The organism is Bradyrhizobium sp. Mp19 (genome assembly GCF_029952935.1).
Lineage (GTDB): Bacteria > Pseudomonadota > Alphaproteobacteria > Rhizobiales > Xanthobacteraceae > Bradyrhizobium > Bradyrhizobium elkanii.
The window spans coordinates 1-55,528 of sequence record NZ_JASAUT010000050.1 but is presented as its reverse complement, the minus strand read 5'-3'; the positions used below and the strand labels follow the sequence as shown (position 1 = coordinate 55,528).

Genomic DNA, 55,528 nt, shown 5'->3' with positions numbered 1-55,528 from the left:
GGCGATCATCATCGCGCCGCGACACTGACTCGCCATCCTGATCGCCGCGCTCTTCCGACCCAGATCGTCGCGCTATACCCTTAGCATTCCACACGGAATACCCCGCCATCGCAGGGGTTGGAAGCTGAGGGAGGTCGAGCAAGCCATGGAAAGCGAAAGCACGCCTTCAAGGCCGGGTGAAGCCGCATGGGAAGCGTTGACATTCGATGAGCCGGTCAACGTCGCGCTAGCCATCTGGGCGGCGCTATTGGTGGCCCACGTCATCGCGGCGTCGGTGTATTATTGGCGGGAGCAGCGCAGCCCGGAATGGTTGGCCGCTCTTGCGGTTTTGGCATACTTGCCGATCTTGGTGCCGATCGTCTGTCTTGGCCTTGTCTTTAAATATCTGATCCGGCCGCTGATCGGAAAAATAAGACTGTTTCGGCGAAGGTCCGATATCAAAGGCGTCGTTGAGTAAGGCCGCCTCAGTCATGGCGCCCTATCTCCAGACAAATCGCTACAAAGGCGCTCGGGATCGCCACTTCCGCAGAAACACGGCCCCAGTGCCGGGGGACACTGAGGCTATGGCAAGGTCCCGCGTTTACGCGAACAGAAGCCACGCTATGCTGGCAAGAAGCCCGATGAACGACATTGCCAAAACGCTGGCGAAGGCAATCTCCACACCGTCTATCCGCTCAGAATGCAATCGCATCAAACCGCCCTCCGGCGAAAAGGGATCGAAATTCTTTAACCGATTGCAGGTGTCCTGGTTCCTTGCAGCGAGTGTCCTAGCCAGGACAGCATCTCAACCCGGACACTTCCCGTTCGCCGCGAAGGCGGGGGCTACTGCAGCTCCTCAACCGAGGAGCGCGCCGTGCCAGGAGCCATCTCGACCAGCCATGTCGAACGTCAGAACCTCACGCTGCGGACGACGCAGAAGCGCTTTGCTCGCCTCACCAATGGCTTCTCAAAGAAGCTAGATCACCACGCCGCAGCCGTGAGCCCGAACGTGGCTCACTACGCGCCGCCCCTCTCCTCCAGGTCGGCGGCCTAAAGAAACGGCCAAGCGAGGGAATGCCTACGGCGTCAGGCCGCGCTGAGCGCCCTCAGCCCATTTGGCCCTGTTGGCGATCACTGCGAGCCGCCTATTAATTCCGGCTTCGGTCCGGCGCATATGATCCGCTATCAGCCCATGATCCAGCCCAGCCTCATGCAACGCGACCAACAAGCGCTCCTCGATCTCAGTCCAACTCTTGAATCTGTTCGCACGCATTCGACAAGGCCCGCCTTGGAGCTCAAACAAACGGCCCCAGCACTCGGGCAAGGAGGCTGAGGCCGAGGAGCGCCCGTGGGGTAGGGAAAGATTCTGGACACCCCCGCGTGAGCTAGAACCTCGATGGCACGGAAGGGCATTTGCATATGTGAATGAGTGTCCTGATTTCCCCAGGCAAGTGTCCTAACTAGAACAGCACCTCCAACCCGGACATTTCCCCTTCGCCGCGAAGGCGGGGCTACTGCGGCTCCCCAACCGAGGAGCGCGCCGGCGGATTTGGTTCGCTGAACCAGTACCAGGATGCGAGGGCATGGACGCCGACGCCGATCAGGAAGATGCCGGCGTAGAGTTCGACCGCATGATTCACCGCCAGCAGGCGGGCATGCGGCGCGGCACCCTGGCCCTGGTAGACCCAGAACCAGTGCCCCACGGCGACGATGCCAACGCCGAGCGCGGCGGCGGCTCGGCCGAATGCATTCATCCTCACGCGATGGTCTCCCAACTCGCCCGGCCCAGCAAAAATACCGGGCGAAGCTGACGCGGACCTGACATGGGACATTGAACGTAGCCCGCATGCAGCGCAGCGAAATCCGGGATAGTCCCCGAACGGCACGGGCCCCGGATTGCGCTTCGCTGCATCCGGGCTACGGCTCTTCTCCTTCCCCCTGAAAGGGGGAAAGGTCGGGATGGGGGGCAGCCACAGGCGACGCTGCAAGCGGAGAAAGCAGATCCCCACCCGCTTTGCTCTGCGCGCAAAGCGACCTCCCCTTTTCAAGGGGAGGTGAGAATGCGTGGCCCGGCTCAGCCGTTCCTGAACGCGTAGGCATAGCCGTTGAGCGCCGGCGCGCCGCCGAGATGGGCGTAGAGCACCTTCGATCCGGCCGGGAAATAGCCCTTCTGCACCAGGTCGATCATGCCCTGCATCGACTTCCCCTCATAGACGGGGTCGGTGATCATGCCTTCGAGCCGCGCGCTGAGGCGGATCGCCTCCTTGGTCTCCTCCGACGGCACGCCATAGGCGGGATAGGCATAGTCCTCGATCAGCACGACATCATCCTCGACGATGTCGCGGCCGAGCTCGACCAGCTTTGCGGTGTTCTGCGCGATCGACAGCACCTGCGCCTTGGTCTGCGCGGGCGTGAACGAGCCGTCGATGCCGATCACGTTGCGCGCGCGCCCGTCGGCGGCGAAGCCGACCAGCATGCCGGCATGGGTCGAGCCGGTCACCGTGCAGACGACGATGTAGTCGAACTTGACGCCGAGCTGGCGCTCCTGCGCGCGCACCTCTTCGGCGAAGCCGACATAGCCGAGCCCGCCATATTTGTGCACGGAAGCGCCGGCCGGAATCGCGTAGGGCTTGCCGCCCGCCGCCTTCACTTCCTCGATCGCCTGTTCCCAGCTCTTGCGGATGCCGATGTCGAAGCCTTCGTCGACCAGCCGCACATCGGCGCCCATGACGCGTGAGAGCAGGATGTTGCCGACGCGATCATAGACCGCGTCCTCATGCGGCACCCAGCTTTCCTGCACCAGCCGGCACTTCATGCCGATCTTGGCCGCGACGGCCGCGACCATGCGGGTGTGGTTCGACTGCACGCCGCCGATCGAGACCAGCGTGTCGGCGTTGGAGGCGATCGCGTCGGGGATGATGTATTCGAGCTTGCGCAGCTTGTTGCCGCCGAAGGCCAGCCCGGAATTACAATCCTCGCGCTTGGCATAGAGCTCGACCTTGCCGCCGAGATGCTTTGACAGCCGATCGAGCTTCTCAATGGCGGTCGGCCCGAATGTGAGCGGATAGCGCGCGAACTTCTCCAGCATGCTGGCATCCTCTTTAGTGGTCTGGAACGGCGGCCACAGCTATCATCCCCGGTGCGAAAGGTGCTCTCTAACTCGGCTTGAGGATTGACCTGAAATTGCTGGATTTACCTCAGATGATATGTTTTCTCTCACAAAACTGCTCAACCGCGAGAGATTCTTCCATGCCCGCGCGACTCGACCGCATCGACCTCAAGATGTTGAGATTGCTGCAGAAGAACGGCCGGCTCAGCAATGCCGAGCTGGCCGATCAGGTCGGCGTCAGCCCCGCCACCTGCCATCGCCGGACGCAGGCGCTGTTCGACGAGGGGTATCTCAGCGGCGTCCGCGCCATGGTGGCGCCGCGCAAGCTCGGCAAGGGCACGCTGGTCATGGTTGGCGTCGTGCTCGACCGCTCGACGCCGGAAAGCTTTGCGAGCTTCGAGCAGGCGGTGGCGAAGCTCAAATGCGTGCTCGACTGCCACCTCGTCGCCGGCGATTTCGACTACTTCCTCAAGATCCGCGCCGGCGACGTCGACGACTTCAAGCGTATCCATGGCGATCAGCTGATCGCGCTGCCCGGCGTGCGGCAGACCCGCACCTTCTTCGTCATGAAGGAGGTGGTGGACAATGCGGCGCTGGAGTTTTGAACCTGACGTGATCCCGGCACGGGCCGGGCGCCGTGAGCCGCCAGGTCGGTCGGCCTGCCCGAGAGAAGTAATCCCTTCATCCGACTTGATGGCCGGCGCAAACCGGCGCAGTCTGTTCCGGAATCCCCGCGGGGTGCGGGATCGCGCGCGCGGACGCGCGGGGGCATTGATCCGCGGATGACAATCATGAGCGCCACGGCGATCCGACTGGTCATACCGTTGCTGGCACTTGCCGCCGGCGGCACGGCGGCGCTTGTCTTCGGCATCCGCCAGACCCAGCAAATCCTGGGCGGGAACACGCCTTTGACGGCGACGGCACCATCCGCGCCAGCGGCTCCGGCGCGAGGCCAAGACGCGCGAAACCAGGACAAGACTGCGCTGGCAAAGACGCAAAGCGAGACCGCTGCCTTGGCCGAGGCGCTGGCAGGGCCGCCGCCGGCACCAGGCGGCGACGCGGTGCCGGAGTTCGACGTCGTCAACATCGAACCGACCGGCGAGACCGTTGTCGCCGGCCGGGCGCTCCCGGGCACGACGGTGGAACTGCTGCGCAATGGCGAGGTGCATGATCGCGTCGTGGCGGACAAGTCCGGCCAGTTCGTCATGGTCCCGCCTCCGCTTCCGCCGGGAAACTATGACCTGACCCTGCGCATGACGCGTGACGGCAAGCAGGTGACCTCCACGCAGAGCGTGGCAGTGGCGCTCGAGGCTGCGACAAGGGAGCGGCCGATGGTGGCGCTGATGGCACCGGACAAACCGGTCCGCGTGCTGTCGCAACCTGCGGCCACGGCGCCGGCGGCCGGGAAAGTGGCCATCGAGGCCGTCGAGACCGAACCGGACGGCAAGCTCCATGTGAGCGGTCAGGCAGCTCCCGGCGCGACCGTCAGACTCTATCTCAACGGCAGTTTGATCACGTCCGCGACAGCCGACGAGAAGGGGCACCTCTCGGTCACGATCAACAAGGGCGTGACCGCCGGCAACTATCAGGTGCGGCTTGACGACGTCGACCCCACCTCCGGCAAGGTCCGCGCGCGTGCCGAGGTGCCGTTCAACGTTCCGGACGCGATGACGACCGCATCGATCCCGGCATCGCCAACCTCGTCCGCCCGTGCGGATATGGCCAAACCGCAGCTCGCCGCAGCGGCAACCGCCACCACATCTGATGTGAAGTCCCCCTCCGCCGTGATCGTGCCGAAGATCACGACGACCACCGTCGCCCGCGGCGACAGCCTGTGGCGGATCAGCCAGCGCGCATTCGGCGCCGGACAGCGCTACGCCGTGATCTATCGGGCCAACTCGCAGCAGATCCGCAATCCCAATTTGATCTATCCCGGCCAGGTCTTCGTCGTGCCGGCAAGGTGAGACCGGCCTTCCGTCAACGGTCACTTGCAACGGTCACTTGCCGGGGGATTTCAGGAACGCCACGATCCTGGCGCGATCCTCCGCCGAGCGCACGCCGGTATACGGCTTCATGCCGTTACCCGACACCACGGCCTCAGGATCCTCGATGAAGCGCAGCAGCGTGCTCTCATCCCAGACGATGTCGGATGATTTCATCGCCTCCGAATAAGGAAAGCTCGCAACCGATCCGGCCTTGCGGCCGACGACATTGTGCAGGTTCGGGCCGGCGCGGTTGTCGCGGTCCTTGACCGTGTGGCAGGTGCGGCAGGAATTGTTGAACGCCTGCTCGCCGGACACGCCGGCATCCTGACCATGGGACGGCGACAGCGCCAGCGACATCAACCCGCAAACGACCACGATGAATCCCGGCCGCATCGATCACTCCGTCGGCAATTGCGCCAGGCAAACAGGCGCGCGCAGCACCACGTCTCGGGTGCCATGCGGTCAACGCAGAGGCCGCGTGAAAGGTCCGCTCGCGGCAGGCCCCACATCTGGCGCAGGCGCGCGCACCGCACTAGATGTGCTGCCATGCAACACCCCGCCCTGCAGGATTTCGTCGCCGGCCACCAGCGCTTGTTTGTCCTGACCGGGGCCGGCTGCAGCACCAATTCCGGCATTCCCGATTACCGCGACAGTGACGGCAACTGGAAACGGACGCGGCCGGTTACCATCCAGGCGTTCTTGGGCGAGGCGGCGACGCGGCAGCGCTATTGGGCGCGCAGTATGGTGGGCTGGCGGCGGTTCGGCCGCGCGGCGCCGAATGGCGCGCATCGCGCACTGGCCAAGCTCGAACAGCAGGGACGCTGCGAGCTGCTGCTGACCCAGAATGTCGACCGCCTGCACCAGGCCGCCGGCAGCCGGCGCGTGATCGACCTGCACGGCCGATTGGACGTGGTGCGCTGCCTCGGCTGCGGCGCGACGATGCCGCGCGAACAATTCCAGGACGAGCTGGCGCGACGAAACCCCGCCTGGCTCACACTCGATGCCGCCGACGCACCGGACGGCGACGCCGATCTCGAGCAGGATTTTTCGTCGTTCGTGGTGCCGGCCTGCGAGGCCTGCGGCGGCGTGCTGAAACCCGATGTGGTGTTCTTCGGCGAGAACGTACCGCGCGATACGGTCGCGTCGGCGCAGGCGCATCTCGAGCAGGCCGACGCCGTGCTGGTGGTCGGCTCCTCGCTGATGGTCTATTCCGGCTTTCGCTTCGTCCGGATGGCAGAGCAGCGCGGCCTGCCGATTGCCGCCGTCAATCTCGGCCGCACCCGCGCCGACGAGCTACTCACCCTCAAGATCGAGGATAGTTGCGAGACGGCGCTGGCGTTTTTGTTGTAAGCCGCTGCTCTCTCCACGTCATTGCGAGGAGCGATAGCGACGAAGCAATCCATCGTTCCGCGGAGGGATGGATTGCTTCGCGGAGCCTGTCATCCGGCGGCGCTTCGCGCCGACCGGGTGGCTCGCAATGACGACGGGAGAATTATCGCACTACGCGCGGTGGCGCGGCGCCTTGGCCATCGGCATGTTGGCGTTCCAGTGCGTCCAGCTGACGCTGGCGAGGCTGCCGAGGTCCGTCGCCAGCGGACGACGGGTGCGGCGCTCGTACTCGGCGATGCAGCGGCCCGACTCGCCGATCTTGCGCTGCAACTCGTCGATCGTCATCTGCGTCGCGCGGCCGCAATTGGCCTTGCCGAGCTGATCGACCTCAATCGCCTTCAACGCCGCGCGCAGCTTCTTGAGCTGCGCGCGCTGCCAGGCAATGTGACTATCGCTGTCTGCCGTCATGTGGCCGCCACCATCTTTGATCGTTGCACGCCATTGGGAACCTCGATGTCGACCTCGAGCATCGAGACGAACTTGCCACGGTCCATCCGAACCACGACCTTGTCGGGGTCGACGTCGATATGCTTGGAAACCACGCTCAGGATTTCCGAACGGAGTGTCTCCAGGAGATCCGGCGCGCCGGTCCGGCCACGCTCATGCGAAAGCAGGATCTGCAACCGCTCCCGCGCGACGGGCGCCGATGCGGCGCGGCCGCCGAACAGCCGCATTACGTTCATCATGCCGCCCTCCGTCGCAGTAGCCGATCCATCAGCCCCTTGCGTTGAACCGGCACGGTCATCTCCACCGCCTCGCCCATCAGGCGGCGTACCGCGTCGGTATAGGCCCGCGCCGGCGCGCTGCTTGCTGCGTTCAGCGTGACCGGGCAACCGACATTGGAGGCGCGCAGCACGTCCTGGCTTTCCGGGACGATGCCGAGCAAGGGGGTCGCAAGGATTTCCAGGATATCGTCGATCGAGAGCATCTCGCCGCGCGCGGCGCGGCCTGCGTCATACCGGGTGACCAGAAGATGCTTCTCGACGCGCTCGCCGCGCTCGGCCCGGACCGTCTTGGAATCGAGCATGCCGATGATGCGGTCGGAGTCGCGAACCGACGACACTTCCGGATTGGTGACGATGACGGCTTCGTCGGCGTAGCGCATCGCGAGCGTCGCGCCGCGCTCGATGCCGGCCGGGCTGTCGCACAGGATCCAGTCGAACTTGGTCTTGAGGTCGGCGATCACGCGCTTGACGCCCTCTTCGCTCAGCGCGTCCTTGTCGCGGGTCTGCGACGCCGGCAGCAGCCAGAGATTCTCCAGCCGCTTGTCGCGGATCAGCGCCTGCGGCAGCTTGGCGACGCCCTGCACCACGTTGATGAGGTCGAACACCACCCGCCGCTCCGCGCCCATCACCAGATCGAGGTTGCGCAGGCCGACGTCGAAATCGATGACGACGACGTTCTGACCCATTTGCGCGAGCGCCGCGCCGAGCGCGGCGGTTGAGGTCGTTTTGCCGACCCCGCCCTTCCCAGACGTCACGACCAATACCTTGGCCATTCTCTCTCTCCTTGTGGTCGGTCAGTTCAAAGGTGTGATGCGCAGCATTTCGCCCTCGAGCCACGCCTGGGCGGGCCGGTTGCGCAAACTGTCGGCGATTTCGTCCGCGGTCTGGTAGTAGCCGTCGATCGCGAGCAACTCGGCCTCGATCCTCTGGCAGAAGATGCGGGCCGCCGAATTGCCGTTGATGCCGGCCATCGCGCGGCCGCGCAGCGTGCCGTAGACGTGGATCGAGCCGCCGGCGACGATCTCGGCGCCGGAGCCGACCGAGCCGAGCACGGTGACGTCGCCCTCGGCAAACACGATCGACTGGCCGGAACGGACCGGGCTCTCCAGCAGCAGCGACGGCAACTTGGTCTTGTCCTTGTCCTTGTTTTTTTCCTGCACCTGCGGCTTCTGCGGCTCGACATGGGTGATCGCGCAGGCCCGGCCGCCGGTCAGAAGCGGCGGCATGTTGGCGCCGAGCTTCGATTCGTCGACGCCCTCGATCCCGAGGATGCGGATGTTGCGCTCACCGAGGCTGCCGATCAGATGCGCGATCGCGGTCTGGCTGAGATCGACCGCCGAGAGGTCGAGCACGATGGGCTTTCCGGTGAAGAAACCCGGCGACTTCGCCAGCGTCGCGTCGATCTCGGCCAGCCAGGACACCACAGGCACGACCGGCGAGAAAACGAACGCAACGTAGGAACGGCCGCGCATGCGGACCTGCTGACGTGCGACCTGTTGAGTTGCGTCCATCGCCCCTGACTCGGTTGTCTTGTCGAATGGTTAACAATCGGACCGCATGGTTAATCAAAGGTTAACGCGGTCAGGGTTTTCACCGATTTGGACAGCACTCGCCCCGGGACCTCGAAACGCGCTTCGGCGTTTGAACAGGTGGAATTGGGGGAGATACGGCCGCGTTTTTTGAGCTGGATCAATTTTCTTCGCGCCAGACGGGGCTATCATTCCGGCAAGCCTTTACAGACGACGTCATGACCCACTCCAGCTGGATTGAGATCCTGCGGTGCCCGAAATGCCGACGCACGGGCCACGCTGAGCTGTCCGAGGTCGCCCCGCTTCGCAACCGAATTGTCCGGGTCTCGGAGGAATTCGAAGTTCGTACTGACGAGCGCGGCGACGATTTCCAGTGCCGAGCTTGCAAGCTGCCGGCCCTGCCATGACAGATGCCTTGGCTCGCAGCTGCCCGTCACGTCGGAAAACGTCATCGAATCAAATAATTGCAGCTATTCCGCCTTGATATTCGCCGATTTGACGATCGGCCACCACTTCTCGACCTCGGCAGCCTGATGGCTGCGCAGCGCGTCGGGGCCCTGTCGGTCGGGCGGCGGGATTTCCTGGCCGAGCTCGGCGAAGCGTTGCCGGACGGCAGGATCGGCAAGCGCCGATATCACCGCATTCGACAGGATCGACACGACGTCAGCGGGTGTGCCTTTCGGCGCCCAGATGCCGTGCCAATAGGCGATATAGAGACCCGGCAATCCGGCTTCATCGACCGTCGGAATCTCCGGCGCCGATGCAAGCCGCGACGACTGGGTCACCGCAAAAGCCTTCACGGTCCCGCTCTTCACCTGCGGCAGCGAGTTCGAGGCCTGATCGAACATGATGTCGATATGCCCGGCCATCAGATCGTTCAGCGCCGGACCGGCGCCGCGATACGGCACGAAGGAGAAGTTCGCGCCGGTCAACTGCTGGAAGAACACGCCGGCGACATGCGCGCCGGATCCCGGGCCCGCGGTGCCCGCCGTCGCCTTGCCGCCATCGGCCTTGAGCCAGCCGATCAGCTCCTTCAGGTCCTGCGCCGGCAGATCGGGCCGGCCGATGATGAGCTGCGGCCCGCTGGCGATCAGCGCGATCGGCGCGAATTCGCGCACGTCATATTGCAGCTGGTAGATCGCGCCGTTCAGGCAATGCGTGCCCCAATGCCCGATCGTGATCGTGGTGCCGTCCGGTGTCGCACGCGACGCGCGCAGGCCGGCGACCGTGCCGGAGGCGCCGGTGACATTCTCGATGATGACGGGATGGCCGAGCGTGCTGCGCATATATTCGGCGAGGATCCGCGCCAGCACATCGGTCGGCCCGCCGGCGGCGAACGGCACGATCATGGTGACCGGGCGCGCGATGGTCTCCGCGGCGACACCGATCGATGCCAGCGGCAGCGTCGCCGCGCCGAGCGCGAGCTGAAGGAATGGCCGGCGAGACAAACTTGCCAATTTGCGTTCCCCCATGCGCTAGAAGCTCCAGCCCTTTGACGTGCCCCAGTCCATCATGAATTGCTCGGTCTCGCGCCCGGCATCGGCGAGCCATGCGGTGAAGTCGGCGATGGCCCCGGCGCTTTCATTGTCGGCGAGATAGAACGAGCGGTATTCGCGCTTGCGCAGGCCGAGGTCGCCGAACGGCAGGCAGAGCTGGCCGGCCATCAGCTCGTCGATCACGAGAAACAGCGGAAACAGCCCGATGCCGATGCGCTCGATTGTCGCCTGCAGTGCGAAGAACATCTGCTCGAACCGCAGCGTCTCCTGATCCGCGCTCATCTCGCCGCCGGCCTGGGCGAGCCAGCGCGGCCAGTCATAAGGCTCGGTCAGATAGGTGATGAGGGTATGATGCCGCAGATCATCGGGGGTGGCGAGCCGCCCGCGGCTCAAGAGATCGACATGGCAGACCGGCGCGATCAGCTCGGTCATGAAGTGCTGCGACATCCAGCCGACCGGCTCGCCGACATTGCCGCGGATCGCGACGTCGAATGAACGGTCGTTGACGTTGAGCGGTCCGATCGAGGTCAATAGCCGCAATTCGACATCGGCGCGCATCCGCTGGAACGAGGCGATGCGGCGGATCAGCCAGCGCATCGCGAATGTCGGCGGCGCGCTGACGCGCAGCACCGACGGCGAGCCGTATGCCTTCATGTCCATCGAGGCGAGCGCCAGCCGATCGAGGATGGCCGTGACCTCGCGATAGTAGATCTGCCCGGCTGCGGTCAGCGTCAGTTGCGAGGGGGCACGGCGAAACAGCTTGACGCCGAACCAGTCCTCGAGGAGCGCGACCTGGCGGCTGACGGCACCGTGGGTGACGAGCAGCTCTTCGGCGGCCTTGGTGAAGCTGACGTGCCGCGCGGCCGCCTCGAATGTTCGCACCGCGTTGAGCGGTGGCAACTTTCTCATGGTCGTGTCGCGTCTCCGGATGCATCAGGAAGATAGCGTGGCGGCGTCCGGATTGTCGAGGGCGCGGACGAATTGGGCGCGGTCGAGGTCGCCTTCCCAACGCGCCACCACCACGGTCGCCACCGCGGTGCCGATGAAGTTGGTCAGCGCACGCGCTTCCGACATGAAGCGGTCGATGCCGAGCAAGAGTGCGATGCTTGCCACGGGCACATGGCCGATCGAGCCCAGCGTCGCGGCGAGCACGATGAAGCCGCTGCCCGGCACGGCAGCCGCGCCCTTCGACGTCAAGAGGCAGACCACCACGAGGCCGATCTGCTGGACCAGCGACATCGGCGTGTCGGTGGCCTGGGCGAGGAACACGGCGGCCATGGTCAAATAGATGCAGGTGCCGTCGAGATTGAAGGTGTAGCCGGTCGGGATCACGAGGCCGACGGTCGATTCCGCGCAGCCCGCGGCCTTCATCTTGTCGATGAAGCGCGGCATCACCGATTCCGAGCCTGAAAGCCCGAGCACCAGCAGCAGCTCCTCGCGGAGATAGCGGATCAGCTTGAAGATGCTGAAGCCGGCAAGGCGCGACACGACGCCGAGCCCGACGATCACGAACAGCACGCAGGTGAGATAGAACACCAGCATGAAGTGCGACAGCGCGACGATCGAGCCGACGCCGTATTTGCCGATGGTGAAGGCCATGGCGCCGAATGCGCCGATCGGCGCGATCCGCATGATCATGCCGATCAGGATGAAGAGGATCTTCGACAGCCTCTCGATCGCCACCAGCACCGGCTTGCCGCCCTCGCCATAGCGTTGCAGGGCGATGCCGAACAGCACGGCGAAGAACAGGACCTGCAGCGTGTCGCCGCTGGTGAATGCACCGCCCACGGTCGACGGGATCACGTTCATCAGGAAGCCGACGACGGACTGGTCGTGCGACTGCGTCACGTAGGAGGCGACCAGGCGGGAATCCAGCGTATCAGGCGAGACATGCATGCCGACGCCGGGGCGCGCCAGGTTGATGACAACAAGGCCGAGGATCAGCGCCGCGGTCGTGGCGATCTCGAAATAGACGAGGGTTTTGACACCGATCCGTCCGGCCTTGCGCATGTCGCCGAGGCTCGCAATGCCGTGCACCACGGTGAGGAAGACGATCGGCGCGATCGCCATCTTGATCATCTTGATCAAGGCGTCGCCGAGCGGCTTCAGCGCCGCGCCGATATCGGGCCAGAGATAACCGACGAGCACGCCGAGCGCGATGCCGATCAGCACCTGGACATAAAGACGCGCTTGCCAGGGCGCAGCGACAGCGTCGAGACGGGCGGCGCCGTCATTGGTGATCGTGGACATGGGCGTCGATCCTCTGATGTCTTTGATGTTGGCCGCGCGGGAGAGATCATCGGCAGACGCCGATGCGGCAGCGCTGGAACGTTGGCGGGCGATTGGCCGAAGCGCAAACGAGTTAAGCTCAGGCAGCGTGACCTCAGCTCACAGGCCGACCGCCGTCTCGATCGGCGATGGCGGCACGAGGCGCGAATGAGGCCATCCCGCGTGAGCCCACCTCACGCTCCGTCAGCATTACTCGTTTGCGGGCGCCGCCGGCTTCGGCCGACAAAAGCGGAGAGGCCGGTCGTCAACCGGCGCAAGCTGTGAGGAACGACAATGAGCAGACTTTCGGTGGCGGTGATCGGCGCCGGCATGGGCGGGCTTGCCTCCGCCGCGGCGCTGACCCGCGCAGGGATTGACGTGACGGTGTACGAGCAAGCCCAGCGCTTCACCCGGCTCGGCGCCGGCATCCAGATCGGCTGCAACGCCATGAAGGTGATGCGGGCGTGGGACCTCGAGCCACTGCTGCGCCGCGAGGCGTTCTATCCGCGGTCCTGGAACAACAAGGAGCACGACACCGGCGAGGTGCGCTTCGACATGGTGTTTGGTCCGGCCGCCGAGGAGCGCTATGGCGCGCCTTATCTGCTCGGGCATCGCGGCGATCTGCATGCGGCGCTCGCCAGCGCCGTGCCAGAGAAGCTGGTTCGTCTCGACCACAAGCTGACCGCGATCGAACAGCGCGCGGACCGCGCGGTGGCGCTGACCTTCGCCAACGGTCACAGCACGACGGTCGATGCCGTGGTGGCGGCGGATGGCGTGCATTCCCTGGTCAAGGAACGGCTGTTCGGCCGTGATGAACCGAACTTCACCGGCCGCATCGCCTATCGCACGGTGTTCCCGGCATCGCTGCTCAACGGTTATCCGATCGACGACTGCACCAAATGGTGGGGACCCGATCGTCACATCGTCATCTACTACGTCAAGCCGGACCGTAGCGAAGTCTACTTCGTGACCAGCCAGCCGGAGCCCGGATTCACCGTGGAATCCTGGTCGGCCACCGGCGACGTTAACGAATTGCGCAAGGCGTTCGAGGGCTTCCATCCTCAGGTCCGCAAGGTGCTGGAGGCCTGCCCGTCGGTGCACAAATGGGCGCTGGTCGACCGCGATCCGCTGCCGCGCTGGAGCGAGGGCAGCATCACGCTGCTCGGCGACGCCTGCCATCCGATGACGCCGTACATGGCGCAGGGTGCGGCGATGGCGATCGAGGACGCCGCGGTGCTGTCGCGCTGCCTCAAGGGCGTGGATCGCGACGGCGTTTCCGACGCCTTCCGCCGCTTCGAGGCGACGCGCAAGCCGAGAACCTCGCGCGTGCAGGCGAGCTCGCGCACCAACACCTGGCTCAAGAACCCGACCGATCCGGACTGGGTCTACGGCTACGACGCCTGGACCGCGCCGCTCGCCGAGCCGGCGCTGGCGTGACCACACTTCAAGAGGAGAATACGATGACCGACGCAAATCCCCGCGGCGAGAAGTTCGAGCGCGGGCTGCAAACCCGCCGCACCGTGCTCGGCGACGCCTATGTCGAGCGATCGCTGAAGGCGGCCGACGATTTCAACTGGCCGATCCAGAAGCTCGCGACCGAATATTGCTGGGACGAGATCTGGAATCGCCCCGACCTCGACAAGCGCAGCCGCAGCCTGCTCAACCTCGGCATGATCGCGGCGCTCAACCGGCCGCATGAGCTCAAGGTGCATATCCGCGGCGCGCTCAACAACGGACTGAGCAAGGCCGAGTTGCGCGAGGTGTTCCTGCAGATCGCGGTCTATTGCGGCATGCCCGCCGGGCTCGACAGCTTCCGCATCGCCAAGGACGTGTTCGCGGAGATGGGCCTTGTCGACTGAACCGGCCCCGATCGAGATTGCCGCATGGCAGGGCTTTGTCCGGCACGAGGTGCAGGGCAAGGCCGGGCGACTCAGCGTCCGCAGCGGCGGCCCCGAGCGCGGGACGCCGGTACTGCTCTGCCATTCGATCCTGACCAGCAGCGCGATCTGGCATCGGCAGGCACTCGCGCTCGCCGCCCGCGGCCATCGCGTGCTCGCACCTGACAGCAGGGGTCACGGACAATCGGAGGCGCCGCGCGGTCCCTACGCCATGGATGATCTGGTGGCGGATGCGGTCGCGGCGCTCGATCACTTCGACATCGCGCGGGCGCACGTGATCGGCGTCTCCCAGGGCGGCATGACGGCGTTCGGTCTCGGCGTGCGCCATCCCGACCGCCTCCTCAGCCTCTGTGCGATCGCCGCACGGGCCGATGCACCGCCACCATTCGCCGCTGCTTGGGACGACCGCATCGCGCTGGTGCGCGAACAAGGCATCGCGGCGCTGGCGGCGCCGACCGCCGAGCGCTGGTTCGGACCCGCCTTTCTCGCGGCACATCCGGCCATCGCCGCGACGCTGCTCGACTGCATCAACCAGACCGATCCCGAAGGCTTCATCGGCTGCGCGGGGGCAATCCAGTCCCTCGCCTATCTCGACGGCGTCAAGCAGCTGCAAGTGCCGCTGACGATGATCGTGGGCGCAAACGACCAGCTGCTGGTGCAGCCGATGACGGAGCTTGCGACGCTGCTGGGTTGCCGGCTGGCGATCATTCCCGGCGCCGGGCATCTGCCTCAGGTCGATCACCCGGACGAGGTCGACGCCGCAATCAAACTGCATCTGTGCGAGTTTGGGCCAGTGGCGTGAGGCGTGTCATCCGACCGCGAACGCCGCTCCAATAATTATTGGCGGTGTAAGGTGCTTCACATGCAACTCACAAGCGATGAGGTTGAATCGCGCGGACTACTTGTGCAGGAGGAGAACTCTATGTCCACGTATGTGACAGGCTTCACAAGAGACGCCAAATCCCAGAACGTCGTCGAGTTCGCGTCCGACCTGGCCCCGGACACCTGGATATCGATACCACGGGGCCTGATCGAGAATATCAAGGAATTGCCCGGCAAGGCGGCACAAGGCGCTTACGTCAGGGTGGGCATCAAGCTCGCGGAGCCGGCCTCGCCTGAGGGAAAAGTCTTTGCAGCACTGACCGACGGGCTCAACACCGCAATTGTCTCGCTTTCGCGGAAGGTCGCCCCCGCCCTGGACAGCACCGGCAAGGCAACGCACGCGAGCGACTCATGCATCCGTTGTCTCGAGGCCTGCAAGCTGATCGTCCTTCCTCCGGACGACCCATTTGCTCAGATTACTTGCATGTTGGGGTGTGCGGCTTGCCCATGAGCCACTGAAAGGCTGGCCGTCCGATCGGCATCTACTCGATCGGCATCTACGCAGGTTCAACCAATCGACATGACGCTTGCTCGCCGCCGCCAGGCACCACCTCGCGGCGGCGAGCCGAACGAGCCTGCGTCGAACCTGCTGAGCGCGATCTATTTTGATCTGCGGGATTCGCCCGAGGAAGACCCGCGACTTCGTCGCGGGCCTTCAGGAATTGGCTATGCCAATCAGTGGACCGAACGGTCGGTGCGGGCAGCGGCCCGCGCGGTCGTCATCTTGTTGCGGGGCGTCAGAACGCTGAGTTGATGCGGCGTCGCCGACGTCGTCGCCACGGGCGCCTGCTCGCGGGCGTTGGCGGCGCCAATGACGCCGGCCTGCACCGCCGAGATCGGCAGGCCCGCGGCCTCGTAGGTCGGAAGCTCCGCGGCGGACACGGCGGTTGCGCTCGCGATCGCGAGAGCGGCGGCAATGGTGGAGAGGGAAATCTTGATCACGGGAGGCTCCTCAATGGCACGTGAGAAGCAGAGTTAGTCAGCTATTATTGCATTGCAATATCATTATTGCCGCAGCGCACAAATAATTGATCGCCGGCGCGCCAGGCGGGCACCAGCGGCCGTCGTGAACCTCTGCTCGTTAGCTTCGGGTGTCAGGGATTGCCGCAGGCTTCCTTGACCGTCCAAGAGATATCTCGGCGCGGAAGAATCGGTTCATTCCAAATGCGATTGCCCTGCTATCGACCCGATGCGTCGTTCGACCTTCCGAACCGATGATGATGCAGGTCCACGTCGGGGTACTCAACAATGATGATCCGCCCTCCTAGAATAGCGGCTTGCCGTCCGCCTCCCCATGGTGCGATGACACCATCCTGATGCGTAGAGCTCGGCGCAGTCGTCGGAATGTTCGCCTCATCCGGAGACACCAATGCCGCGGTATTTTTTTCATATCCACGGCGGCCATTCAGTGCTCGATGATGTCGGCTTGGATCTTCCCGACATTTTCGCCGCACGGACGACGGCGATTGAACTGAGCGGCGAGATACTCAAGCACGACGTGACGGAGCCATTCTTGCGTCATCTTCGCTGGCATGTCGAAATCAGCGACAGCCCCGAGCCGGGCGGCCAGTCACTGTTCGTCCTTCGGTTTTCCATTGCGGCATGAATAGCAGCGAACGCAGCGCTCGCCTGGGGCGCCTCGTGGCCATTTTAAAACTTCGCGATCGAGCGAAGCGTGCAAGCTTGATGTCCAGGAGGAGTACTCAGAACGCACCGGAGACACGCTGAGCGAAAGCTGCAATTCCAGTCCATTGTGGACGGACCAGCCGCCGGCTTGCTTTGGCTCGCAGAAACCAATCACCACTACATCATGGAGAAGAAGCTTTCTGCCGATCCGCTTTCAAACATCACCGCATGGTGTCTCGAATTTGTTTTCGCGCCTAGACCTGACCTCGGAGGTCCCGCATGACAGCAAGACACATCTGGTACGTCTCCTTCGTTGATCAACGCGATGCTCCGCCCGACAGGCACGCACGAAGGACTGCGACATTCGTATCCGAACAGGATGCGAAGCAGTTCACAATGAAACTGGCGGAGGACCAGCGCATCGAGAGACTTTCGGCCGGAACGATCAACCCGTACCGGCCAAAACAGGTCATCGGATCCAGGGAAATTGGCCAGTGGCTTGGCAAGACTTAGCCCACCATGGTGATCCGCAGTTAGGCTTGACCCCACCGTGGAACGACGATCCATCTTTTAGAACGGCCACGCCTGAAGAGTAATTGCGAATGCGAATGATGAAACCAAGCTACTCCGTTCTTGCTGACCCACAAGGGATGACGCAAACCGTATTCCGATGTTTGGCCTGGGGATTAATCCTGGGCCTCTTCATCGTCACCGATACACCGCTGGCATTCCGTCCGCACACATTGGTATCGGCGAACATTGATCGTTTTGCAGCTCTGTTCATTATCGGGGTCGCCTTTTCGCTCGCCTATCCGAAGCGCGTGCTGCCAATACTGCTCGTCCTGCTAGCTATAGTCGTCGGCTTCGAACTCATCCAAAGACTGCTCCCCGACAGACATGGATACGTGAGGGACATGCTCGTCAAAGGCGCCGGCTGCTGTGCAGGCGTTTTCATCGCAACTGCCTTGAGACGCTCGTTTTCTGTAATCTCCAAGCGTACAGGCAGCCCGTTGATCTAGCGGGAATGATCATCTCGCGCGAAGCTCGATGAAAAAATGCCGTCGCCGCTATTCGGCGGATGGAACGCCGGTCGGCCCGGAATATGAGACGGCCAGCGTAGCAAGGACGGTCCTGTTGCTGATCTCGAGCTTGCGGAAGATGTGGTGCAGATGGACCTTGATGGTACCGTCGGCCACCTTCAGACGGCGGCCAATCTCCTTGTTCGACAAGCCCTCCGACACCAAACGCATGATCTGACGCTCGCGGTCCGTCAGCACCGCAAGATATTTCTCCGGAATCGTCGTTTGCGCATAAGGGATGGCTTCTTCGTACGAGGGCGGAGGCAACGTCTTCTGGCCGTCGGCGACTTGCCGCAACGTCTGCAAGAGAGTTTCAGGCTCCTCCTCGCTCAGAAGAACGCCGCAAGCTCCCGCTGCTGCGAGCATGGCGAGATCGCGATCCTCAACCGAGGCGGCAAGAAACACGAGCCGCACACCGAGCGCCCCGGAATTTGCGACCTCGAGCATGGCCTGCCCAAAAATGTCGGGCATCGACATGTCCAGAATGGCGATGTCCGGCGCAAGGCTCTGCATTGCCTTGAAGCAGCTCGCAATGTCATTGCAGCGAGCAACAACTTTGAAATCGCGCTCTGCTTCGAGCAGGCAGTTCAGACCCAATAAAACGACTGGATATCTACTGGCAATTACAACACGACTGAAATGCATTTCCGATCAACCCTTAGTCCCCCTCCAGTTCAGATCGGCGCCCATGTCATTAATAAGTTACTCTAATATGAGACATGCTAGTAAGGTTTTGTTGTCGCTTGGTCCCGTGAATTTACTGCCTGGAGCGCGACAACCAACATGGTTTCACAACGTATAATCGCGGCGGCGACCTGACGCACCCCAGGCGAGCGTCCGTCGACCAGGACCGGGAGATCGCCCTCGTCAGGTTGGCGGCCCCAAATGCCCTATAACCAACGGTATATAGGGATATTGGGGATTAGCATCTAACATTCTTAAATATTTTGAGAGTGGGTTAAGCGCTTTTCGTCCCGGGTTTGTTCCATCGACCAAATCTGAGGAAGCTTGTTTTTACGTCGTTCTTTTTAGCTGGGCGGGCCACCGAAAGTGAACCGGATTCAACCGTTCAACCGCTTGTATCATTGTAGCGTCCGGGAGAGTTTCCATGAGACGGCGATATCCTTTTGCCATTGCGCTGGTTGGTGAAAATAGTCTTCGCAAAGAAGGCCTTGCAAGAATTCTAAATTCGGAGAATTTTGTCCTAGCCTCAATAGACGATGCCGATGATTGGCCGAGCGACGAGGCGCTTCAGAACGTCCCCGCCAGTCAGGCATTGTTCCTCATTGTTCATAGCGGCGATGATTTTCGATCGACAGTCGAGCAGATCGAATCGTTCAAGCACCGCTGCACGGATGCACGTGTGGCAGTTGTCGCGGATCACTTTCACCTGAGTGATCTGGTTGCCGCATTCCGGGCCGGCGCCACCGGATATTTCATCGACGTGATGAACTGCGACGCGTTCATCAAATCCATCGAACTCGTCATGATGGGTGGGACGGTATTCCCGCCGGCATTCTTGACGTCCGCCCTCGATACCGAGAAACGCGAGGTGGACGATGCTCCCGTAGCCAACGATGACGATCGCGCCGTCGCAACGGCAGATGACACGCTGGCTCAGCAACTTTCGCCGCGGGAAGTTTCAATTGTGCAGTGCCTGATTGAAGGCGATTCCAACAAGTGCATTGCGCGCAAGATCAAGATTGCCGAAGCCACGGTGAAGGTTCACATCAAGGCGATCCTTCGCAAGATCCGGGTTCAAAACAGAACGCAGGCAGCAATCTGGGGATTGAACCATCGATCTGCGGCTTGGTCGAGAAACAGCACTTCGGCACATCAGATCGTCGACGTAACCGAGCGGCTGCTCCCGCCTGGCCGAGAAATTTCCAAGATCGCGAGAGCGGGCCGGCCGGCGCCACTTGGCGCGATCGACCATGCGGAGAGCTACTTTGAAGCCTCCCTCGCCAACGGCCATACCCGCAAGGACATGAGCTCAAAAGCCGACGGGGCGATCCGACTGCGAAAATAGCCGAGACTCGTCCGGACTGGCGCATCGGCATCACCGCGCGGGATGATTTCCCGCGCGCGGCGAGCATTGACCACGCAGACGCGAAACGGAAGCGGAAATGATCTTGTTGACCGGCGGCGCCGGCTATATCGGATCCCATATCGCTGTCGCGCTACTCGACGCCGGGCTCGATGTCGTCGCGGTCGACAATCTTTCCAACAGCAACAGCGCCTCCCTCGAACGGATACGAGCCATCTGCGGACGATCGGTCATTTTCCGGCATGCCGATATCCGCAATGAAGAGGCGATCTACCAGATCCTGCGCGCCCACGACGTGACCGCTGTCATTCATCTCGCAGGCCTCAAGGCGGTGGGCGAGTCCAGCGCGCAGCCCATCACCTATTACGACAACAACGTCGTGGGAACGATGCGGCTCGTGTCGGCCATGACGCGAGCATCCGTCAAGACGCTGGTGTTTAGTTCATCCGCAACCGTTTACGGGACACCCGCGTACCTGCCGCTGGACGAGAAGCATCCTGTCGCACCGATCAATCCGTACGGCCGCACCAAATACTTCATCGAAGAAATCCTGAAGGATCTTCATGGGTCCGACAAGGATTGGCGGATTGCCATCTTGCGCTACTTCAATCCGGTTGGCGCCCACGAAAGCGGACTGATTGGAGAAGATCCTCTGGATGTGCCGAACAATCTGCTGCCGATTGTCGCACAAGTGGCGATCGGACGGCGTGCGAAGGTGCATGTTTGGGGAAACGACTATGATACTCCGGACGGCACCGGGATCCGTGACTACATTCACGTTGTCGATCTTGCATCCGGACATCTGAGCGCCCTGAGCCAACTGAGGCAGCCCGGCCTTCTGACTGTCAATCTCGGAACAGGAAGCGGCAGCAGCGTCATGGACGTGATCCAGACATTCAAGGAAGTGAGTGGCCGGCCAGTTCCGTATGTGATCGACCAACGCAGGGTCGGTGACGTCGCAATCTGCTATGCCGATCCAACTCTCGCGAAGAACCTGTTGGGCTGGACATCAACGCGATCACTGACACAGATGTGTGCCGACCATTGGCATTTCCAGATGAAGAACCCGAATGGCTATCGCGGCGCGTAGTCGGCGAGAGCCGTCTGCGTCTTCGAGAATTTCTGTCTTGTTGGAGGCCCGCTCAATCCCGCGCAAGCCAGACGACTGCTCTCATCGGCAAGCTCAAGTAGCGCCGCTGCCTGGTTACGTCACCACCCAACAACGCTCGCAATCGGCAAGATGGCAGGATGACGCACCGAGTATTGGCTAATCCTCAATTGCTGCCTTCACTTTAAGTACAGCAAGGCATCTTCGGGAGCGGCGCGCTATGGTTGTGCGAGCCGACTTACGTTGTTCAAGGTAGGACGGAATGCTTCTGGACAACGAGACGCCTGCCGCCACCATGTTTTCCGAGAGCGTCTGCGCGCGCGACCGTGGGGAGTCGGAAGCCCGACTCACGATAGGCCAGGTCATCGGTCGAACTGCCAGTCGGTTTCCGAACCAGCCGGCGATCGTCTCGAGCGCTTTCGAGCCTCTCTCATACAGCGGTCTTGAACGCCAGTTGAACGCATTCCGCCGGCGGATGCGCTTGGCCGGTTTCGATTGCAATGCCCGGATCGGGGTCTTGATGCCGAACGGCCCGGAGGCGGTTCTCGCCATCGTGTCGGTCGCCTGCTGTACCGTCGCGGTGCCCCTCGACCCGCGCCTCTCCCAACCTGAAATCGAGCAGCGTCTCGACATGCTGAGCCTGAGCGCCCTCGTCGTGCTGCAGGGCAGCGCCCCTGAAGCTCGCCAGGCCGCAGCCTGCAGAACGCTTGCCATTATAGAAGCCGTTCCGGTCGGACAGGGGCAGCTTGGACTTGAGATCGCCGTGCAAGTTTCCGGCTCCCCTGCCGTCGACGCCGAGCCGGATCCGCGCTCTCCCGCCTTCATCCTGCAGACGTCGGGCACGACCGCGCAGCCGAAGCTCATTCCGTTCAGTCATGACAATATGCTGGCGGCGGCCGAGCGCCTTCGGGCCTGGTTCGGCCTCACGTCCCGGGACCGATGCCTGAGCGTGTCGCCCCCGTACTATTCTCATGGGCTGAAAGTGACGGTCTTCACGCCGTTGCTCACGGGAGGCAGCATTGCCATCCCGGCGAACAATGCGATCGTCGCACTCGATGAGTGGTTCGATGTCCTGCGGCCGACCTGGTACTCGGCGGGCCCGACGCTTCACGCCACGGTGCTGGACAAGGCGCAGAGCCTCGAGAATGCAGGGGCTGCGCACACCCTGCGGTTCGCCATGTCAGGCGGCGCGCCGCTGCCGCGGACCGTGCAGGAAGGCCTGCAACACGCTCTGGGCGTGCCGGTGCTGGAGCATTACGGCTCCAGCGAGGCGGCGCAGATTGCCGCCAACCAGCTGCCGCCCGGTCCGAACAGGCCGGGCACCTGCGGGAGACCCTGGCCCGATACCGTGGCCATCGTTGGTGAGGATGGACATCCCCTGGCGGCCGGCGAGCGCGGAGAGATCTGGATTCGTGGACCGACCGTGACGTCGGGCTATCTCGATGCGCCGGAACTCAATCAAGCCGCTTTCACGAAGGGTTGGTTTCACACCGGCGATATCGGCAGCCTCGACGAAGACGGCTTCCTTTCGCTGCACGGCCGCCTGAGCGAGCTGATCAATCGCGGCGGTGAGAAGATTTCTCCCGCCGAGATCGAAGCCGCGCTATTGCGACATTCGGCCGTCGCGGAAGCTGCGGCCTTCGCGATCTCGCATCCGCGCCTGGGCGAGGACGTCGCAGTCGCCATCGTCCCTCATCGTGGCGCGCAGCCGGCCGCTGCGGAGCTTCGCCAGTTCCTGCAACGCGAGTTGGCCTCGTTCAAGATTCCGAGACGCATTCTGACGCTCGACCATCTGCCGAAGGGGGTGACGGGAAAGGTTCAGCGGCGACGTCTGCGCGAGCTGGTCGACCGGCCACGGGGGCATCTGGCGCCGATGCCGGCGCCCGTCGCGAACGGGCCGCTGAATCTGGAAGCCGAGTTGCTGACGCTCTGGCGCAGGCTGCTCAAGAACCAGGCCGTGACCGTCGACAGCGATTTTTTTGCCAGCGGCGGAGACTCCCTTCTCGCGATGGAGATGCTGATCGAGGTCGAGCGGCTCGTCGGCTATCCCGTGCCGGAAACCATCATGTTCGGGGCAGAAACCATCCGGCAATTTGCCGCAAGGGTTTCCGCACCAATGGACACGTGGGCGACGGCGTTCTTCCAGCCGCATGCGTGCGGCACGCGGTCTCCGCTGTACTTTTTTAACGGCGACCTTGTCAGCGGCCACGCCAGTGTGCGGCGGCTGGTAGAGCTTCTGGGGCCGGATTATCCGATCATCTCGATCAATCCCCACGGTCTTCATGGGGAGCCGATTCCGGCCTCGATCGAGGCGATGGCCGCCGACCGCCTGCCGTTCATCCTGGCAAGGCAAGCGAGCGGTCCCTTTCTTCTGGGCGGCAAGTGCAATGGCGCCATGGTGGCGTTCGAAGTGGCCCGTCAGCTGATGGCAGCCGGCCATACGGTTGATTTGGTTACAATGGTGGACCCGCCAACTGTCAGTGCCCGTCCAGTGCCGCGGGCGATCCTCAGGCTGCTGAAGCCGCTGGTTTCCCCTTATCTTTTGCGTTGGACCTTCGAGCAAATGGTGAGACTGGAGCGATACCTGAAGCTCCCCGCGAACGGACAGACTGCGAGCGCCAAGGTGGAGATTCCAGCAGCGTTGTGGGACGCTCATTCAATCGCAATGGCGCAGTATTGTCCGGCACCGCTCGAAATCCCTGTGGCCTTTTACGCGGCCGACCACGATGGCCGAGCGTGGCGGCATCTCAGCTCTCAACTGGAATTGATACAGGTGCCTGGCGGACATCCCGGCTGCCTGTTGATCGGTGCGGAACTGCTCGTGGATCACCTGCGGCGGAGATTTGAAAAACTCACCTCGGGATCGAGCGCAACGTGACAAACCGGACGTCAGCCATGGCAGGCCGTGGTGAGCGGGCGGGGGATCAACGCCGTCGGACGCCGAAGGCTGGAGCGCGCTGCACCAGCCTTGAGGGTCGATCACAGCTTCACCTCGGCACAGTTGCTCGGCCGGCACAAGAGGCTAGCGTGGGTACTCAGGAAGGGTCCGCACCTCGATCAAATTCCGGATATAGTTCGCGTTATCGGCCTCCGCCGAGGCAACGGTCGGAGACGCCCAATCACGACGTGTCCGTCAGAGGGATGTCTGTGTGTGACCAGCCACCCGTCATCGGATCTTGCATCGGATCTTGCGCGAGCGTTGCAGCTTGGTCCTTCGGTCTTTCCGTCGCGGCGCGCGTTCGGTCCTCTGGCGTTGGAACGGGAAAGCATGCCTGAGACGGTTACCGATGTCAGCCTGGATGCCCTGGAGAGCATTGCGTGGCTTGAGACCTCATGGAAGGAGCTCGAAGCGCGAGTGACTCACTCGTTCTTCTTGTCCTGGCTCTGGATCGGCACGTGGCTCCGGCACATCCCGAAGGGCGCGCAACCACACGTCCTCGTGGCCCGGTCATCAGGCAAGATCGTTGGCCTGGCGGTTATCTGCCGGCGGAGAACGTGGAGTCTCGGGCCGCATGCACGGACGCGCTGGCTGCTCAATGAAACGGGAGATACCCGCTTCGACCGATTGTTCATCGAGTACAACGGCATTCTTGCAGAGCAATCCGATGCCATCATGTCGGCGGGTCTCAATGCGTTGACGTCCCGCCTGCACCGGTCGGATCAGTTGGTGCTCTCCGGAATTGATCCGGACCTAGAGGCGACTGCCAGTCGCGCCGCAGGCCGGGCCGGGCTCGTGACCGAGGTGAAACAGGCTGATGCGGCATTGTGGGTTGATTTTGCCCCGGTCCGCCAGCGCGGGGGCGATTATCGCGCCACATTGGGCCGCAGCACGCGCCAGGCCGTGAGCCGTGCCATGCGGTTGTATGCCGAACGCGGCCCCGTTGAACTCCGCATCATGGAAACGACGACGGAGGCCCTCGCCGCGTTCGATTTGCTGAGCGACTTTCATCGGTCGCGATGGGGACGCAGGGGAGCCTTCGCCAATCCCGGCTTCCGTCCGTTTCACGAGGACCTTATTGCGCGCGGCGTCCCTACGGGGGCCGTTCGCATCTCACGGACGATGGTAGGGAACGAGACAATTGGGGTGGTGTACAATTTCGTGCACGACGGCCGTGTCCTGAACTACCAGAGCGGCTTTCTCTATGAGAGCGACAGCCGGCTCAAGCCCGGGCTCGTCAGCCATGTGCTGGCTATTGAGGACAGCATTGCACGCGGGGAAAGCGGCTACGACTTCCTGGCTGGTGGCGGCGGGCACAAGTCCCATCTGGCCAATCGGGAGCAGGCCATGACGTGGATCGCTGTAGGCAAAGACAGTCCGGAGCGCCACATCGAGGCCAAGCTCCGCAGCGCCAAGCGGATGCTACGAACCATTGCTACGAATCTTCCAAAAAAGACCGCGGCTCTGTATTCCGTATTCGGGACTAGTTCCTAATCGATCGGTTTGGTGGGCTCTTTGGCAAGAACCAACGTCTGGTTGGCGATGTGGCCACTGTCGGTGCTGCCCCTTTCTGACTGCCGGACCGGGGCCGGCGCTCACGCCTGGGACTGCATCCATTGACCGTTTAGCGGCCCAATTCCCCTAGGAATATTCCCCGCTACCGCTTTGGCGGAAGGACGCCGCGCTTTGTCGCCGGGTCACTCAACTCAAGCAGTCCGATCCGGGGCACCGGATGGGAACTGGCAAAAAATGGGTAATTACGATGGTCCATTGAGCCACGGCGGTGCGCGACTAAAATTTCGACTAGCAGTCCGCTCGAATGCCCATCGCAAGACCCGTTCGCAATCTACCGGCGGCAATCCGGATCGAGGCCAATAGAAAGCAAGTTGTGATGGCTTTTCGCATAGGTGCCTGTGAACAGAGCGCGTGGGAAAATAGTCGTTCCTTTGACGGGCAAGGCTATCGCAAACTTGAAAGCGGGGCTCGCGGAGCCGGCACCGCCCCCTCGAGCTTTTTGGGCAAAGCCGTTGAGCTGAGACGAGGGATCATCACGCCGGTTCTCGAGAATGATGGCTTGGAGGTCCTGGCATTCATGCTCCATGTGGAGCAGGACGTCATCCGGGAGCTAAGCGTTTGCCTCAACGCAGAGGAACATCGGCGCGCCGAGGGATTGAGATTGGAGCGAGACCGCCGCCGCTTCATCGTTAGCCGCGGGCAGCTGCGCCACGTGCTCGCGTCCAAACTGGGAATTTCGCTTGCGGAGATCGAGCTGGAATATGGACGGCTGGGCAAACCCCACCTCTCCCGCCGCATGCCCGCCCGCGACTTGCGCTTCTTCAGCGTCTCACGATCCGGAGAAGTCGCGGTCATCGCCCTCTCGGTCACGCAAGAGGTCGGGGTGGACATCGAGGCAGTTCTCCCTGTGCCCGAAGCGGACGAGATCGCAGCGCTCTGCCTTTCCACCTCCGAGTACGAGTCCTACGCCGCCCTCGATCCGGAAGACCGGCTGGAAGGCTTCCTGCAGCGCTGGACCCGGCTGGAGGCTGTCTCCAAGGCGCTGGGGTGCGGCCTGGGACAGCCGATTTGCTGGGATGAAAAGGATTGGGCTGTCCGAAGCTTCCTACCGCAACCTGGATATGTCGGGAGCGTGGTCGTCCGGAAATGAACTGTCATCCGGGGTCGAAGATACCGCGATGGCGCACGGAACAGGAAATGTCAGCTTCATCCATGAAAAGCCCGATGTCAGCGCCGGTGATGCAGTTTTCTGAGCTGCTCGCAGACCTCGCGGTCAAGGACATCAAGGTCTGGGTCGAGGGCGACCGGCTGCGCTGCAACGCCCCGGCCGGCGCGCTGACGGCGGAGCTTCGCGATCAGTTGCAGGGTCGGAAGGGCGAGATCATCGCGTTTCTGAACATGGCCACGGCCGCCGCCACGCAATCGCCTGCAATCGTTCCGTTGCAGTCCGGCGGAACACGCACGCCCATTTACGCCGTACCCGGTCATGTCGGGGCACCGTCCTCCTTCCTGGACCTCGCGAAGAACCTGGGCGGCGATCAACCGTTCTACGCACTCCAACCGCCTGGCTTCGATGGGCAGAGCGAGCCGATGGACCGCGTCGAAGATATCGCCGAGTACTTCGCCCGCCAGATCGTCGAATATCAACCGACCGGTCCGTACATCATCGCCGGCTATTGCTCCGGCGCTTCAACAGCTTTCGAGCTGGCGCAAATCCTGGGACAGAGCAAATCGGAGGTCTCATGCGTTGCGCTCTTTGGCCCTCTCCACCCCACCACCTATGGGGAATGGCCGCGCCGGCTGTATTTCCTTGCCAGGGGCAAGGCGGAATCGTTCCTGCATGAGACAGCGAAGCTGCCGACATTCAGCGCCCGTCTCCGATATTTCGGCAGTCGCCTCCGCGAGCACTTCCGCGCCCTCATCCCTCTCGTTGGCAAGAGCAAGGAGCCTGTCGCGACAGATCCGGTGCTGGCGAGCAGGGCTCTACTCAAATCCACGGCGATCGCGGCCTTTCAGCGGTACGCTCCCACTGCGTATTCAGGTCGGGTTTGCATATTCCTTCCCAACAAGGCCTGGCTGCGATCCGGCGCCGCGCCCCACCGATGGCTACCAGTAGTGCCGCATGCCGAATTTTACTTCGGGCCCGATGACTGCAACGAGGCCACGATGCTGATGGAACCTGACGCACCTGCCATCGCAGACCTCTATCGCCAGGCAACCCAAAAGCAGAACGATTGACGTGATTTGATTTTTTAGTTTTCCCGATGGGAGCGTATTTCATGAACGAAGTCCTACCTATCGCGCCGGAGGGCGTCGCGCTTCCTCTGCTGAAGGATTCCGATCATCAGGCGCTGGTTGTCGATTACAACGCCACGGCAGCACGCTATCCGTCGGACAGGACGATCATCGATCTCTTCCGCGACCAGGCGACGCGCAGTCCCGACGCCGAAGCGATCCGCTTTGGCAATGCAACGCTGACCTACCGGCAGCTCGACGAACGCTCCAACCAGATGGCCGCGCATTTGAGCTCGACCGGCGTCGGCCCGGGCCGGATTGCCGTTGTTTTCATGGAGCACTCCATTGAAGTCGTCGTCGCGATCCTGGGCGTGCTGAAGTCCGGCGCAACCTATGTACCGGTGGATGCGGCAACGCCAAAGGGGCGTATCGCAACAATCCTGCAGGACATTTCCAACGGGACCGACGGGCGGGCGCCGGTGGCGATCACCCAGTCGCGCCTGCGATCCGGCATTCCCCCGAACCTTGCCGACATTTTCGTGCTCGACGCCGATTTCGATTCGATCATGAATCAGCCGGCCTCGGCCCGGCCGTCCGCTGCCACGCCGGACGGCGCCGCCTACATCATCTTCACCTCCGGCTCGACCGGCACGCCCAAGGGCGTCGAGATCGAGCACCGGAGCTTGGTGAACTACATCTGGTGGGCCGCCCAGGTGTACAGTTCCGGCGAAAGTCTGGCATGGCCCCTTTTCTCATCCCTCGCATTTGACCTGACCGTCACAACGCTCTTTACGCCACTCATCACCGGCGGCCGCATCGTGGTCTATCTTGGCGATCCCGGGGTGCAGAGCATGGTCGCGCTCAAGGTGATCGACGACAATGCGGTGGACATCATCAAGCTGACGCCGGCGCATCTCGCGATGATCCGCGACCGCAATCTTGAGACCACAAGACTGCGCAAGTTCATTGTGGGCGGTGAGGACTTCAAGGCCGCGCTGGCTCGCGACATCACCAACGCTATTCCCCATCCTATCGAAATCTACAACGAGTATGGACCAACCGAAGCCACGGTGGGCTGCATGATTCACCGTTTCGACACCGACCGGGATCAGTCCGCATCGGTGCCGATCGGCGTTCCGGCCGCGAATGCGGGAATCTACGTCCTCAGCAAGGAATATCAGCCCACCGGCCCCGGGATCATCGGTGAGATGTTCATTGCCGGCGACGGTCTCGCGAGAGGTTATTTCAATCGCCCTGATCTGACCGACGAGCGTTTCCGCACGGTCGCAGATCCCCGAGATGGGCGCTCGAAGTTGCGGCTCTACAAGACGGGCGATCTCGCCCGCTGGAACTCGGAAGGACGCCTGGAATTTCTCGGCCGCGCCGATCATCAGGTGAAGGTCGGTGGCACCCGTATCGAACTTGGCGAGATCGAAGCACGGCTGCTCAAGCACCCGGACGTTCAGGAATGCGCCGTCGTCGCCATCGCCACCTCGATGACGAAAGCGGCGACACAGAAAACGAACGGCCATGTCGAACCGTCGACGCCCGAAGACGGCATCGCACGGCTTGTGGCCTACTATGTCTCGTCGAAAGCTCCGACCGTGGCGGACCTGCGCGCGCACCTCGCCGAAGAACTCTTGGAGTCCATGATTCCGACGCACTATGTTCGCCTCGAGCGGATGCCGCTCACGTCCAACGGCAAGATCGACCGCTCGTCGCTTCCCGAGCCGACGGCGGAAAACATCCAGCCGGCGCAAGTCTTCGCCGCCCCCTCGACCGAGACCGAGAAGACCCTGGCCGCGCTATGGTGCCAACTCCTGAAGCTCGAGTCGATCGGACGCCACGACAACTTCTTCGACCTCGGCGGGGAGTCGCTCCTGGTAGTGCGTGCGGTGTCGCGTATGCGAAAGATCTTCGGCGTCGACGTGCAGCTTCGCAACCTCTTTGAGCGCCCGACACTGGCCGAGCTGGCGGAAGTCATCGACGGCATGCGCTGGGTGGCCGGTTCCAATACCCCTTCCCTCTCGGAGGGACCGAGAGAGGAGGTCGAACTCTAGCCGGAAGGCCTCCGCCCGGTCTTGGGCATCGGGACAGGAGCCTTTGAGTCAGCTCATAGCAGATCGGATGAAGACGATGGACAAAGCTTGGATGTCGGCGCGAGAGCCGGAGCTGCCTTGGATGGCGGCGGAGTATGAGCTCTTACGGGACCAGGTCCGCCGGTTCGTCAAGGAGGAAATCAAGCCCTGCGCGGATCGCTGGGAAGAGAACGGGTTCATTCCGCGTTCGATCCTGCGCCGCATGGGCGAACTCGGTTTCTTCGGCATCCGTTACCCGGCTGAGTATGGCGGCGCCGAAATGGACTCTGTCGCGTCAACGGTCTTCGCCGAGGAGCTCGGGCGCTCGACCTATGGCGGCGTCGCCGACGCGATGCTCGTCCATGCCGACATGGCGTCCTTGTATGTCTTTCACGACGGGACCAAAGCCCAGCGGGCCCGCTGGATGCCGGGCATTGTCAGCGGCGAGGTGATCACCGCGGTCGCCATCACGGAGCCGGATGCGGGCTCGGACGTGAAAGCCATCCGCACGCGCGCGGTTCGAGACGGCGACTCCTACGTGCTCGACGGCACGAAGCTCTACATCACGAACGGCGTCCACGCGGATCTCTACTGCGTGGCGGCCAAGACGGATCCCGCGGCAGGAACCAACGGGATCACGATGTTCCTCGTCGAGAAGGGGACGCCAGGCTTCAGCGTCGCGCGCGAACTGGACAAGCTCGGCTGGCGCTCCTCCGACACGGCGGAACTTGTCTTCGACGGTTGCCGCATCTCCGCCGAGAACGTGCTCGGCGCGGAGGGACAAGGCTTCTATTCAATCATGCGCAACTTGCAGAACGAGCGCCTTGTCCTCGCCGCCATGTCGATAGGGATGGCCGAGGCGGCGATCGATATGACCGTCACCTACGTGAAGACCCGCCGCGCATTCGGGGGCGTCCTTTGGGACATGCAGGCGATCCGTCAACGTCTCGCGATGCTCTCCGCGAAAGTGGAGGCAAGCCGTCAGTTTCTCTATGCCACCGCTTGGCGCATGGCAGCCGACGACGATTGCCTGCGCGAGACCTCGATGTTGAAGGCCATCTGCGGCGAACTCGTCAACGAGGTCGCGTATGCATGCGTGCAGTTCCACGGCGCCATGGGCGTCATGCGCGAGAGCGCGATCGAGCGCGTAGCGCGTGACGCGCGCGTCCTCTCCATCGCCGGCGGCGCGACGGAGGTGATGCTTGAGGTGGTCGCCTCGATGTCATGATCCCGATGCGGCGCCGACGACGTCGCTCTGGCATTGGTTGCAGGAAGGCCGAGTGCCGGCTCTTCGGGCGGGCCGGGCTTGAATGGTCTCGGCATCCGGGCCGGTCGCGGCGACCGACGCAGCAAACGGCGCGCCGGATTCACCCACAACGGTAGGCGATCCGCTTGAAGGAGGATGATTTCACTCCGCCGCTGCAACCCGTTCGCTCGATGGGGCCTCCGAACTCCCGAGGTTCCCAACTGATTGAACATGATCAATGGCTTGAACGTGGATCCCTTTCACTGCCCTTCCAGATGGGTCATTCATGCTCGCAAACTGCTGAGACCAGAGAAACGCGGTCGGCGTGGAGCATGCGATCGAAGGACCGACGGGGACAGTTAGGCAGGCCGTCGGGTTGTTGAAAATGCCATCAAAGATGGCCCTGTAGAAATATCCTTCCTTGGACGTCGGCGTTTGCCGCGGAAAGCGCTTGCTCGCCTCTGCGAGCATCTGATCCGAGACTTTATTCTCGGCTTGATGTTTCAAGCTCTCAATCCAGCTATACCCTACCCCGTCGGAAAACTGCTCCTTTTGACGCCACAAGATCGCTTGCGGCAACAGATCGGTAAATGCTTCCCGCAATATGCCCTTCTCGATTTTCTCGCCAGGGCACATTTTCTCGGCGGGGTTTATCGACATTGCGTAGTCCAGGAATTCCTTGTCCAGGAAGGGCACACGAGCTTCGACCCCCCAGGCCGCCATTGCCTTGTTCGCGCGACAGCAATCATACTTGCTGAGCGCAAAGATCTTCCGGACGGTCTCCTCATGGAATTCTTCCGCTGATGGTGCCATGTGGAAGTAGAGATAGCCGCCAAATACCTCGTCAGCGCCTTCTCCGGACAACACCATCTTGATGCCCATCGATTTGATTTTGCGCGCCATGAGGTACATCGGCGTGCCGGCACGAATGGTGGTGACATCAAAGGTCTCCAGGTGCCGGATCACGTCCGGCAATGCGTCCAACCCTTCCTGCACGGTAAAGACAATCTCATGATGGACCGTGCCGATGTGAGCCGCCACGTCTCGCGCATGCTTCATGTCAGGTGAGTTTTCGAGGCCGACGGAGAACGAGTGCAGCCTCGGCCACCATGCTTCTTCGGTTTCTCCCGACTCGATCCGCTTGAAGCGGTGGCGCGCCGCGAGCGCCGCTATAAGCGAAGAGTCGAGCCCCCCGGAAATAAGCACCCCGTAAGGCACATCGCACATCATTTGCTGCTTGACCGCAGCTTCAAGCGACGTCCGGAGCTCCTGCAGGGATACCTTCCTCGTTGGAAGAGTATGTGCCCACTGTGGATCATACCACTTGACGAACTGTCCGGCCCTTCCGCTGTAATGATGTCCCGGAGGAAACTCCCGGATCGTCTCGCATACGCCATCGAGAGCTTTCATTTCGCTCGCGACGTAAGTCGTGCCGTCGCTACCCCATCCGATGTAAAGCGGAACGATGCCGATGTGGTCTCGGGCGACGAAGAAATCGCCACTGCGCTCGTCGAACAGGGCAAACGCAAAGATTCCACTCAGCATATTGCACACGGCAGGGCCGTACTCGTCGTAGAGATAGAGGATAATTTCGCAGTCGGACTTCGTCTTCCAAGCGTGCGGCAGCTTCAGTGCCTCGCGCAAAGCAACATGATTGTAGATCTCTCCGTTCACGGCCAACGCCCGACCCGCGGTGACGTCGAGAAGGGGTTGAGCGCCGTGCTCCACGTCGACAATGGAAAGGCGCTCGTGCGCGAGCACTGCGCCGTCGCTGGAGTAGATGCCGCTCCAGTCTGGCCCGCGGTGCCTGACCGTCTTGGCCATCTCGAGCGCCCGGCTGCGCACCGTCTCGATCGAATCCTTAAATCCAAAGATGCCAACGAAGCCGCACAAGGAGGTCATCCTTCTGTGAGTTCTAGATCGCAGAGAAGCGGAAGAGCGGATCGAGAACGGTCAAGGTCACAAAATATTCAAGGTTCAGATCAAGCAGAATTACCCTGTGCCTAAGCGGCGCCACCGTCGGATAGGCCATAAAATATGCGGATGAGCGTAATCAAACTCCATGGCTGCTCGTGTCTTCCAGTTCCAGGTAGCCCCTGATGCGGGCTGACCGGCCGCTTCACGCGATCGACGGGAGCGCAAATTCCCGGCCTCGCGTGATGGGCCGATCGCTTCCGGCTTTGTCACCTGCTGTCGCGCCGCGAGTCTGCCGCGGTCACCTCAGACCGGCCTATCACGACCGGGGCATTTGAACTGCTCAGCTTTCGGGGTGGCGCGTCGGGTCCATCCTGGTATCGCAGCGAGACCTCGATGGTGTCGCCCGGCTGCAACTCGGCGTCCTCGTTCACGACAATCCGTTCCGGTCCCTTCTCGCTCTTTCTAATAATGACAATATCCGGCTTACTGCCGGCGCCCCGTGCGAGCTGCGATCGAACCATCGAAGTGTACTGAAGCTTCTCGCCGACGCTCTGCAGTTTCTCGCGAATCTGATTGAGCTTTAAGCTGGTCTCTTGCAGCTCACGAAACAGATCAAGCTTCCGCTGATCGTCGAGCTTTGCCAACCGTCTGGCGTACTCGTCCTGCAATTTCTTGACCTGGAGCAATTGCGCAGAGGTCTGCAGCCTCCGGGTCGCCGACAGCAGAACCGCGCGACGGGCATCCGTCACGCGAGGGCTGATCAACGATCCCTTGCCGAACAGGTCGGTCGCTTTCTGAAGGTCCTCGACGTCGGACTGAAGTCCCTCTTCATCTTTCTTTTGCTGCTCCGATAGTACGCGGACCTCATCGTCTCCCTGCCGAACGCTGCGCTGCAAGTACGCCTTTTCCTGCTGATAGTCACTCTGCTTCGTCTTCAGATATTCGGCTTCCGCATTGACGATTTCCGAAACCGCCGACCGGGCTATGGGCACGTCGGCAAGAGAAGCGCTTGGGTTGATCTGCGTCCCTTCCCCGAGTTCGCTCTTGATGCGCCACATACGCGCCTGTTCCTTGGCGAGTTCTGTCCAGAGCGATCCATACTCGCTTCTCAAGTCAGCTGACTCGAGATACGGGTTATTCATCCTGATATGCATGATGTCGTAGCCACCCGCCATGGCGATGAGCTGGCGCGCGGTGCTCGCCGGACGATAAGGGTACTCGCCCGGCTTCGATACGTCCCCGTTGACGTAAACAGGCCTGTACTCCGCCACGATTGCCGTGACCTGATCTGCATCTATCACGACCACGACCTCGCGGCCGTCCACGGTCCTCTGTCGAAAGACCTTGCTCGTCAGTGCGGCCCCGACCTTGGCCCGAATCTCTTGCAACGGCAGGCCGGCGACCGGGACCATCCCAACCAGCGGCAACGAGATATTGCCATCGACCTGGACCGGAGCACGCTGCCGCAGCTCCGGCACGCCGGCTACCGCGACCTCCAGAACATCTCCGACGTTCACTCGATATTCGGCTTTCGCCTGAGCGGAAATCGTCAGGCCAACAGCTACCAGGCCCCATCTGACACAACGGCCGGATTGACCGCCACGGTTGTCAAGATGAAAGAAATTACGCAGCTTGGCGTTCGGCATGGCGTGCTCGATGGCTCGGTCTCACTGATTGATCGACAATCTAAACCCGCAGCGCCTCGGCTCAACTGACCATCGTAGTTACTCCCGGCTACCCATTTATTGCCAGTCCGCCTCCTGACCCGAATGCTATTGTTTTTGTCAGGGGGACGGACTGCTTGACGGACTGCTTGGGAGTAACCGGTGAGTTATGCGTCTTTCACCAATTCGCCGGCTCCTACCGAGCGTTCGGCGCATTCGGTCACTGGCCGCAAGGCAATTCCGGCTGACATTGGCAAGAATCGATTGGCCGCCTTGCTGGTATTGGCGGCAGGCGCCGAGTTCGTCCTCGTAGCCGTTGGGGCTTTTGCCGCCGCCGTCCTCTATTACCGACTGGTCCTTCAGCTCGACTATCCGGACACTCCCAAATATATCCTGGAATCCATTCTGATTGCCACGTTGCAGCTGCTCGTATCCGTTGGGCTGCGGCAGTATTCGCGGATCCAGACGCAGCCCCGGCACATCTTCATGTGGAGCGGCGTCAGCGCCGTCTTCTTCGTATTCTCCTTCTTCATCTCGACGATATTTCTTCTCAAGATCTCGGACGGCTACTCGCGCGCGACCGTGATGGCCCAGGCAGCAAGCGTCATCGTCATGGTGCTCTGCGCGCGGGCAATATGCTTCTCGTTGCTGCAACCTGCCATCGCATCCGGACTGATCGATGCCAGGCGCGTCATCCTCATAGGTGAACCGGGCCACTGCTTGAATTTTTCCGGACGAGTGAGCGCCACCGGAATCCGGACCATTCGCTCGTTCGAGTTGCCGACCTTTCGCACTGGCGCTTCGGCACCGGAGGTGCGATCCCATGTCCGAGAACTGATCGCGGAGTGCCGGCCGCTGCGAGCGGATGACATTGTCATTCTGACTTCGGAGTCGGATGTTCCGGCTGCCCTCGCGCTCGCCGGCGCCCTGTCGGAGCTCCCGGTTGACGTTCACGTCGTGCCGGTCGGTGCAATCGACCTCATGGCCGTGTCGCGCATCACGCAGTTCGGCAACATGGTGACGATGCGGATCTTCCAGTCTCCGCTGACGCTGTTCCACCGGGCAATCAAACGAGCCTTCGACATCGCGGCTGCAATTGTCGGACTTATCATCATCAGTCCCCTCTTCGTCATCCTTCCACTCGCAATCAAGCTCGATTCCCCCGGGCCGGTGCTATTTCGTCAGACGCGGCACGGCTACAACAACGAGACTATTCGCGTGCTGAAATTCAGATCGATGACCGTGATGGAGGACGGCGACAATTTCAAGCAGGTGACCAGGCACGATCCACGCGTGACCCGGTTGGGACGCTTCATGCGCCACAGCAATATCGATGAGCTTCCACAGCTCTTCAACGTGCTGGTCGGCGATATGTCACTCGTCGGGCCGCGTCCGCACGCGACCTCGCAGAACGAGAGCTTCGCCCGGCTGATTTCGTCGTTCTCCCGTCGCCACAACGTCAAGCCCGGCATTACCGGCTGGGCACAGGTCAACGGCTATCGCGGCGAGACCGACACCTTGGAGAAGATGCAACGTCGTGTCGAGCACGACCTGTATTACATCGACAATTGGTCATTCCTTCTCGATCTCAAGATCATCGTCATGACCCTCTTCTCCAGAAAGGTCTATTGGAATGCCTGTTAACGCGATGTCGATTGCTGCGTGCACTCCGTACGGCAAGACCGCAAGGGCATTGCAATCGATCCCGTTCCGGTTTGATCGGCGGAGGCTTCGGTAGGCCACCAGTAACTGCAGGTTCGAGACAAATGCTGCAAACTCACAGAACAGACAATTCGGCACCTCAGGACCCGATGCCGCCTGAATTCGGTTCGCCGGCCGAATTCGTGGCGGAGGGCTTCGCCTTTTTGCGCCGCCGCCTCTCGATCATACTGCTGACGTGTTTTCTGATGTTTGGCGCCGGCTTGCTCTATCTCGTTGTCACCGTTCCGACGTTTACGGCCACCGCGCAACTCATCGTCGACGCCAAGGCGGCTTCTTCCAACGACACGGCGTCGGCAACGACGGCCGTCGAAAGTCAGGTCGCAATCCTGAAGTCCGAGAGCGTCGCTCGCGCGGCGATCGCGAAGCTCGGTTTGGCGGGGGATCGGGAATTCTCCAGCGGCGCCCTGCACCGTTTCAGTCGGTCGATATCGGGGATGCTCGGCTGGAGCAGACCGGACACGGATGTCGTCACGCGTGATGCGATGGAAGCATTCGCGCGCAAGCTTTCAGTGAAGCGCGCCGGCCTCACCTACATTGTCGATCTCGCCTTCAACTCCGCCGACCCCGATCGGGCAGCGCAGGTCCTGGACACCATCGTAGAGACCTACATTACGACGCAGATGGACGCGAAATACAAATGGGGTCTGCAAAACGAGAAATGGGTCAAGGATCGTGTCAACGAATTGAGCAGCCAGGCGTCGACTGCCAAAAAGGCCGTAGCGGATTACAAGACTGGCATGGCGGCTCCCGCGAACACCGCCGCGGCAGGTCCACCCTCGGCGCAATCGACCGGAACGACGCAAGACGAACTCCGCGAACTGGAAGCCACGGCGGACGCCGCCGCCAAGACGTATGACAGTTTCCTCCGGATGTTGCGTTACATGGACGCCATGCAGCAGCAATCCGCGCCGGTGTTCGAGGCTCGTCTGCTCACCGGGGTGTCTCATCCCTACACGGCCAGCTCGCCAAACGCCCGATTGATACTTGGATCGGCGATCCTCGGCGGCATGCTTCTGGGGATTGGAATTGGATTGCTACGCGACAGGTCTGACCGCGAACGCGCCCCCGCGCGCAGGTCTGCAGGCACCGCACCCGGAGGAACTGCAGTGGTCCAGGGGCTCAAGGCGAGCGGCGTCAAGCCCCATTTCGATGGTTCGTTCAAGGTCGAGAAACAACACACGTACAAGGAGGCCAATCCTGACTTATAGGCGCATGAATTGGCTCCCGATCGCGATACGCAAGCTCGATTGAAATGCCCCCGTACATCACCGTCGAACAGCGCGCGTCGGCGAACCGCCTTCATCGCGATGAAGGCAGCATGCTTCCCGCTGCGGCCACCGGAGTGGGTAATCCAGAAGGGCCGAACGCTCTCCGCAGCCGTGGGGTTATATTCGACCCTGCGACAATGTGTCGATTTGACAATGAGTCGCCTTTGAACGCTCAGCCTCCGCGCAGTCCGCTCCTCCGCCCACGAGGTGCGCCGAACCGGGAATTTCGGGCAAGAGCTCGATCACAATTACTGGGCGCCGCGTGGCGTCCACCAACGTTGGCTTGAGCAATGACGAGCTTTACCCGAGCGCCCGGCGGACCGGCGACCATGTTCAGCAATGTCTTCCGGCAGTCATGGCTGGCCTTGGCATACCGATGCTCGGGCGCCGTCGTCTCCTTCCTCTTCGGCGTAAGCTTTGCGCGGATGATGAACATAGAGGAATACGGCGCGCTCATGTCGTTGCTGACGTTCGCGCTCGTCGCCTCCACGGTCGGCCTCGTCGGTCAGCAATTTCGCGTGTTGCGGGAAATACCAAGCATCGCCGCCCGGAAAGACTACCCGGAGATCGGCTCGATCGTCGCGAAGCGGGTTCGTGTGGCATGTCTGGGCAGCGTTGCCGTGACCGTAATCGCCCTCCTTCCGTTCGTCGCCGCTCACGGCCGCGACGGAATATTCGGAAGCTGGCAATATGCCACGAGCGTGCTGCTGATATTGCCGTTGTCCTTGATCGAAATGCAGAGCTCGCTAGGGCGCACGCTCGGCTCCGTCAATCTCGCGCTCGTTTCGAAGGACGTGTTGTGGCGGTTTCTCATCATATTGCTGGGCGCCGTTCTGTTCGCGACGTATGGCCATCCGCTGCCGGCGCAAGACGTTCTGCTGATTGCGACTGCAATCCTGGTCGTGCTGATCGCCGCTCAGAACATTTACCTGCGGCATCTCGCGGAGGGATGTAAGGTTTTCACCATGGCGGTGAGGCGGTCGAACGACCGGCTTGGCGACGTCCTTTCCAGTTCGGGACCGTTCTGGGTAACCAGCGTCACCAGTATCATGGGCGGCACGATCGACCTCGTCGTCATCTCGGTCATGGTCGGCCCGGAAGCCGCTGGATATTACTACGCTGCCAGCCGGATCGCGCTCCTTCTTGATTTCTTCCTGGCGACCTTCTGTATTCCCGCGGCGCCCCTCATCGCACGTCTGTTCGATGAGAATCGCCATGCGGAAATCACGCGCGTCACGTCGGGAGCGTCATTAGGCGCGTTTGTCGCCGTCCTCGGCTGCGTTGCGACGTTGGCGCTTGGCGGCGACCTCGCGCTGATGGCGTTCGGAGAGACTTTCACCCGCGCCTACAGCGTCCTGATGGTCCTGGCAATCGGCATGCTGGTGTCGACATACTTCGGGATCGGCCCCATCGCCTTGAACATGACGGGGCATCAGCGCGCCGCGATGCACATCGTGGTGATCACCTGGGCGGTGGGGATCCTGGCCATGATCGGCGCGACCTTGGCCTTCGGGACAACAGGAGCGGCGGTTGCCGGCGCCTGCGCGGGCATCGCAACCAGGGCGTGGACGGCGGCCTACATTTATTCGGCGGAAGGGATCGATATCACGGCCACCACGGCGCTCCTCGCGTTGGTCAGGCGCGCAACGGGGGGAGGCGCATCCGAACCGCGTACCGAGGCAATACGGCCGGAAGCCAGCGCCACCATTCTTGACCTGCAGCCTGTTCGCGGCAGTCGGGACACGCGTACATGAATTGGGGAGGTAGTTGAATGCGTTCGCTGTCATCCGAGGACGCGGCTGCTGCAATCGGATTTACGCACGGGAGGCGGTACCTGATGGACCGGGGTACATTCGAATACGAGGTGTCAGGAAGCCGGCTTTCCATGGGCCTGGTGAGGCTTCTGCACACCGTTGTTGCGCGGAGTACCGGGCGCGGTATGGGACTTGCCATGCGGGCGGTCAAGCCGCTTCTGCATTCCCAGCTGTCTTGCGTGCATTTCGCCGACGGCAGCCGCTTGTACTTTGAGCTGAACGACGTCTACTGGAATGCATTCTTCATCGGCCAGCCCGGCATGACCTACGAGCCGGACATAGCGACGCTTCTGCTGCGGCTGAAGGATACCGACTATACGTTCTTCGATTGCGGTGCGAACATCGGATACTGGTCCGTTCTCGTCACGTCGGAAATGCTGGGTCGCAAGCGCGCGATTGCCGTCGAGGCTTCACGGGAGACGCTTGCAATTCTCGAGCAGAACCGCGACGCGAATGATCAGCGCTTCGAGATCTGCCGAAGGGCGTTGTTCGAGTACGACGGGCGCAGCCTGTTCTTCTCCGACGACGGACCTCATTCGGCCCGACACATCGTAACGTCGCAGAGCAGCCGTCCGTCACACACCGAGCCCGTCATGTCGATAACGATCGATGCGCTGGCAAGGGACCAGCAGCTGACCGACAGCGATCGGCTCGTCATCAAGCTCGACGTCGAGGGCCAGGAGGTTGCGGCCCTGAAGGGCGCCCGGCAAGTTCTGAAGCGCGACACGCTGATCATCTACGAAGATCATGGCCAGGATCGCAGCCACGCGACCACGAGGTATGTGTTCGAGGCACTCGGACTTCCAGTGTTTTCTCTTGCTGCAGACGGGTCAGTCACGAGAGTCAGTGACCTCGGCACACTGGATCGCCTGAAGGTGAACCCCAAGATCGGCTACAATTTCGCGACCTGCCCGCCCGGCTCCGGCTTCCATCGCTGGATTTCAGGAATCGCCAGTCACGCATGATCGTGTGGAGCGCTGTCGGCGGCCGATCCTGGCGCACGAGATCGCCGGCCGCTTCTCGTGCCCGAGCCAGAATTCGCGTGCACTCGGCTCTTCGACGCGATCGGAATGCACGATATCAATTGCTGCGACCGAACAGCATCTCGACCGCCGACTGGACGCCATTCATTCGCCCTTCGAACGGAATTCTGCCGTCGGATGGACCTCCGACCGCGATGCGAGGAAGCCCAAAAGGATTCGGCTTGCGATCAGGTATCTGTCCATGCCGAGTTGTGACTGCAGTCGAAAAACCGACTTCCACCGCGAGATCTTGTTCTCGAGGACCGCATGCCCTGGAGTTGCCGTAGGGAAAAGCGACGTGCCGGACCGGGCGCTGAAGCAATGCCTCCAGATAGGTGCGATTACCCGCCATTTCGGCGCGCGCTGAAGCTGCACTCAGGCACGCGAGTGCTGGATGCGATTCCGTGTGTCCGCCAATCGAAGCCAGGGGGTGTCGCGCCAGGGCCTGAAGCTCGCGCTCATTGATGAAATAGGTGTCGTTCAAGGCCTCCAGCGATAGATCGGCCTTGCTGAACGTAGGGGCGAGCATTTCGACTCGTTGGTAATCCTCATGGACCCAGTTGCTCACCTTCTCCAGGGCCGATGCTTTCTCGTCAAAATCGCGACAGCTGAATCGCATGTTCATTGCGTCGATCGCAAGACTGTCTCTCGAGCGGAACAGGTCGCGCAAGCCCAGCCACCACGGTTGCATCGTTCGCGTCACCGCACCCGTTGGAACATAGACGGTGAAGGGCGCGTTATTTCGCTCAAGGATTGGCAATGCAGTCGTGACGTTGTCCTTGTAGCCGTCGTCGAAGGTAAGCACCGCATAGCGGCGCGGTTGCGGATCCACCGCCAGCTGCTCGAGACATGCATCGAGACTGACGATCTCCCATCCTTGCTGGCGCAGCCACTTCAGAGTGTATTCAAGGAAATCAGGCGATGCACCGGTCTTCAGCTCCGAGTGCCAGTCCTGCTGAATCTCATGGAACATCAGGATAGCGGCCCTGCCGGCAAATGCCTTGCGCAAAGCAGGCGCAAACCCCGCCCAACTAGCCGCATGGAATATGGTTCGGCTGAGAAGTCGCTTCACGCGAAGCCACCACCGGACAGGCTGATTGCGTGCAAGCCGACCAAGCGGCTTCGGTGCTCATTTGATTGCGTGTGCGATCTCCCCATGCTCATCCTCAAATAGCCGTCGTGAATGCAGCAATGTTTCCGATGAGAAACAGCCCTCCATTTATCAACAAACCGCGCCGCTCTGGCAACCACGGCGCTGGTACTCACTACTGGGTACCCCAGATTTCATCGCCTCCACTCTGAATGCGCCGCCTGCATCGAACTGCTTTCACGGTAGCTTTTCGTCGGACACAGAGTGCACCGGCCACTGGTGATGCCGGCCTTTGTGATGTGCGTGTCGAGGGCCTTAATGAAAGTACTGCTCGCCAACAAGTTTCTGTTCAACAACGGTGGCGCAGAGGCAGTGCTGCTTCAGGAAAGAATGTTCCTGACGAGCAGCGGGGCGGACGTCATTGACTTCGCGATGCAGCACGAGCGGAACATCGAATCCCGCTATGCAAATCACTTCGTGTCTCGCCAGGAATACCGGACCGGCGGCCATCTCGCCAAGATCAAGGGCGCGCTCTCGTTGATTCACTCGCGCGAAGCCGTGAGCAAACTCGCGTCCCTGATCGAGGAGACCCGGCCGGACCTGATGCATTGCCACAACATCTATCACCAGCTGACCCCGTCGATTGTCGGCGTCGCCAAGTCGCGCGGGATTCCGGTCGTGCTGACACTGCACGACTCGAAGCCGGTGTGTCCGGTGCACACCCGCATGCGAGAGGACCAATTATGTTCGTCGTGTCTCGCCGGAGATTTCCATCACGTGCTGATGCACCGCTGCGCTGACGGCTCGATCGCACAGAGCGCCACGCTTTACATGGAGGCGGTCATTCAGCGCTGGTTCGGCAGCTACGAGAAGGTGGATCGCTTCCTCGCGCCGAGCCAGTTCATGCGGGAGTCGGTGTTGCCTCGGTTCGCAGCGGACCGGGTGCAGGTGCTCTACAATGGCGTGGATGTCACCGGCATTTCGGCGAGCGATCGGGACAAGGGATACGTGCTCTATTGCGGCCGACTCGCGCCTGGAAAAGGTGCGGAGACGTTGTTGCGCGCCCACGAAGCAGCGGACTGCCGGTGGCCTCTCGTCATCGCAGGCTCCGGCCCGCTGGCGGATAATTTGAAGGCGCAATTCACCCGGAATGTGCGTTTCGCGGGCCAGCTATCCGGCGAGACGTTAAAGGAGACGATCGCCGAGGCTTCCGTGGTGGTTGTGCCTTCGGAGTGGTGCGAGAACTGCCCGATGTCGGTGCTGGAGGCGATGGCCTATGGCAAGGCGGTCATAGCGACCCGCGTCGGCGGCATTCCGGAGCTCGTGGACGATCGCGTGACGGGGCTTTTGTTTGAGCCCGGCAATGCGGACGAGCTTCGACATCACCTCGATTGCCTGATGAGCGACGCCGCACGCCGTGCAGGCATGGGAGCGGCAGGAAGAAGCCGCGTCGAAGCGGACTTCTCTCTCGAGAAGCATAACACCGAACTGATGGCCGTCTACCGATCACTGGTGAGCGAGCGGCATTCATCGCATTGAGGATTGCAAATGGACCTCACCGTCATCTCCACGTTTCGTTGCAACTCGAGATGCCAGATGTGTTACATCTGGAAGAATCCGACCGATCCAAAGGAAGAGGTCACGCTCGAGACCCTGGCGAAGCTGCCTGGGGGGTTCGATAATCTCAATATCTCCGGCGGAGAACCGACTCTGCGGAAGGATCTGGCCGAGATGGTGGACCTGCTCCACCCCAAGGCCCGAATCATAGAGATCAGCTCGAACGGCCTGCATCCTGAGCGTCTCCTCCCCATCATCAAGAAGCACCCGAAGATCAAGGTTCGTTTCAGCCTCGAGGGTGACGCGACCACCAGCGACTGCATCCGCGGCGAGAAGGACGGCTATGCCACGAAGGTAGCCGGACTTCGCATGCTGCAGGAGGCAGGCGGGCAAGACCTGGGATTCGCCTTCGTCATCCAGGACGAGAATGTGGCTCAGCTCGTTCGAACCTATGAACTGGCGCGTTCGATGGGGTTCGAACTTGCGACCTCGACGCTGCACAACGCGTGGCAGTTCTACAAGAACGACAATTATTTCTACGAGCGCGTCGCGGTGGCCCGGCAGGTGGAAGGGCTTATCACTGCGATGCTCAAGAGCAACAAGCCGAAGAACTGGTTTCGCGCCTATCTGAATTTGGGCTTGATCGAAAAGATCCTCGGCCACCCGCGGTTGATACGCTGCAGCGCGGGCACTGATTTCGCATTCATCGACCCCTGGTCCGATGTGTGGGCCTGCAATGTGCGGTCGGACCTGCCGCTGGGCAACCTGGCGCGCCAGTCCTGGAGTGAGATCATGGCCAGCGACACGGCCAAGAACTCCGTCGCCAAGGTTCACGCTTGCCAACAAAACTGCTGGATGGTGACGACCGCGCGCACGGCAATGCGCTCAACGCTGATTCCGCAGGCACCGAAGATGGGGCCGCTCATCTGGGTGCTGAAGAACAAGCTGAAGGTCGAGCTCGGCCGGCCGATCTGTTTCGATCAATACATTGATTATTCCAACGTCGCGCCTACTCCGCGCGTCCAGCGAACGTCGTTCCTCAACGAAAAGCAAAAGGCGCGATTGGTGCGCGGGAGAGAGACGGTCGACGCCCGATATCCGCTCAAGGAATTCTTGAATAACTAATTTGACAGGAGGGTGCAGTGAGTGCGGATCATCTGGTACTGCGGGTGATCATGCTTGGCCTGCGTGGATTTCCCAATGTGCAGGGAGGAGTGGAAGTTCACGCAGAGCACCTCTGCCCTCATCTCAAGGAACTGGGCTGCGACGTCGAGGTGATCGTTCGCTCCTCGTATATGCCGCCTGATCGCGGCAACGAGTGGCAGGGTGTGCGTTACCAGCGGGTATGGTGTCCGAAGACCTCGGGTCTCGAGACAATCGTCCATTCGTTCCTCGGAGTGCTTGTCGCCGCATGGCAGCGGCCGGACGTGTTGCACATCCAGGCCATCGGACCGGCCTTGATGGCGCCACTCGCGCGCTTGCTGGGATTGCATGTTGTCGTGACGCACCACGGCCCGGATTACGAGCGAGAGAAGTGGGGCCGATTGGCCAGGATGGCCCTGCGCGCCGGCGAGGCCTGGGGAATGCGATTCTCCGACGGCCGCATCGTCATCTCCCAGACCATCCGAAAGCTGGTGCGGGATAAGTACGGCTTGAATTCGGACCTCATTCCAAACGGCGTCACCTTGCCTGACGTGCCGAAAAGCACTTCGGTGCTGGACAAGCTTGGGCTTACGCCGGGGCGATATGTGCTGATGGTGGGCCGGCTGGTGCCAGAGAAGCGGCACACCGACCTGATTCAGGCCTTTGCCGATGCCGGGCTCACGGGATGGAAGCTCGTGTTCGTCGGCGCTTCCGAGCATCCAGATGCCTATACCGAAATGCTTGCGGCACGCGCCGGGGCGACCGCTGGGGTGATCATGGCGGGCTTCCAGTGCGGCCTCGCACTGCGGGAGCTATACGCCCACGCAGGCATATTCGTTCTGCCATCCTCGCACGAAGGCTTGCCGATCGCGCTACTGGAAGCTCTGAGCTTCGGTTTGCCCGTGGTGGCCAGTGACATTCCTGCTCACCTGGAGATCGGATTGAATGACGCGCACTATTTTCATGTGGGAGATGTATCAGGGCTCGCGGATCGCCTGGCATCGTTTGCACGCAGTCCGTGGCCGTTGGAGCTGCGCGAGAAGACACGCAACTGGTTGGCTGAGCGGGAGGACTGGCGCTCTATCGCGGAGCGCACTCTCGGATGCTATCGCAGAGCAATCGAGCCTCGTCGAGGCGGTCCTCATGCGCGGTCCCGGACGGCGCCGCCCAGCACCGCCTAGCGAGCTGCGCACGCGGCGTGCCGGCCAACGCGCCATGCCCGTCCCGCGGTTGAGGTATTGCCTCAAACCGATCGAACCAAAGCGACGTTTAAGATGAATACACTGCTGCTGTATTTTCTTATCTATACGTTCTTTCGATCGATCTCCAACGGCCTCGACCGTCTGTCCGGGACGAGCTTTTCCATGATCCTGTCGCTCACCGTCATCGGGATCGGTGTTGTGGCCGCCTGGCACGCGCGACATGTCAAGATACATAAAAGACTGTTCGTACTCCTGATAGCCATGTCCGTCTTTGTTGCCGCTTGCATCCTGTCTTTTGTCACCAATGGCTTCGGAGCCGGCAAGATCATCAACCAGTATACCGCCTTGTACGAGATGTTCAGGTACGTGCACCTGATCATGTTCGTCGCACTACTTGCTGCCCTTTATCGTCATCCGGATTTTTGCCCGCGCCTCCATCGTGTTTACATGTGGCTGTTGTTCGTCATTTCCGCGGTGGGGCTCGGTCAATACCTGACCGGTCATGCAGAGCTCGTCACGCAATACGACAAGTTTGAACGGGTGGCGGGTCTTTCTTCGCACCCCGTACCCTACAGCCTGGAGATCGTGCTGACCTTTTTCGTTTGCGAGCTGTCGCGCCGGAAAATGCGGCTTCCCATTCAGCACTTTCACCTCGCGGTGTACTCGCTGTTTGTTGTTGCCCTGGTGCTTTCCGCTTCAAGGACCGGAGTCGCTCTGCTCGGGGTGGCCCTCAGCGTATACCTTTTTGTCCAGAGGCCTGCCCTGCTTCCCGCGTTCGCGGCAGCATTCGCGATCCTCATGTGGGCATCTCCATTTGGAGAGTTGTTCTCGGACCTGAAAACCGTTCCAGACTACATCATGAACGGCGAATATGTGGTGTGGGACTGGCAAACCGCAGTGACCTCGGTCCATTGGCGCATTCACCACTGGTACTATCTGTCCACACTTGGGTTGGACCGAGCATGGATCGGATATGGCCCCGGTCAAACCCCGCTCTACAGTCCGTTCCTTCTGCAGGCACACAATCAATTCGTGGAGATATTCTTCGATACGGGCATGGTAGGCCTGATCTCCTTTGCCGCGTTCTGGTTCAGCCTTCCGGTGGCTGCAATGTCCGACCGGCGACGGCTCATCAACACATTCGGGAAAAAATCAGTGGAAGCCGGAATTCTGCACTTCTGGGTCGCCATCTTTGTCGGCGTGACGCTGGTTGCATTGCTCGATCAAAGCTTTAACCGGGAAACAGTGGCGTTCTCGCATTTGATCGTCACCGTTTTCATAGTCCTGTCCCAGCCGGAGGCGGTCGCCGCACGAAGCCCCGGATGGTCCTTCCGCCAGCTTTTGATGACCGCCGGTTCGCCGGCCGATGTAGCATTTGGAGAACGTAACCTTGCAGTCGCGGAAGAACGGCGCTCCACCTAGATCTCAACCTGGATTGAGCCGGCGTCACGCACTTCGGGCCGTCGCCGGCGCGGCTGCGTACGGCGTGACGCGATCGCCGGTCTTCGGACAGCCAACCGCCGAGCCGTCCCTTGCTCGCCAGTCGGACGTCGCGTTCGCGTCGTCGCACGACCGCCTGCGCGGCATAAACATCCAGCAGCCTTTCGCGCATTGGCAGACGGGTGAGCCCTGGAACATCCGTAGGGGCTGGGACAGCTGGATGCCGAAACAGCGGCTCGAAAGAATTGCCGCCAGTGGAGTCGACTTCCTGCGCATCTGTGTCGATCCAGCGCCGCTGCTCGCCGTCGAGACCAAGGCTGATTTGACCTCAGGCATCGAAACTGTCCTTCGATCGGTCGACGCTGTGCTTCAGGCCGGCATGAAGGTGCTATTCGACGTTCACGTCAGTACGGAGCACACGGACTGGAACATTCAGACGTTGACCGATGGAATCGCAGGCCCGCATTTTCTGCGTCTTGTCGAAGTGGAGACGAGCATCGCAGCGGCGTTGCAGGCGAGATATAATCCCCAGTCGGTCGCGTTGGAACTGTTCAATGAACCGCCGCCGCCGTCGGATTTCAGCTCCAAGACGGCTTGGGCGGAGCAGCTCAAACATCTTTACGACGCGGTGCGATCAGCCGCTCCGAAACACACGCTGATCCTTTCAGGAATGAACTACGCGAGCATCGATGGTCTGCTCTCGATCGACGTAAACGCCTTCGACGCGAATACAATATTCGTGTTTCACTACTACGAGCCGTTCATCTTCACGCTTCAGGGCGTGAATGTGTCCTATAACAAGTATGTTCATCGCCTCCAATTTCCCCCACAACCCGACGACCGCGTTCGGGTGATCGAGCGAGCGACGGGTCTGGCGAAGTCGGACGAGCAAACCTCCGTGTTGCGAAAGACGTACCTTGTCGAGCAGTTGAGCAACAACGCAGGGCAGTATTTCGATGTCCCTCAGGGTATCGAGTTCATCCGTCGCAGGGTCGGTGAGGTCGCCGCCTGGTCCGACAAGAACAAGGTCGATCGCAAGCGCGTCATGTGCGGTGAGTTCGGATGTTTTGGCGACTTCGCCGGTCGCACCGGTGCCGCGTTATCGGATCGGGCGACGTGGTTGCAGTCGGTGCGTCAGGCCGTCGAGGAAAACGGATTTGGCTGGTGCGTTCACGACCTCGATGAGTCGTTTCGCATCACCAGCGACAACGGCGCATTTATCCCAGAGCTCCTGACAGCGCTCGGTCTGCGCAATCCATGAGACCGTAGGCTGAGCCAGGCGAGCCGACGCGACCTTGCAGAAATCAAATGTGGCGCGAAACCGACCAACGCTGCAAATTTCAGCGGAAAATCGCCCGTGTGGAGTGAATGTCGGTCAGGTTATACGTGTGTATAAATCACACTTTGAAAGTTTTTTTGCCATCTTTGATTATTAACCCACCGACTCAGCAGTCGGGGGGGCAACTTCCAAAATCCCACTGCTTGAAATCTCCTCGCGGTTCGAGGCTGCAATTCTTTGGAATCGGAATCTGTTCGCGGCTGAAGTCGCGAGCATGCAATCTGTCGCACATCTTTGATGCGCGGCAGCGGAATTCCTCGTCCTTAAATTTGGTCTGCAATGGAGAACTAAAGTGGCGCTGACCGATGTCATCTATCAAAACACGCCTGGTAACAGCGAAGGGTTTCCGCTTGGCGTCCCAACAAGCTATTCCTGGTACGGCGGGAGCACCGGCCATACAGGCAGCACCCCGCCCTCCAATTTCACCTCCGTCACGGGGTGGGGACAGGTCTATCCCGAATCCGGGGCAACCAACGATTCTAATCCGGCCAACGTTCAGATCGCCGACTTCCAGACGTGGGTGCATCTGAAAACTGGCGGCTGGGTCCTCGTGCAAGATCAGGCGACGGACCCGATCGCCGGATCTCAGTTTCTCGCCGACTTTTCCGGAAACACGAACTCTGCCTGGAGCGTGACAAGGCAGGCGGACGGCAGCGCGATGGGCGCTGCGCCCCTCAGTGGATACAACGACCATTTCTGGCCGGGCTCACGCGGCAGCTATTCCGCCGGAACGGTCGATGGCGTCTACGTCCAGGCCAATATGAGGACCACTGATCCGAACGAGCATCTCGTTGCCGATCTGGGAGCTGACTGGTGGTCGACCCCGACAGCCGCATACGTCGACGGGTTCTCCAACAATCCCGGTGCCGGGATGAGCGATTGGGTCGAACTGACGACGAGCTACAAGACCCTTTACTTCACCTCGATGACGTCTGCGCAGTTGCAGGCCGACCTTCCGCCTCCGCTGAAGGGCACCTCTTCGCCGACGACGCCCACGACACCGACGACGCCTACGACGCCGACCGACCCGACGATACCGTCGCAGCCGACGACGCCGACCGACCCCACGACGCCGACAACCCCCACGACTCCAAGCGTGACCGCACCGGTGCTCGACGTCGCGGACAAGTCGCTCTGGGTGGCCGGCAGAGGCGGTCAGGTCGACCTGGGGACGACTCTTACAACGACCGACCCCAACGATAACCTCACCCTGAATATCATGGGACTGCCGCGATACGAGACGATCACGACCGGCGATGGCACGACGCTCAGGGGCAACAACATCACCCTGACGTCCGCGCAGGTCGACAGCGGACTGACGCTGACGTCGAACTACAAGGGCAATGCTCATCCGGTCGCGAACCTCACGCTGACCGCGAGCGCTATGGATCCGACCACCGGCGCTGTGATGTCGTCGGACCCGCAGACGATCCGCGTGACGGATCCCCGGCCGTCCAGCTCGACTGGCGGAAACACCGGGAGCTGGGCAAACCACGGCTTTGCGCAGTGGCAGCAGCAGATGGGCGTGGACACCAGCACCCTGGCGAACACGGCATCGCAGACGACCGGCTGGGGCGATCAAGGCACGCGAGCGTCCCAGGCAAGCCAGGGCTTTGCGCTGCTGAACCAGTATCTGGCCGGTAGCTCCGGTCGGGTCGACGGTGGTCAGATCGCAGCGGCCATGTCGAATGGGACCGGCTGGACGCACAACTCGTTCCTGAGCAAACCTCAGGGTTGATCCGGCTACTGCACCCGGGCGCTCTGCGCCCGGGTGCAGTACCATCAACGTGTTGGGAATTGGAAACGGGCGGTCGATCGCCGACGGTAACGGCGAAGGGACTGTCACGCGCGGGTCTTGATCTCGGTTGGCTTCATCGCCCGCATTTGTTTCCGAGCGATCAAAACGCGTGCTGGCGCAACGGGTTCGGGTATGCGGCAAATTTGCGCGCAATTTACCGGTGCAAAAATCAAGATTTGAAACTTTTTTCGCCATTTTTGCGCATTAACGAACCGGTTCAGCAGTCGGGGGGCAGGTCTAAAATCCCACTGCTTTGAAATCCCCTCGCGGTTCGAGGCCCTAGTGCTTTGATGTTGCTTGCGCCTTTTGGCTGCGAGCAAGCGGTATGTCGCATGCTCTGTCGATGCGCGGCATTGGAATTCCCAGTCTTTGGAAATGCATGAGAAGGAACACAACCGCGGCCGGGTAGCCGCGAAGGGTTGAGTAAGAATGGCGATCCAGAACGGAAATGCCCCCGCTGCAGATCTAGGGCTTCGCGCGCTAGCTCTGTTCCTGCGCCTCCATGGCGTGAATACTGTGCCGGACCAGCTCCGCGATCGTTGCGGGAGCGACGAGATCGGCATTCGCGCGATGCTTCGCTGCGCGCGCGAATTCGGCGTCAAAGTCCGTTCGCGGACAATGGATTGGACCCGCCTTGCGGGTATCCAGCTGCCCGGAATCGCCTCGCTGCGTGACGGCGGATTTCTACTGCTGGGCAAGATCGACGACCAGGTGGCGCTTGTGCTGCACCCGACCTCGCCGCATCCGAGCCGGATGACGCGCGCGGAATTCGAAGCGATCTGGGATGGCGGTTTGATCTGTGCTGGATCACAGAGCCTCGCACAGCGCGCACGTCATGCATTTTCCGACATCCGCACGCGCTCGTTTGACCTGGGCGCCGGCCTGATGCACCGCGCCGGCGAGGGCCTGATGCGTGCCCGTGACGGCCTCACGAAGAGCTTCTCGGCGATGAGACCTGGCATCCTGATGCGCGGGCCTCGCGACGAAGCCGCAATCCATCCGGCAAACACAAACACCGAATCCCCGGCCGCCGGCGTCGAATCCGAGCATGACGATGAATCCGGGCTCATTGCGCTGGCGATCTTGCTGCGTTGCCATGGAATCGCTGCCGACCCCGGTCAAATTCGCCACCGCATCGGCTCAGCGCGCCTCGGCGTTACTGAAATCCTGCGCTGCGCCAAGGATTTCGGGCTCAAGGCAAAGGTGCAGCGGACGAGCTGGAACAGGCTTGCGGTCACCCCGCTGCCGGGAATTGCGGTGCTGCGCGACGGCAGCTTCCTGATTCTCGGCAAGGTTATCGACGACAAGCTTCTCGTTCAGCGCCCGCTGTCTCCGCGCCCCGAAGCAATCACCCAGGCCCAACTCGAGGCCATCTGGGACGGCGGCATCATCCTGATGGCCCGGCGCGCCAGCCTGACCGATCTCGCGCGGCGCTTCGATATCTCCTGGTTCGTCGGCGCCATGCAAAAGTATCGTCGCCTGCTCGGCGAGGTGCTGGCGGCGTCGTTCTTCCTTCAGATCTTCGCCGTTGTCTCACCGCTGTTCTTCCAGGTGGTGATCGACAAGGTGCTCGTGCATCGAAGCATGAGCACGCTCGACGTGCTGGTCGTCGGGCTTGTCGTGCTGACCGTGTTCGAGGCCGTTCTCGAGACGCTGCGCGTCTACCAGTTTGCGCATACGACAAACCGTATCGACGTCGAGCTCGGCGCCAGGCTGTTCCGTCACCTGTTGGCGCTGCCGATCGCCTATTTCCAGACCCGCCGCGTCGGCGATTCGGTGGCGCGCGTCCGCGAGCTCGAGAACATCCGCCAGTTCCTGACCAGCTCGGCGCTCACGCTGGTGATCGATCTGCTGTTCACCGTCGTCTTCCTCGCGGTGATGTTCTATTACTCGACGACGTTGACGTGGATCGTACTGGCGTCCTTTCCGCTCTACATCGGCATCTCCGCGGGAGCCGCGCCGCTGTTCCGTCGGCGCCTCGACGAGAAATTCAATCGCGGCTCCGAGAACCAGGCCTTCCTGGTCGAGAGCGTCACCGGTATCGAGACGCTGAAGGCCATGGCGGTCGAGCCGCAGATGCAGCGCCGCTGGGAGGAGCAGCTCGCCGGTTATGTGTCCGCAAGCTTCCGCGTGCTCAGCCTGAACAACACGGCGAGCCAGGCGGTCCAGATGATCAACAAGCTGGTCATCGCCGCGACCCTTTACTTCGGCGCCCGCCTGGTGGTCAGCGGGGACCTGACTGTCGGCGAGCTCGTCGCGTTCAACATGCTGGCCGCGCGCGTCAGCGCGCCGGTTCTGCGGCTCGCACAGATCTGGCAGGATTTCCATCAAGCCCGCCTGTCGATTGATCGTCTCGGCGACATCCTCAACACCATTCCCGAGCCGAGCTTCACGCCGGCCCGCGCGGCGCTGCCGCCGATCCGCGGCCAGGTCACATTCGAGCACGCGACCTTCCGCTACCGCATCGACGGCCCCGAGGTGCTGCACGACGTGTCGTTCAGCGTCGAGCCAGGCCAGGTCATCGGCATCGTGGGTTCATCGGGCTCGGGCAAGAGCACCATCACCAAGCTGATCCAGCGTCTCTATGTCCCGGAGAGCGGACGCGTGCTAGTCGACGGCGTCGATCTCGCGATGGTCGATCTGAGCTGGCTGCGGCGCCAGATCGGTGTCGTGTTGCAGGAGAACGTACTGTTCAACTGCACGGTCCGCGACAACATCGCGCTGGCCGATCCGGCGATGCCCATGGAGCGCGTCATCGAAGCGGCGGAGCTAGCCGGCGCCCACGACTTCATCCTCGAACTGCCGGAGGGTTACGACACCGTCGTGGGCGAGCGCGGCAGCAGCCTGTCCGGCGGGCAGCGCCAGCGAATCGCAATCGCGCGTGCACTCATCACCGATCCGCGCATCCTGATCCTGGACGAGGCGACCAGCGCGCTGGACTACGAAAGCGAGCGCGCGATCCAACAGAACATGAGGCGGATTTCCGCCGGACGGACCGTGTTCGTCATCGCCCACCGGCTGTCGACGGTGCGCAATGCAAACCGGATCATCACCCTCGAGCATGGCCGCATCGTCGAGGACGGCAGCCATGACGAGCTGATCCGCACCAACGGCCGTTACGCCAACCTCCATTATCTGCAGGCCGGTATCCATGACGTCCGCTAGCCGCAATGTCGTCGCGTTCCCGAGACGCGAACCTCGCCGCCGCGAGCACGAAATCGCCTTTCTGCCGGCGGCGCTCGAGATCGCCGAATCGCCGCCGTCGCCGATCGGCCGCGCGATCGGGGCCTGCATCATCGCCGCGTTCTGCATCGCGCTGTTGTGGGCGACGCTCGGCAGCGTCGATATCGTCGCCAGCGCGACCGGCAAGATCGTGCCGGGCGGGCGCACCAAGCTGATCCAGCCGTTCGAAACGGGTGTGGTCCGCGCCATCCGCGTCCGCGACGGCCAGAGCGTCAAGGCCGGCGACGTCCTGATCGAGCTGGACCCGACAATGACGGAAGCCGACCAGGAGCGCCAGAAGAGCGATCTGCTTGCAGCCGAGCTGGACGTCGCGCGGCTGCGCGCCGCGCTGGCCGCAGACCCGCTCGCGGCCTTCCGGCCGCCGCAAAACGCAAGTGCGGCCGAAATCGAGATGCATCGCCAGTTCCTGATCAGCCAGCGCGCCGAACAGAGCGCAAAGCTTTCTGAAATCGAGCGCCAGCAGGGTCAGAAGGAGGCGGAACGGGCGACCACATCGGCGAGCGTCGACAAGCTGGAGGCGACGATCCCGGTACTGAAGGAGCGCGTCGACATCCGCAAGGGTCTCGTCGAGAAGGCATTGGCGTCGAAGGTCGTCTATCTCTCCGAATATCAGGAGCTGGTCGCCATGCAGCAGGACCTCGTCCTGCAGCAGAGCCGGCTGCGCGAAGCCGATGCGGCGATCGCGCTGCTGAAGGAGACCAAGGACAAGACTGCCGCGGAGTATCGCCGCGCGACCTATGATGCCCTTGCGAAGGCCGAGCAGAAGGCCGCGAGCGCCGCCCAGGAGGTGGTCAAGGCGGATCGGCGAACGAAACTGCAGAGCTTGACCGCGCCGGTCGACGGCGTCGTGCAGCAGCTTGCCGTTCATACGGTGGGCGGCGTGGTGACGCCCGCTCAGGCGCTGGCCGTCGTGGTCCCGAGCGAGAGCCAGCTCGAGATTGAGGCCATGCTCTCGAACCGCGACATCGGCTTCGTTCATCCCGGCCAGAAGGCGGAGATCAAGGTCGATACGTTCAACTTCACCCGGTACGGGCTGCTTCATGGCGATGTGCTCAGCGTGTCGACGGATGCCATCACACGCGACAAGCAACAGGGCGGCCCCAATGACCGGACACTGGGCTCGGCACAGAGCAGCAGCGAGCCTAAAGGTCAGGAGCTGGAATATGCCGCGCGCGTTTCGCTCGACCGGACGCACATGCAAATCGAGGACAAACTCGTCAAGCTCGGGCCGGGCATGGCGGTGACGGTCGAAATCAAGACCGGCACGCGCAGGATCATCAGCTACCTGCTTTCGCCGCTGGCACGCTACCGGCAGGAGGCCCTGCGCGAACGGTAAAGCGAAGCGCGTCGCCGGCCATTGCGGCCGAGCGACGCGCCACTCGCTTCAGAGCGAAGCTGATCGCGGTGGCGCCGGTCGTTAAGACGATCGCGGTGAAATTGCCGGTGGATTGGCGCATGCGCTATCGGCGCAGCGCCTCCAGGCGCGATTTCGCCTCCTGGACTCCCGCGGCGTTGGCCTTGGCATAGAGGTCTTGTGCCCTGCGCTCGTCACCGCGCGTGCCGTAAGTCCCCCATTTCGCAAGAATCAGGGGATCGTAGGTTTCTGCCAGCGCGAAGCTCGCCTGGGCGCTGCCCATTTCCACGGCGCGCTCGAGGACAAGCCGCGCCGCGCCTATGTCGCCCTGACGCAGCAAGGAGCTCGCCCGCGCCACCAACCCTCCCGCTTCCGCAGCCTGCTCGGGAGCAGGCTGAGCAACTGCGCGAGCGGGCGCCGCTCGTGTCTGTTCGGCGACTGGATTGGTGGCCACTTCGATGGACTTGTCGCGCGCGGTCGCACCGGTCGTCAACGCCGCGCCGTGCGCTTTGCGATCCTCGACCTCATACGCATGGATTGCGCTCCGCGACAAAGGGAGGTGCTGCGCCTGCACGTCGACCCTGGCGCGCAATTGCCTCAATTCGGCAGCGCTGGCTTCCGCTGCCTGCTTCTGCAGCACGATTTCCTCGCCTGCTTTTGCCACCCGCGCCGTCTGGGTCTCGCTGTCGCGATGCGCTGCCGCCAGATCTTGCTCCAGCCGCGCGGACCGCTCGCGCTCCTTTTGCAGGTCGGAAGTCGGATCGTAGCCATGTCGTTCTGTGAGCCAAGGAGTTGCCAGACATATTTGTCTTCCTAAGACCGC

At 61.9% G+C, this 55,528-nt stretch carries 46 protein-coding genes and 2 pseudogenes; 32 read left to right on the top strand and 16 right to left on the bottom strand.

Annotated features, from left to right (window positions below):
• Positions 1 to 145: 145 nt before the first annotated feature.
• Both QJT82_RS35355 and QJT82_RS35350 read left to right on the top strand, forming a co-directional pair.
• The gene (locus tag QJT82_RS35355) at positions 146 to 457 is read left to right on the top strand and encodes a hypothetical protein (RefSeq protein WP_245288752.1); all 312 of its coding nucleotides are present in this window, start codon (positions 146 to 148) and stop codon (positions 455 to 457) included.
• Positions 458 to 781: 324 nt separating this feature from the next.
• Positions 782 to 1,000, top strand: a pseudogene (locus QJT82_RS35350) (IS1 family transposase); the annotation flags it as partial.
• Between the two features lie 490 nt (positions 1,001 to 1,490).
• Here QJT82_RS35350 and QJT82_RS35345 read toward each other — a convergent pair.
• Both QJT82_RS35345 and QJT82_RS35340 read right to left on the bottom strand, forming a co-directional pair.
• On the bottom strand, positions 1,491 to 1,733 hold the full coding sequence (locus tag QJT82_RS35345; protein WP_028341532.1) for a hypothetical protein: 243 nt from the start codon (positions 1,731 to 1,733) through the stop codon (positions 1,491 to 1,493).
• Positions 1,734 to 2,053: 320 nt separating this feature from the next.
• The gene (locus QJT82_RS35340) at positions 2,054 to 3,067 is read right to left on the bottom strand and encodes a 1-aminocyclopropane-1-carboxylate deaminase (RefSeq protein WP_028341533.1); all 1,014 of its coding nucleotides are present in this window, start codon (positions 3,065 to 3,067) and stop codon (positions 2,054 to 2,056) included.
• A gap of 161 nt (positions 3,068 to 3,228) precedes the next feature.
• Between QJT82_RS35340 and QJT82_RS35335 the strand changes: the two genes are divergently transcribed.
• Both QJT82_RS35335 and QJT82_RS35330 read left to right on the top strand, forming a co-directional pair.
• Positions 3,229 to 3,693, top strand: a complete 465-nt coding sequence (locus QJT82_RS35335; RefSeq protein WP_028335254.1) for an Lrp/AsnC family transcriptional regulator — start codon at positions 3,229 to 3,231, stop codon at positions 3,691 to 3,693.
• Positions 3,694 to 3,879: 186 nt separating this feature from the next.
• Positions 3,880 to 5,052, top strand: coding sequence for an Ig-like domain-containing protein (locus tag QJT82_RS35330; RefSeq protein WP_245288753.1), 1,173 nt, complete (start codon positions 3,880 to 3,882; stop codon positions 5,050 to 5,052).
• A 33-nt stretch (positions 5,053 to 5,085) separates the two neighbouring features.
• Here QJT82_RS35330 and QJT82_RS35325 read toward each other — a convergent pair whose 3' ends face one another.
• Positions 5,086 to 5,466 (bottom strand): c-type cytochrome, encoded by a 381-nt coding sequence (locus QJT82_RS35325; RefSeq protein ID WP_063607089.1) that lies wholly within the window; start codon positions 5,464 to 5,466, stop codon positions 5,086 to 5,088.
• Between QJT82_RS35325 and QJT82_RS35320 the strand changes: the two genes are divergently transcribed.
• Positions 5,404 to 6,423, top strand: coding sequence for an NAD-dependent protein deacetylase (locus QJT82_RS35320; RefSeq protein WP_338139888.1), 1,020 nt, complete (start codon positions 5,404 to 5,406; stop codon positions 6,421 to 6,423). The genes QJT82_RS35325 and QJT82_RS35320 overlap by 63 nt on opposite strands.
• A gap of 150 nt (positions 6,424 to 6,573) precedes the next feature.
• Here the strand turns inward: QJT82_RS35320 and QJT82_RS35315 are convergent, their stop codons facing one another.
• From QJT82_RS35315 to dctA, 7 genes are all read right to left on the bottom strand, one after another.
• Entirely contained in the window at positions 6,574 to 6,870 is a 297-nt protein-coding gene (locus QJT82_RS35315; protein WP_028341537.1) for a hypothetical protein, read from the bottom strand.
• Positions 6,867 to 7,145: a cell division topological specificity factor MinE gene (gene minE, locus QJT82_RS35310; protein ID WP_026192121.1), complete on the bottom strand. Its 279-nt coding sequence runs from the start codon at positions 7,143 to 7,145 to the stop codon at positions 6,867 to 6,869. The genes QJT82_RS35315 and minE overlap by 4 nt, the downstream gene beginning before the upstream one ends.
• The gene (minD, locus tag QJT82_RS35305) at positions 7,145 to 7,960 is read right to left on the bottom strand and encodes a septum site-determining protein MinD (protein ID WP_016842305.1); all 816 of its coding nucleotides are present in this window, start codon (positions 7,958 to 7,960) and stop codon (positions 7,145 to 7,147) included. The genes minE and minD overlap by 1 nt, the downstream gene beginning before the upstream one ends.
• A gap of 21 nt (positions 7,961 to 7,981) precedes the next feature.
• On the bottom strand, positions 7,982 to 8,698 hold the full coding sequence (minC, locus tag QJT82_RS35300; protein WP_028341538.1) for a septum site-determining protein MinC: 717 nt from the start codon (positions 8,696 to 8,698) through the stop codon (positions 7,982 to 7,984).
• A gap of 488 nt (positions 8,699 to 9,186) precedes the next feature.
• Positions 9,187 to 10,119 carry a tripartite tricarboxylate transporter substrate-binding protein gene (locus QJT82_RS35295; RefSeq protein ID WP_028341540.1) on the bottom strand — a complete coding sequence of 311 codons (933 nt, stop codon included), beginning with the start codon at positions 10,117 to 10,119 and terminating at the stop codon, positions 9,187 to 9,189.
• A gap of 72 nt (positions 10,120 to 10,191) precedes the next feature.
• Positions 10,192 to 11,121 (bottom strand): LysR substrate-binding domain-containing protein, encoded by a 930-nt coding sequence (locus QJT82_RS35290; protein ID WP_051447924.1) that lies wholly within the window; start codon positions 11,119 to 11,121, stop codon positions 10,192 to 10,194.
• A 24-nt stretch (positions 11,122 to 11,145) separates the two neighbouring features.
• Complete coding sequence (dctA, locus tag QJT82_RS35285) at positions 11,146 to 12,462, bottom strand: C4-dicarboxylate transporter DctA (protein ID WP_080686783.1); 1,317 nt, start codon at positions 12,460 to 12,462, stop codon at positions 11,146 to 11,148.
• Positions 12,463 to 12,774: 312 nt separating this feature from the next.
• Between dctA and QJT82_RS35280 the strand changes: the two genes are divergently transcribed.
• From QJT82_RS35280 to QJT82_RS35265, 4 genes are all read left to right on the top strand, one after another.
• On the top strand, positions 12,775 to 13,917 hold the full coding sequence (locus QJT82_RS35280; protein WP_028341541.1) for an FAD-dependent monooxygenase: 1,143 nt from the start codon (positions 12,775 to 12,777) through the stop codon (positions 13,915 to 13,917).
• Between the two features lie 23 nt (positions 13,918 to 13,940).
• Positions 13,941 to 14,339, top strand: a complete 399-nt coding sequence (locus QJT82_RS35275; protein ID WP_028341542.1) for a carboxymuconolactone decarboxylase family protein — start codon at positions 13,941 to 13,943, stop codon at positions 14,337 to 14,339.
• Positions 14,329 to 15,180, top strand: a complete 852-nt coding sequence (locus QJT82_RS35270) for an alpha/beta hydrolase (RefSeq protein WP_051447925.1) — start codon at positions 14,329 to 14,331, stop codon at positions 15,178 to 15,180. Before QJT82_RS35275 ends, QJT82_RS35270 begins: the two co-directional genes overlap by 11 nt.
• A 120-nt stretch (positions 15,181 to 15,300) precedes the next feature.
• Positions 15,301 to 15,711, top strand: a complete 411-nt coding sequence (locus QJT82_RS35265; protein ID WP_155258557.1) for a hypothetical protein — start codon at positions 15,301 to 15,303, stop codon at positions 15,709 to 15,711.
• Between the two features lie 224 nt (positions 15,712 to 15,935).
• Here QJT82_RS35265 and QJT82_RS35260 read toward each other — a convergent pair whose 3' ends face one another.
• On the bottom strand, positions 15,936 to 16,202 hold the full coding sequence (locus tag QJT82_RS35260; RefSeq protein WP_028341544.1) for a hypothetical protein: 267 nt from the start codon (positions 16,200 to 16,202) through the stop codon (positions 15,936 to 15,938).
• A 427-nt stretch (positions 16,203 to 16,629) separates the two neighbouring features.
• On the opposite strand from QJT82_RS35260, the gene QJT82_RS35255 reads away from it, so the two are divergent.
• From QJT82_RS35255 to QJT82_RS35245, 3 genes are all read left to right on the top strand, one after another.
• Positions 16,630 to 16,866, top strand: coding sequence for a hypothetical protein (locus QJT82_RS35255; RefSeq protein WP_028341545.1), 237 nt, complete (start codon positions 16,630 to 16,632; stop codon positions 16,864 to 16,866).
• A 299-nt stretch (positions 16,867 to 17,165) separates the two neighbouring features.
• Positions 17,166 to 17,399: a hypothetical protein gene (locus tag QJT82_RS35250; protein WP_028341546.1), complete on the top strand. Its 234-nt coding sequence runs from the start codon at positions 17,166 to 17,168 to the stop codon at positions 17,397 to 17,399.
• Between the two features lie 95 nt (positions 17,400 to 17,494).
• Positions 17,495 to 17,905, top strand: coding sequence for a VanZ family protein (locus QJT82_RS35245; protein WP_245288754.1), 411 nt, complete (start codon positions 17,495 to 17,497; stop codon positions 17,903 to 17,905).
• Between the two features lie 48 nt (positions 17,906 to 17,953).
• Here QJT82_RS35245 and QJT82_RS35240 read toward each other — a convergent pair whose 3' ends face one another.
• Positions 17,954 to 18,610, bottom strand: a complete 657-nt coding sequence (locus QJT82_RS35240) for a response regulator transcription factor (RefSeq protein ID WP_244435843.1) — start codon at positions 18,608 to 18,610, stop codon at positions 17,954 to 17,956.
• 463 nt (positions 18,611 to 19,073) lie between these two features.
• On the opposite strand from QJT82_RS35240, the gene QJT82_RS35235 reads away from it, so the two are divergent.
• The 8 genes from QJT82_RS35235 to QJT82_RS35200 all read left to right on the top strand — a co-directional run bounded on the left by QJT82_RS35235 (position 19,074) and on the right by QJT82_RS35200 (position 31,114).
• Complete coding sequence (locus QJT82_RS35235) at positions 19,074 to 19,994, top strand: response regulator transcription factor (protein WP_028341548.1); 921 nt, start codon at positions 19,074 to 19,076, stop codon at positions 19,992 to 19,994.
• A gap of 97 nt (positions 19,995 to 20,091) precedes the next feature.
• Positions 20,092 to 21,102 (top strand): UDP-glucose 4-epimerase GalE, encoded by a 1,011-nt coding sequence (gene galE / locus QJT82_RS35230; protein WP_028341549.1) that lies wholly within the window; start codon positions 20,092 to 20,094, stop codon positions 21,100 to 21,102.
• Between the two features lie 280 nt (positions 21,103 to 21,382).
• Positions 21,383 to 23,998, top strand: coding sequence for an AMP-binding protein (locus QJT82_RS35225; RefSeq protein ID WP_028341550.1), 2,616 nt, complete (start codon positions 21,383 to 21,385; stop codon positions 23,996 to 23,998).
• A 390-nt stretch (positions 23,999 to 24,388) separates the two neighbouring features.
• On the top strand, positions 24,389 to 25,552 hold the full coding sequence (locus tag QJT82_RS35220) for a GNAT family N-acetyltransferase (RefSeq protein ID WP_051447927.1): 1,164 nt from the start codon (positions 24,389 to 24,391) through the stop codon (positions 25,550 to 25,552).
• Positions 25,553 to 25,877: 325 nt separating this feature from the next.
• Positions 25,878 to 26,723 (top strand): 4'-phosphopantetheinyl transferase superfamily protein, encoded by an 846-nt coding sequence (locus QJT82_RS35215; protein ID WP_281446683.1) that lies wholly within the window; start codon positions 25,878 to 25,880, stop codon positions 26,721 to 26,723.
• A gap of 47 nt (positions 26,724 to 26,770) precedes the next feature.
• Positions 26,771 to 27,811 (top strand): alpha/beta fold hydrolase, encoded by a 1,041-nt coding sequence (locus QJT82_RS35210; RefSeq protein ID WP_245288755.1) that lies wholly within the window; start codon positions 26,771 to 26,773, stop codon positions 27,809 to 27,811.
• 41 nt (positions 27,812 to 27,852) lie between these two features.
• Positions 27,853 to 29,868, top strand: coding sequence for a non-ribosomal peptide synthetase (locus tag QJT82_RS35205; protein ID WP_245288756.1), 2,016 nt, complete (start codon positions 27,853 to 27,855; stop codon positions 29,866 to 29,868).
• A gap of 67 nt (positions 29,869 to 29,935) precedes the next feature.
• The gene (locus QJT82_RS35200) at positions 29,936 to 31,114 is read left to right on the top strand and encodes an acyl-CoA dehydrogenase family protein (RefSeq protein ID WP_155258558.1); all 1,179 of its coding nucleotides are present in this window, start codon (positions 29,936 to 29,938) and stop codon (positions 31,112 to 31,114) included.
• 180 nt (positions 31,115 to 31,294) lie between these two features.
• Here the strand turns inward: QJT82_RS35200 and asnB are convergent, their stop codons facing one another.
• A complete protein-coding gene (gene asnB, locus QJT82_RS35195) occupies positions 31,295 to 33,034 on the bottom strand; it encodes an asparagine synthase B (protein ID WP_028341555.1) in 1,740 nt (579 codons plus the stop codon).
• A gap of 281 nt (positions 33,035 to 33,315) precedes the next feature.
• A complete protein-coding gene (locus QJT82_RS35190; protein WP_035631826.1) occupies positions 33,316 to 34,695 on the bottom strand; it encodes a polysaccharide biosynthesis/export family protein in 1,380 nt (459 codons plus the stop codon).
• 282 nt (positions 34,696 to 34,977) lie between these two features.
• Between QJT82_RS35190 and QJT82_RS35185 the strand changes: the two genes are divergently transcribed.
• From QJT82_RS35185 to QJT82_RS35170, 4 genes are all read left to right on the top strand, one after another.
• A complete protein-coding gene (locus QJT82_RS35185; RefSeq protein WP_264623067.1) occupies positions 34,978 to 36,357 on the top strand; it encodes an undecaprenyl-phosphate glucose phosphotransferase in 1,380 nt (459 codons plus the stop codon).
• 167 nt (positions 36,358 to 36,524) lie between these two features.
• Positions 36,525 to 37,643, top strand: a complete 1,119-nt coding sequence (locus tag QJT82_RS35180; RefSeq protein ID WP_028341557.1) for a Wzz/FepE/Etk N-terminal domain-containing protein — start codon at positions 36,525 to 36,527, stop codon at positions 37,641 to 37,643.
• 389 nt (positions 37,644 to 38,032) lie between these two features.
• Positions 38,033 to 39,457, top strand: a complete 1,425-nt coding sequence (locus QJT82_RS35175; protein WP_028341558.1) for an oligosaccharide flippase family protein — start codon at positions 38,033 to 38,035, stop codon at positions 39,455 to 39,457.
• Positions 39,458 to 39,474: 17 nt separating this feature from the next.
• Positions 39,475 to 40,482, top strand: a complete 1,008-nt coding sequence (locus QJT82_RS35170; protein ID WP_245288757.1) for an FkbM family methyltransferase — start codon at positions 39,475 to 39,477, stop codon at positions 40,480 to 40,482.
• A 115-nt stretch (positions 40,483 to 40,597) separates the two neighbouring features.
• Here QJT82_RS35170 and QJT82_RS35165 read toward each other — a convergent pair whose 3' ends face one another.
• Positions 40,598 to 41,611: a polysaccharide deacetylase family protein gene (locus QJT82_RS35165; RefSeq protein WP_245288758.1), complete on the bottom strand. Its 1,014-nt coding sequence runs from the start codon at positions 41,609 to 41,611 to the stop codon at positions 40,598 to 40,600.
• Positions 41,612 to 41,947: 336 nt separating this feature from the next.
• On the opposite strand from QJT82_RS35165, the gene QJT82_RS35160 reads away from it, so the two are divergent.
• From QJT82_RS35160 to QJT82_RS35125, 8 genes are all read left to right on the top strand, one after another.
• Positions 41,948 to 43,168: a glycosyltransferase family 4 protein gene (locus QJT82_RS35160; RefSeq protein ID WP_028341561.1), complete on the top strand. Its 1,221-nt coding sequence runs from the start codon at positions 41,948 to 41,950 to the stop codon at positions 43,166 to 43,168.
• Positions 43,169 to 43,177: 9 nt separating this feature from the next.
• Complete coding sequence (locus QJT82_RS35155; protein WP_028341562.1) at positions 43,178 to 44,311, top strand: radical SAM protein; 1,134 nt, start codon at positions 43,178 to 43,180, stop codon at positions 44,309 to 44,311.
• A 17-nt stretch (positions 44,312 to 44,328) separates the two neighbouring features.
• On the top strand, positions 44,329 to 45,510 hold the full coding sequence (locus tag QJT82_RS35150; RefSeq protein ID WP_276325431.1) for a glycosyltransferase family 4 protein: 1,182 nt from the start codon (positions 44,329 to 44,331) through the stop codon (positions 45,508 to 45,510).
• Positions 45,511 to 45,603: 93 nt separating this feature from the next.
• Positions 45,604 to 46,953, top strand: a complete 1,350-nt coding sequence (locus QJT82_RS35145) for an O-antigen ligase family protein (RefSeq protein WP_051447928.1) — start codon at positions 45,604 to 45,606, stop codon at positions 46,951 to 46,953.
• A gap of 64 nt (positions 46,954 to 47,017) precedes the next feature.
• Positions 47,018 to 48,232: a cellulase family glycosylhydrolase gene (locus QJT82_RS35140; RefSeq protein WP_155258559.1), complete on the top strand. Its 1,215-nt coding sequence runs from the start codon at positions 47,018 to 47,020 to the stop codon at positions 48,230 to 48,232.
• Positions 48,233 to 48,602: 370 nt separating this feature from the next.
• Positions 48,603 to 50,048 (top strand): hypothetical protein, encoded by a 1,446-nt coding sequence (locus QJT82_RS35135; protein WP_028341565.1) that lies wholly within the window; start codon positions 48,603 to 48,605, stop codon positions 50,046 to 50,048.
• Between the two features lie 489 nt (positions 50,049 to 50,537).
• A complete protein-coding gene (locus QJT82_RS35130; RefSeq protein WP_080686785.1) occupies positions 50,538 to 53,273 on the top strand; it encodes a type I secretion system permease/ATPase in 2,736 nt (911 codons plus the stop codon).
• Entirely contained in the window at positions 53,260 to 54,687 is a 1,428-nt protein-coding gene (locus QJT82_RS35125; protein ID WP_028341567.1) for an HlyD family type I secretion periplasmic adaptor subunit, read from the top strand. Before QJT82_RS35130 ends, QJT82_RS35125 begins: the two co-directional genes overlap by 14 nt.
• A gap of 124 nt (positions 54,688 to 54,811) precedes the next feature.
• Here QJT82_RS35125 and QJT82_RS35120 read toward each other — a convergent pair.
• Positions 54,812 to 55,528: pseudogene (locus QJT82_RS35120) on the bottom strand (hypothetical protein); the annotation flags it as partial.

Excerpts from the sequence above, each read along its gene's own strand:
- QJT82_RS35355 (WP_245288752.1), top strand. The coding sequence starts at position 146 with ATGGAAAGCGAAAGCACGCCTTCAAGGCCGGGTGAAGCCGCATGGGAA.
- QJT82_RS35345 (WP_028341532.1), bottom strand. The coding sequence starts at position 1,733 with ATGAATGCATTCGGCCGAGCCGCCGCCGCGCTCGGCGTTGGCATCGTC.
- QJT82_RS35340 (WP_028341533.1), bottom strand. The coding sequence starts at position 3,067 with ATGCTGGAGAAGTTCGCGCGCTATCCGCTCACATTCGGGCCGACCGCC.
- QJT82_RS35335 (WP_028335254.1), top strand. The coding sequence starts at position 3,229 with ATGCCCGCGCGACTCGACCGCATCGACCTCAAGATGTTGAGATTGCTG.
- QJT82_RS35330 (WP_245288753.1), top strand. The coding sequence starts at position 3,880 with ATGAGCGCCACGGCGATCCGACTGGTCATACCGTTGCTGGCACTTGCC.
- QJT82_RS35320 (WP_338139888.1), top strand. The coding sequence starts at position 5,404 with ATGGGACGGCGACAGCGCCAGCGACATCAACCCGCAAACGACCACGAT.
- QJT82_RS35325 (WP_063607089.1), bottom strand. The coding sequence starts at position 5,466 with ATGCGGCCGGGATTCATCGTGGTCGTTTGCGGGTTGATGTCGCTGGCG.
- QJT82_RS35315 (WP_028341537.1), bottom strand. The coding sequence starts at position 6,870 with ATGACGGCAGACAGCGATAGTCACATTGCCTGGCAGCGCGCGCAGCTC.
- minE (WP_026192121.1), bottom strand. The coding sequence starts at position 7,145 with ATGAACGTAATGCGGCTGTTCGGCGGCCGCGCCGCATCGGCGCCCGTC.
- minD (WP_016842305.1), bottom strand. The coding sequence starts at position 7,960 with ATGGCCAAGGTATTGGTCGTGACGTCTGGGAAGGGCGGGGTCGGCAAA.
- minC (WP_028341538.1), bottom strand. The coding sequence starts at position 8,698 with ATGGACGCAACTCAACAGGTCGCACGTCAGCAGGTCCGCATGCGCGGC.
- QJT82_RS35290 (WP_051447924.1), bottom strand. The coding sequence starts at position 11,121 with ATGAGAAAGTTGCCACCGCTCAACGCGGTGCGAACATTCGAGGCGGCC.
- dctA (WP_080686783.1), bottom strand. The coding sequence starts at position 12,462 with ATGTCCACGATCACCAATGACGGCGCCGCCCGTCTCGACGCTGTCGCT.
- QJT82_RS35280 (WP_028341541.1), top strand. The coding sequence starts at position 12,775 with ATGAGCAGACTTTCGGTGGCGGTGATCGGCGCCGGCATGGGCGGGCTT.
- QJT82_RS35275 (WP_028341542.1), top strand. The coding sequence starts at position 13,941 with ATGACCGACGCAAATCCCCGCGGCGAGAAGTTCGAGCGCGGGCTGCAA.
- QJT82_RS35265 (WP_155258557.1), top strand. The coding sequence starts at position 15,301 with ATGTCCACGTATGTGACAGGCTTCACAAGAGACGCCAAATCCCAGAAC.
- QJT82_RS35255 (WP_028341545.1), top strand. The coding sequence starts at position 16,630 with ATGCCGCGGTATTTTTTTCATATCCACGGCGGCCATTCAGTGCTCGAT.
- QJT82_RS35250 (WP_028341546.1), top strand. The coding sequence starts at position 17,166 with ATGACAGCAAGACACATCTGGTACGTCTCCTTCGTTGATCAACGCGAT.
- QJT82_RS35245 (WP_245288754.1), top strand. The coding sequence starts at position 17,495 with ATGATGAAACCAAGCTACTCCGTTCTTGCTGACCCACAAGGGATGACG.
- QJT82_RS35240 (WP_244435843.1), bottom strand. The coding sequence starts at position 18,610 with ATGCATTTCAGTCGTGTTGTAATTGCCAGTAGATATCCAGTCGTTTTA.
- QJT82_RS35235 (WP_028341548.1), top strand. The coding sequence starts at position 19,074 with ATGAGACGGCGATATCCTTTTGCCATTGCGCTGGTTGGTGAAAATAGT.
- galE (WP_028341549.1), top strand. The coding sequence starts at position 20,092 with ATGATCTTGTTGACCGGCGGCGCCGGCTATATCGGATCCCATATCGCT.
- QJT82_RS35225 (WP_028341550.1), top strand. The coding sequence starts at position 21,383 with ATGCTTCTGGACAACGAGACGCCTGCCGCCACCATGTTTTCCGAGAGC.
- QJT82_RS35220 (WP_051447927.1), top strand. The coding sequence starts at position 24,389 with ATGCCTGAGACGGTTACCGATGTCAGCCTGGATGCCCTGGAGAGCATT.
- QJT82_RS35215 (WP_281446683.1), top strand. The coding sequence starts at position 25,878 with ATGCCCATCGCAAGACCCGTTCGCAATCTACCGGCGGCAATCCGGATC.
- QJT82_RS35210 (WP_245288755.1), top strand. The coding sequence starts at position 26,771 with ATGTCAGCTTCATCCATGAAAAGCCCGATGTCAGCGCCGGTGATGCAG.
- QJT82_RS35205 (WP_245288756.1), top strand. The coding sequence starts at position 27,853 with ATGAACGAAGTCCTACCTATCGCGCCGGAGGGCGTCGCGCTTCCTCTG.
- QJT82_RS35200 (WP_155258558.1), top strand. The coding sequence starts at position 29,936 with ATGAAGACGATGGACAAAGCTTGGATGTCGGCGCGAGAGCCGGAGCTG.
- asnB (WP_028341555.1), bottom strand. The coding sequence starts at position 33,034 with ATGACCTCCTTGTGCGGCTTCGTTGGCATCTTTGGATTTAAGGATTCG.
- QJT82_RS35190 (WP_035631826.1), bottom strand. The coding sequence starts at position 34,695 with ATGCCGAACGCCAAGCTGCGTAATTTCTTTCATCTTGACAACCGTGGC.
- QJT82_RS35180 (WP_028341557.1), top strand. The coding sequence starts at position 36,525 with ATGCCGCCTGAATTCGGTTCGCCGGCCGAATTCGTGGCGGAGGGCTTC.
- QJT82_RS35175 (WP_028341558.1), top strand. The coding sequence starts at position 38,033 with ATGTTCAGCAATGTCTTCCGGCAGTCATGGCTGGCCTTGGCATACCGA.
- QJT82_RS35170 (WP_245288757.1), top strand. The coding sequence starts at position 39,475 with ATGCGTTCGCTGTCATCCGAGGACGCGGCTGCTGCAATCGGATTTACG.
- QJT82_RS35160 (WP_028341561.1), top strand. The coding sequence starts at position 41,948 with ATGAAAGTACTGCTCGCCAACAAGTTTCTGTTCAACAACGGTGGCGCA.
- QJT82_RS35155 (WP_028341562.1), top strand. The coding sequence starts at position 43,178 with ATGGACCTCACCGTCATCTCCACGTTTCGTTGCAACTCGAGATGCCAG.
- QJT82_RS35145 (WP_051447928.1), top strand. The coding sequence starts at position 45,604 with ATGAATACACTGCTGCTGTATTTTCTTATCTATACGTTCTTTCGATCG.
- QJT82_RS35130 (WP_080686785.1), top strand. The coding sequence starts at position 50,538 with ATGGCGATCCAGAACGGAAATGCCCCCGCTGCAGATCTAGGGCTTCGC.
- QJT82_RS35125 (WP_028341567.1), top strand. The coding sequence starts at position 53,260 with ATGACGTCCGCTAGCCGCAATGTCGTCGCGTTCCCGAGACGCGAACCT.